This is a genomic window from Microvirga arsenatis (genome assembly GCF_009910705.1).
Lineage (GTDB): Bacteria > Pseudomonadota > Alphaproteobacteria > Rhizobiales > Beijerinckiaceae > Microvirga > Microvirga arsenatis.
Genome location: NZ_JAAAXJ010000013.1, coordinates 1 through 57,671 on the forward strand (window position 1 = coordinate 1; position 57,671 = coordinate 57,671).

Sequence of the window (57,671 nt, forward strand, 5' to 3'; positions counted from 1 at the left end):
CCCACCTGAGCGCCGCCCACGAAGCCGCCGTCGTCATCGTCGTCGGCCAGGTCGACCGCGTCGAAGTCGTCGTCCGACCAGCCATAGCCGGCGTTCACACCGACATAGAAGCCGGTCCAGGTGAAGACCGGAACGGCAGCCACGACCGGAGCCGGGGCCGCGCGGCGGGACGGAAGGTCAGCGGCGAGAGCGCCGGTGGCGAGGCCGAGCAGAGCGACCGAGGAAAGGAGAATCTTCTTCATTGCTTTGGTCCATCTGTTGGAAGGATGTGGCTCAGCTTGTAGCCGAGACTTGACCGAGCGTCTGTCACTTTCCTGCCACACCCGAGATCGAAGGACCCGTTTCCCACCGCAAGGGAAGGCTCTTGTAGGCCGGAGAACCGGATTCCCGCCTCCGCCAGCTTCGGGGACCTGCATCCCAGCGCGCAAAAATCCATGCAGGAACAAGCGCTTAGAGGGCTATCGAGACCCGGAGCCCTGCCCTCCTCCGGCGAGTAACCAATCATTGACCATATTCTCGAAGACCTGCGCAAGGCACGGGCGGAATTGTGGTTAATTCCGGTCCAGCCACAATCTGAGCGCCTGGGTGACCCGATCCGGCTGCTCCAGGGTCGCCAGATGCCCCGACTCGGGAAGCACGACGAGGGACGCCCACTCGATCATCTCCGCCATTTCGCGGGCGATTTCCGGCGGCGTGATCGCGTCCTGCTCACCGACCAGCACGAGGGTCGGGATCTCGATTCCGGGCAGGAGCGGGCGGGAATCGGCGCGGGCCATGATGGCCCGCTGCTGGCGGATATACGCTTGCGCGCCCGTCTCGCGCATCATGCCGAACACGACCTCCTGCAGCGCCTGGTCGCGCTGGCGAGCGGAATGAACGAGACGCGGCCAGAGCCTGGAATGGATGTCCTCGAAGCGGCCGGCCTGGGCCAGGGCGATCAGCCGTTCGCGATCCTGGCTGGCCTCGACGGAGTCGGGCCGGGCGTTCGTGTCGAGCAGAGCAAGCCGCGCCACCCGCTCCGGGGCCTGGCGCATCACCTCCAGGGCGATGTAGCCGCCCATGGAAAGCCCTGCGAGGGCGAAGCGCTCGGGTGCCTCTCTCAGAAGCCGGCCGGCGATGGCCGGGATCGAATCATCCTGCCGATGATCGGCCACCAGAATCGGGCGCTCCCCGGACAGGGCCGCGATCTGCGGCTCGAAAAGGCGGGCCGTGCAGGCCAGTCCGGGAACGAGAACGAGCGTTTCGGCCATACAATTCTTCCTTCAGCGCCCTTCGGCAAGTTTGCCTGGATTGACAAGCGCATAGCTTATCTTATGGTCCCGCCCACCTTAACTTGAGCAAGAGCCTCAGGTGAAACCAGACTCGCGCCTGTTTGTTGCCGTAGAGCGCGGCCGGCACTTAAGAGCGCGCCCAGCCCTCAACGGTATTTAACATTCATGTCGTTCGCCGAACTCGGACTTAGCGATAAAGTTCAACAGGCCGTGGCCGCCGCAGGCTACACCGAGCCGACGCCGATCCAGGCCCAGGCCATTCCCCATGTGCTGGCGCGCCGCGACGTGCTCGGCATCGCCCAGACCGGCACGGGCAAGACGGCCGCCTTCACCCTGCCGATGCTGACGCTCCTCGAGACGGGCCGGGCCAGAGCGCGCATGCCGCGGACGCTGATCCTCGAGCCGACCCGCGAGCTCGCCGCCCAGGTCGAGGACAATTTCGAAAAGTATGGGATCAATCACCGCCTCTCGGTGGCCCTGCTGATCGGCGGCGTGTCCTTCGGCGATCAGGACGCCAAGATCACCCGCGGCGTCGACGTGCTGATCGCCACCCCCGGCCGCCTGCTCGACCATTTCGAGCGCGGCAAGCTGCTGCTGACCGGGGTCGAGCTCCTCGTCATCGACGAGGCGGACCGCATGCTCGACATGGGCTTCATCCCGGACATCGAGCGAATCGTGAAGCTGGTGCCCTTTACCCGTCAGACCCTGTTCTTCTCCGCAACCATGCCGCCGGAGATCCAGCGGCTGGCGGACGCCTTCCTTCACAATCCGGTGAAGGTCGAGGTGGCCCGTGCCGCCTCCACCGCCTCCACGATCACCCAGCGCCTCGTAGCGACGGGACGGGAGGATTTCCAGAAGCGCGAGACCCTGCGCGAGCTGATCCGCAATGCCACCGACCTGCAGAACGCCATCGTGTTCTGCAACCGCAAGCGCGACGTGGCCGTGCTCCATCGTTCCCTGCAGAAGCACGGCTTCGACGCCGTCGCCCTCCACGGCGACATGGATCAGCATGCCCGCATGGCGGCGCTCGACAGCTTCCGCAGCGGAGAGATGCCCCTGCTCGTGGCCAGCGACGTGGCGGCGCGCGGCCTCGACATCCCTGCCGTGAGCCACGTGTTCAACTACGACGTCCCGCACCATGCGGAGGATTACGTGCACCGGATCGGCCGCACGGGCCGCGCCGGCCGCACGGGCCAGGCCTTCACGCTGGTGTCCCCGGGCGACGACAAATCCCTCGCGGCCATCGAGAAGCTGATCGGCCAGTCGATCGAGTGGCAGGGCCCGACCCTGGCCGAGCTGCCCGCCTCGGAAGGATCGTCCCGCCGCCGCGGCGGACGGGGCGAGGAGCGCTCGCGCGGGAGGAAGGTCAAGGTCCGCTCGTCCGAGAGGAGCCGCGGCGCCGTCGAGCCGGCAGCGGAAGAGCCGGCCCGCCCTGCCCCGCCTGCCCGGGAGGAACAGCCCAGCCGCAGGCCGCGCCAGGATCGGGGGGAACGCTCGTCGAACCGGGAGGCCCAGGGCCGCTCCCGCCGCGAGGATGACGCCGACGAGCGCATCGTCGGCATGGGCGATCACGTGCCGGCCTTCCTGATGCGACCCGTGCCGGTCAAGAAGACCCGCTAGCGCCCTCCGGGGTCCGCTTTCGGGCCTTCCCGGCCACGGGCTTGGCACCCTTGCGGGTTTGCGCCGCCTTGGCGCGGCGGGCGGCTGCCAGCGCCGTTCGCGCCAGATCCGCCGCCTCGTCCGGATCGTCGAGGGCCGATTCGGGAATGAGCCAGTAGCTCGTAAGGGTCGTGCGTCCGTCGCGGGTCTCGAAGCTGAACGGACGGGAGCCGAAATCCTCGAAGATCCCGACGCTCTGCGCATCCGCCTTGAGGTAGAGCTCCCCATAGGCCTCCAGGGCGAACATCAGCCCGTCCTGGTAGATGCCCTGCCCGCCGAACATCCTGCGAATCTGAACGGGGCCGAGGCCGCGGAAGACGTCGCGGATGGCCTCGGCGTCCATGAGCTAGCCCACCGATTGAAGCGCCGGCGGAGTCGCCGGGGTGATGGCCACGGATTCTCCGCAGCCGCAGGCCGAAGTCTGGTTGGGATTGTTGAACACGAACTGCGACGACATCTTGCTGGTCTGGAAGTCCATCTCCGTGCCGAGCAGGAACAGAACCGCTTTCGGATCGATGAGCACGGTCACGCCCTTGTCCTCGACGACCTCGTCAAGGGGGTTGATGCTGTCCGCATATTCCATGGTGTAGGACATGCCGGCGCAGCCGCCGTTCTTCACGCCGACGCGCACGCCGACGATGGGGCGGTCCGCCTTGGCGATAATGTCCTTGATCCGGTTCGCCGCCGCATCGGTCAAGGTGATGACCTTGAGGCCGGGTAGAGCCATGAGCCTTCTCTCCTACAGCCGGGTTCAAGGCCCGGGCAGAACGAGTACGATATCCCTTAGATAAGGGGTGAAAGCCCAAACGTCGAGACCGTTCAGGGTTGTCCGAACGGCCCAGGTCGACCATATCCGGGGGAGTTCCCCCACATCCCTGCGCCTGAAGGAGAGCAGATGCCGCATCACACGCCGCTGATATCGACCATCGTCATCGGCCTGGTCCTGGCATTCGCGCTCGGCGCCCTCGCGCACCGCTTCCGTCTTTCCCCTCTGATCGGCTACCTGCTCGCCGGCGTCCTCGTCGGCCCCTTCACCCCCGGCTACGTGGCCGATCAGGGGCTCGCCAACCAACTCGCCGAGATCGGCGTGATCCTGCTGATGTTCGGCGTCGGCCTTCACTTCTCGCTGAAGGATCTTCTCTCCGTCCGCGCCATCGCAATCCCCGGTGCCGTCGTGCAGATTTCCAGTGCCACGCTTCTCGGCATGGGCCTCGCATGGCTGATGGGCTGGACCATCGGCGGCGGCATCGTCTTCGGCCTGGCGCTGTCCGTCGCCAGCACGGTGGTGCTGCTGCGGGCGCTGCAGGAGCGCCGCCTCGTCCAGACCGAGAGGGGCCACATCGCGGTCGGGTGGCTGATCGTGGAAGACCTGGCGATGGTGCTCACCCTGGTGCTGCTGCCGGCCTTCGCAAATGCCACCGCCGGCGCCTCGGCGGATCTCGAATCCATCGTGATCTCCCTCGGCCTGACGCTGGGCAAGGTCCTTGCTTTCGTGGCCGTGATGCTCATCGTCGGGCGCAGGGTCATCCCGTGGATCCTTCACTATGTGGCGCATACCGGCTCGCGGGAACTCTTCCGCCTGGCCGTCCTGGCCATTGCGCTCGGCGCCGCCTTCGGCGCGGCGGAACTGTTCGGCGTCTCCTTCGCCCTCGGCGCCTTCTTCGCCGGCATGGTCTTAAGCGAGTCGGAGCTCAGCCATCAGGCCGCATCCGAGACCCTGCCCTTGCGGGACGCCTTCGCGGTTCTCTTCTTCGTCTCGGTCGGCATGCTGTTCGACCCGATGATCCTGATCGAGGATTTCGGTCCGGTTCTGGCGACCTTCCTGATCATCGTCGTCGGCAAGTCGCTGGCGGCCTTCGCCATCGTCCGGCTCTTCGGCCACCCGAACCCGACTGCCTTCACCATCGCGGCAAGCCTTGCCCAGATCGGCGAGTTTTCCTTTATTCTGGCGGGCTTGGGCGTCGGCCTTCAGATATTGCCTGAGCAGGGGCGCGATCTGATCCTCGCGGGCGCCATCCTGTCGATCCTGATGAACCCGTTCCTCTTCACCCTGCTCGACCGGTGGTTCGCAAAGCGGGAGACGGCCCGAGCCCAAGCGAAGGCGGACGCTGCCGCGGCCGAGCAGAAGGTAGTCGAGGCGGAGAGAGCAGCCGCTGCAGCCGCACGCGAGCCAATTCCCACCACGCCTCTCACCGATCACGTGGTGCTCGTCGGCCACGGTCGTGTCGGCAAGTACATCAGCCGCAAGATGGCCTCGATCGGAGCGCCCCTCCTCGTGATCGAGACGAACAAGGAGCAGGTTGCCGACCTGCAGAAGGACGGCCGTGAGGTCATCATCGGCAATGCGGCCGATCCGGAAGTTGCCGCAGCCGCCAATATCGGACAGGCGCGCTGCCTTCTGGTGGCCATTCCCGACGCCTTCGAGAGCGGTCAGGTCGTCGAGCAGGCCCGGAGGATCAATCCCGACCTGCCGATCATCGTGCGCGCCCACTCCTCCGCTCAGGAGGAGCACGTGATGAAGTACGGCGCGACCAGGATCGTGATGGGCGAGCAGGAGATCGCCCGCGCCATGTTCGCCGCCGTGCCCGACGCTCCGCGCGAGCCGGTCCTGTCCTCCGTCGAGGAAGCGGAAGACATCCTGGACGGCGATCAGGAGACGGGACTGGACCGCGATCCGTCGGGATCGTCAGCGCACGTGCTCCGGGCGGAAGCCGATGCCGACAAGGCGGGCGGGAATGCGCCGGAACAGGGGCTGCCCCGCCAGCCACCGGATGAGCCGGGGCGGTGAGACGGGCTCAGTGCTGTTGAGGACCGGGGTGATGAGCCGGTTCTGCAGCAGCACCTGAAGCCGCTGGGTCATTCGCGTCGGCCACTCACGCCGCCGCTGCACCCGAGCGAGTTGCTCGGGCCCCGCAGGCCCGCGCTTGAGCACCGGCCCCAGGATGTTGGCCGTAGCGATCGCATCCTGGATCGCGAGATTGATGCCCACTCCGCCCGCGGGCGACATGGCGTGGGCCGCATCGCCGATGCAGAGCAGCCCCGGCCTGGACCATTGCTTGAGCCGGTCGACCGCGACGGTGAGAAGCTTGATGTCGTCCCAGGACTGCAGCTCTTCGAGGCGATCACCCAGGAAAGGAGCGACCCGTGCGAGCTTCGCGCGGAAGGCCGGCAGGCCCTCCTGCTTGAGCCGTTCCAGGGATCCTTTCGGGATGAGATAGGCGCATTGCCAATAATCTCCGCGGTCGATCATCACCAGCATCTGACCGGCTTCGATGCGCCCGAGCAGCTGGCTCGGATCGCCGGGACGCTTCGACACCCGCATCCAGAGCACGTCCATCGGCGCGCCGATGTCCAGCACCTCGAGGCCCGCCTTCTCGCGCACGACCGACCGCCGGCCATCGGCTGCGACGACGAGATCGGACCGAACTTCGAGCAACCCCTCCGGCGTGGAAACCCGCACACCGGCCACCCTGCCCTGCTCTTCGATCAGATCCGTCGCCTCTGCCAGCATGCGCAGCCGGAAGTGGGGATACTCGCGGGCGTGATCGGCCAGGAAGTCGAGGAATTCCCATTGCGGCATGAAGGCGATGAACTTGCAGCGGGTCGGCAGATGCGAGAAATCGCCGAGCGTCAGCGGCACGCCGCCGACCACGAGGCTGACCGTCTGCGTCCGCTGATGCGGCCGCGCCAGGAACTCGTCGAGCAGCCCGAGCTCATGCATCACCTCGAGGGTCGAGGGATGGATGGTGTCGCCGCGGAAATCCCGCAGGAAATCCGCATGCTTTTCGAGGACCAGCACCTCCACGCCCTGCCGGGCCAGCAAAAGCCCGAGCATCATCCCGGCCGGCCCGCCGCCGACGATACAGCAGCGGACGTGGAGGGTTTCGGAAGATTGAGGCGTGTTCATCGACTTCCTCGGGAAGACCCGCAACGGCTCGGATGCAATGCAAGGCTACCGTGTTTTCTTCCGGAGCCAAAGCGAGGCAGGCGGATGGCACGAAATCATGCTTCATCACAGGTATCGGGCGCAGAAAGCGGGTCGGAAGCCGAGAAGGAATTTGAGATCCCAATCCGGAGCCACGGGCTCTATGAGGAAAGATCTCGCCATGACATCACTTAGGAACAAGACTGCCATTGTGACCGGCGCCAGCTCAGGTATCGGCTACGCCACCGCTCGCCTCTTCGCACAGGAGGGAGCCAATGTCGTCGTCACCGCACGACGTCAGGATGCCCTCAATGCCCTGGTCACAGAAATCGAATCTGAGGGCGGCCGGGCCGTCGCCCTTGCCGGCGACATCAGGGACGAGACTCTCGCCCGTGCGCTGGTCGAAACGGCCGTCCGCCACTTCGGCGGCCTCGACATTGCCTTCAACAATGCCGGCATGAATGGCGAGATGGGGCCGACGCCCGGCGTTTCGCTTGCCGGATGGAACGAAACTCTCGCGGTCAATCTGACGGCAGCCTTTCTAGGTGCCAAGTACCAGATCCCGGCCATGCTCGACCGCGGCGGCGGCTCCGTGATCTTCACCTCGACCTTCGTCGGCTACACGGCAGGAATGCCCGGGGTGGCGGCCATGCCGCCAGCAAGTCGGGCCTGATCGGGCTCACCCAGTCTCTCGCAAGCGAATTTGGGCCGAGAGGCATTCGCGTGAACGCATTGCTGCCGGGCGGCACCGATACCCCCTTGGCCGAAGCCTGGGTCAGCACACCAGAAGCGAAGGCGTTCGTCGAAGGCCTCCACGCTCTGAAGCGGCGTGCCCGGCCCGAGGAGATCGCCCGGTCGGCGCTTTATCTTGCTTCCGACGCGTCGAGCTTCACGACGGGAACGGCTCTCCTCGTCGACGGAGGCGTGTCCATCAACCGGACATGAGGCCAACGCTGCCGTTTCGGGCTCCGCTATGGGCCCCGGAACGACAATGGAAGGCTGAACGCAAATGGCCGGGACGAGCCCGGCCATGACGCATATTCACTCTGCCAACGAGGCCGAAGCCTCACCACATATCGAGCGCGACCCGCGCCTCGTCGGACATGCGGCTCTGGTCCCACGGCGGGTCGAAGACCATGTTGACCTTGACGCTCTGTACGCCCTGCACCGTCGAGACGGCGTTCTCCACCCAGCCCGGCATCTCGCCGGCCACCGGGCAGCCGGGGGCGGTCAGGGTCATGTCGATGGTGACGTTCCGGTCGTCGTCGATGTCGACCCGGTAGATCAGGCCGAGTTCGTAGATGTCGGACGGGATCTCCGGGTCGTAGACGGTCTTGAGCGCCGCAATGATGTCGTCCGTCATGCGGTCGAGCTCTTCCGGCGGGATCGCCGAGCCAGGGGACACCTGCGGCGCGTTGGATGGGGATTGGTCGTTCACAGGTTCATCCTCAAGCAAACAGGGCTTCCGCCTTCTGCAGGGCGTCCGCCAGCTTATCGACTTCTTGCATGGTGTTGTAGAGGCCGAACGAGGCCCGGCAGGTCGAGGTCGCCCCGAACCGGTTCAGCAGCGGCATGGCACAATGGGTGCCGGCCCGCACCGCCACGCCCTGCCGGTCGATGACGGTCGCCACGTCGTGGGCGTGCGCTCCCTTCATCTCGAAGGCGATGATGGCCCCCTTGCCCTTGGCCTGGCCGATGATGCGCACCGAGTTCATGGCCCGAAGTCGCTCATGGGCATATTGCGACAGGGCCGCCTCATGCGCCTGAATGTTCTCGCGCCCCAGGCTCATCATGAACCGGAGCGCCGCATCGAGACCGATGGCCTCGATAATCGGCGGGGTTCCCGCCTCGAAGCGGTGCGGCGGGTCGTTGTAGGTGATCCCCTCGCAGAGCACCTCGCGGATCATCTCGCCGCCACCCGAATAGGGCGGCATCTTCTCGAGCCACTCGCGCTTGCCGTAGAGGACGCCGATGCCCGTCGGGCCATAGACCTTGTGGCCGGTGAAGACGTAGAAATCCGCGTCGAGATCGCGCACGTCCACCTGGAGGTGCACCGCGCCCTGGGCCCCGTCCACGAGAACGGGAACGCCGTGGCCATGGGCGATGCGGATGATCTCCTTGATCGGCGTCACGGTGCCCAGCACGTTGGACATGTGGGTGATCGCCACGATCTTGGTGCGCGGGGAAAAGAGCTTCTCGAACTCCTCGACCAGGAAGTTGCCCTCGTCGTCCACGGGAGCCCACTTGATCACCGCGCCCTTGCGCTCGCGCAGGAAGTGCCAGGGCACGATGTTGGAATGGTGCTCCATGATGGAGAGGATGATCTCGTCCCCCTCCCCGATTCCCATGCGCCCGAAGGAATCCGCCACCAGGTTGTAGGCTTCCGTCGCCGACTTGGTGAACACGATCTCGTCGGTGGATCCCGCGTTGAGGAATTCCCGCACGGTTTCGCGGGCGCGCTCGAAGCCTTCGGTGGCCACGTTCGCCATGTAGTGCAGGCCGCGATGAACGTTCGCGTAGCCCGTCTGCATGGTGTTCACCATGGCGTCGATCACCGCCCTCGGCTTCTGGGCCGAGGCGGCGCTGTCGAGGTAGACGAGCGGCTTGCCGTAGACCTGCTGGCTCAGGATCGGGAACTCGGCCCGGACCGCCTCGACGTCATAGGGCTTGATCTGCAGATTCATTGCCTTCAGCCTTCCTCCGGCGTCATCCCTGGCCAATCCCAGAAACTCCGTCTTTGCTCCGCGTCAACGAGCGGAGCGGTGCATGGCCGGGACAGGCCCGGCCATGACGCAGCGGGCATTTACGAGCGAGCGCGCAGCCAGCCCTCCACGGTGCCGATCAGCGCCTCGCGGGCAGTCTCGTTCTCGACGAACTCCAGCGCCTCGCCCAGGAAGGCCTGGATCAGGAGGCTTTCGGCCTCCTTCCTCGGCAGGCCGCGGGCCATGAGGTAGAACAGGAGGTCGTCGTCGAGCTGGCCGCAGGTGGCGCCGTGGGCGCATTGCACGTCGTCGGCGAAGATCTCGAGCTCCGGCTTGTTGTTCATGGTGCCGCCCTCGCCCAGGAGGATCGCCGCCGACATCATGCGGCCGTCGGTCTTCTGGGCGTGGTGCGGAACGATGATCTTGCCCTGGAAGACGCCGGTCGCCTCGTCGTCGATCACGGTCTTGAACAGTTCGCGGCTCTCGCAATGGAGCGCGTTATGCTCGACCACGAGGGTCGAATCCGCATGCTGCAGGCCCTTGAGCATGGTCACGCCGTTGACGCGCAGGTTCGTGTTCTCGCCGTTGAGAAGGGCGAAGACCTGGTGCCGCGAGGTTGCGGCACCCGCCACCACGTTGATGCTGTTGAACACAGCTTCGGCGCCGATCCTGGCGGCGAGCGTGGAGAGGGCGAGCGTCTTGCCGCCCTCGGCATTGACGCGCACATGCTGCACGTTGGTGCGGTCGCCGGCGATCAGCTCCACCACGTCGTTGGGCTGATGGCCCGCGCCGTCCGTGCTCTCGTGGGTTTCGAGCAGGGTCACCGAGGCGCCCTCCTCCACCACCACGAGAACGCGGGTTGCCGTGGCGACGGCCGTCTCCGCGGCGGTGACGAAGCGCAGATGGACCGGAACCTCGACCGGACCCGCGACCCGGATCATCACCCCGTCCGCCATGAAGGAGGTGTTGAGCTGGTAGACCGGGTTCTCCGCAGCCCAGGGAACCGGGCTCAGATGCGCGAGCCATTCATGGTCGTTGGCAAGCGCCTCCCGCAGGGGGACGATCTCGAGGTTCTCGGGCAGGGCGCGGAAGTCCACCGCCTCGCGCATGAAGTGGCCGTTCACGAAGGGAACCTGCAGCGCCTCGATCCCGGCAAGGGTCTTGGCGCCGGCAAGAGCCGCCTTCGCCTCCTCCGCCGTGGGAACGCCCGCGAAGGGCGCCACCTCGCGGAAGGCGGCGCGCAGGTCCGTGTACTTGAACTCCTCCACCCGGCGGTGCGGCAGGCCCCGCGCGGTGAACTTCTCGAAGGCCTGGGCGCGCGATTCCACGTTGCCGGGCAGCAGGGTCTTGGCCGATTCGAAAGCCTGCGCCAGCGCGGTTTCCGCCGGCGTCTTCATGAGGGTGACGTCAGCCATCTCACGCCGCCTCGCTGTCGCGGTAGTCGGCATAGCCGTTGGCCTCGAGCTCGAGCGCCAGCTCCTTGCCGCCCGAGCGCACGATGCGGCCGCTATGCATCACGTGCACGGTGTCGGGCACGATGTGGTTGAGCAGGCGCTGGTAGTGGGTGATGACCAGGAAGGCGCGGTCCGGCGAGCGCAGTGCGTTCACGCCCTCGGACACGATGCGCAGCGCATCGATGTCGAGGCCGGAATCGGTCTCGTCCAGGATGCAGAAGGACGGCTGGAGCAGCGCCATCTGCAGGATCTCCATGCGCTTCTTCTCGCCGCCCGAGAAGCCGACGTTCAGGGCGCGCTTGAGCATGTCCTTCGGGATTTCAAGCTGCTGGGCGGCGGCGTTGACGCGCTTGATGAAATCCGGCGTGGTCAGCTCCTCCTCGCCGCGCGCCTTGCGCTGGGCGTTCAGGGTCGCCTTGAGGAAGGTCATCGAGGCGACGCCGGGGATCTCGAGCGGGTACTGGAAGGCCAGGAACACGCCGGCGGCGGCGCGCTGATCCGGCTCCATCTCGAGCAGGTTCTCGCCATTGAGCAGGATCTCGCCGTCGAGGACCTCGTAGTCCTCCTTGCCGGCGATCACGTAGGACAGGGTCGACTTGCCGGAGCCGTTCGGGCCCATGATGGCGGCAACCTCGCCCTTGTTCACGGTGAGGTTGAGGCCGTTGAGAATGCGCTTGTCCTCGATCTGGACAACCAGGTTCTTGATTTCGAGCATTTTTACATTTCCATCTGCGTCATCCCGGGCGAGCGTAGCGAGACCCGGGATCGCTATCCGAATTGAACTGGTTTGAACGATCCCGGCTCTCCGCTGCGCTTCGGCCGGGATGACACCATTGGCTTTCGACTAACCCACCGAGCCTTCGAGCGAGATCGAGATCAGCTTCTGCGCCTCGACCGCGAACTCCATGGGGAGCTGCTGCAGCACGTCCTTCACAAAGCCGTTGACGATGAGCGCCACCGCCTCCTCTTCCGAGAGGCCGCGCTGCTGGCAGTAGAACATCTGATCCTCGGAGATCTTCGATGTGGTCGCCTCGTGCTCGAACACGGCGCTGGCGTTCTTCGACTCGATGTAGGGCACCGTGTGCGCGCCGCACTCGTTGCCGATCAGCAGCGAGTCGCAGTTGGTGAAGTTGCGCGCTCCCGTCGCCTTGCGGTGAGCCGAGACCAGGCCGCGATAGGTGTTCTCGGAGCGGCCCGCCGCGATGCCCTTGGAGATGATCCGGCTCGTGGTGTTCTTGCCGAGATGGATCATCTTGGTGCCGGAATCGACCTGCTGCATGCCGTTCGACACCGCGATCGAGTAGAACTCGCCGCGGGAGTTGTCGCCGCGCAGGATGCAGGACGGATACTTCCAGGTGATGGCCGAGCCCGTCTCGACCTGGGTCCAGGTGATGACGGAGTTCCTGCCCCGGCAGTCGCCGCGCTTGGTCACGAAGTTGTAGATGCCGCCCCGGCCTTGCGAATCGCCCGGGTACCAGTTCTGGACCGTGGAATACTTGATCTCGGCATCGTCGAGGGCGATCAGCTCGACCACGGCGGCATGGAGCTGGTTCTCGTCGCGCCTCGGAGCCGTGCAGCCCTCGAGATACGAGACGTAGGAACCCTTGTCGGCGATGATGAGGGTGCGCTCGAACTGGCCCGTGTTCTTCTCGTTGATGCGGAAATAGGTCGACAGCTCCATCGGGCAGCGCACGCCCGGCGGGATGTAGACGAACGACCCGTCGGTGAACACGGCCGAGTTGAGCGTCGCGAAGAAGTTGTCCGTGACCGGCACCACGGTGCCGAGATACTGGCGCACGAGATCCGGGTACTCGCGGACGGCCTCGGAGATCGGCATGAAGATCACGCCCGCCTTCTTGAGCTCCTCCTTGAAGGTCGTGGCGACCGACACGGAATCGAACACCGCGTCCACGGCGACTCGGCTCTGCGGCTCGACGCCGGCCAGGATCTCCTGCTCGCGAAGCGGAATGCCGAGTTTCTCATAGGTCTTGAGAATCTCCGGATCGACCTCGTCCAGCGACTTCGGCGCCGGGTTCTTCTTCGGCGCGGCGTAATAGTAGATGTCGTTGTAGTCGATCTTGTCGTAGGAGACGCGCGCCCAGGCCGGCTCCGTCATGGTGAGCCAGCGCTTGTAGGCGTCGAGGCGCCACTGGAGCATCCACTCGGGCTCGCCCTTCTTGGCGGAGATGAAGCGGATCACGTCCTCGGAGAGGCCCTTGGGCGCCTTCTCCATTTCGACTTCCGTCTCGAAGCCGTACTTGTACTGGTCTACGTCGATCGACCGGACCTGGTCGATCGTTTCCTGCACTGCAGGCATGTGTCTCTCCCACCGCTCACGGCTTCAAGGGCCGCGGGTTGATGACAATGGAAACCGAGCTTGGCCTTCTAGGCCGCGCTCACCTTCCGCTTATATAAGGGGCCGACCACCCTTTCGCACGCCTCCGCGAAGCGGATCACGTCCTCTTTCGTGGTCGACCACCCCAAACTCACACGCAAAACGCCCTCGGCGAGGGCCGGCTCGACGCCCATGGCGTCGAGCACATGCGAACGCTTGACCTTTCCGGACGAGCAGGCCGAACCGGAGGACAGGGCTACCCCTGCCAGATCGAAGGCGATCAGCGCCGTCTCGGCCTTGAGGCCGGGTATGGCAAAGGCCAAGGTATTAGGCAACCGCTCAGCCTGCGCACCCACAACAACCGCTTCGGGAGCGATCCGCAGGAGCGCGGCCTCCGCCTCGTCCCTGAGAGCCCGAAGCCGGTCGCCTTCCTGCTGCAGGCCGGCCAGGGCGACCTCCGCCGCGGCGCCGAAGCCTGCGATGGCGGCCACGTTCTCGGTTCCAGCCCGAAAACCCTTCTCCTGCCCGCCGCCGCGGATCAGCCGGTCGGCGATCTCGAACTGGTCGGAGGCGAGGACGAGGGCTCCGACGCCCTTCGGCCCGCCGAGCTTGTGCGCCGAGAGGGTGAGCGCGTCGACGCCCAGTTCCGCCATGCTCACGGGGATCCGGCCGGCGGCCTGGACCGCATCGGTGTGGACGAGGCCGCCATGCGCATGCACCAGCCGGGCCGCCGCGGCGACGGGCTGGATCACGCCGGTCTCGTTGTTGGCGAGCTGCACGGATACCAGCACCCGCTCGCCCGCAGCCTTTTCCAGCCTGGCTGCGAGCCAGGCCAGGTCGAGAATGCCCCGGGAGTCGACCGGGATCGCCTCGACGGCGCCCTCGGGGAACCGGTGGCCGTTGAGGACGCAAGGGTGCTCGGCCGCCCCTGTGAGGAGCCTTGCCGCGCCCTGTTGCCCCAGGCGGCGGAAGCCCGGCGTGAGCACGAGGTTGGCGGCTTCGGTGCCGCCGCTGGTGAAGATCACGTTCTTCGCCCTCGCGCCGACGAGGCCGGCCACCTTGTCCCGGGCCCTTTCGATCTCGGACCGGGCGGCACGGCCCTCGGCATGGACGGAGGACGCATTGCCCGGCAGCTCGAGCGCGCGCAGGACGGCCTCCGCCGCCTCGGGCCGCAGGGGCGAGGTGGCGTTGTGGTCGAGATATGTGCGCTGGCCTGCCGCCATGGCTGCCCGATAGCCTCACGAAAGTCTTGCAATCGACCCAGGTTGCCGTGCTAAAGCACCGCAACCACATCTGTCCGGTGTTTCTCCCGCCGGCCCGCAAGCTGCCCGGAAGATGAAACAAAGGAACAATTTAGAACAATTCTAACAGTTCTTTTATGAGCTTCCGCGGCCGGGAGTCAAGGTCGCCGGGGGTTTTCCCCCTCCTTATGGAGGGGCGATCAAGAGGTTCGCGTACATGCCTGAAGTCATCTTCACGGGTCCTGCCGGTCGCATCGAGGGGCGCTACCAGCCCGCCAAGGAGAAGGGCGCGCCCATCGCCATCATCCTGCACCCGCACCCGCAGTTCGGCGGGACGATGAACAACCAGATCGTCTACAACCTGTACTATGACTTCGTGAAGCGCGGCTTCTCCGTGCTCCGGTTCAATTTCCGCGGCGTCGGCCGCAGCCAAGGCGCCTTCGACCATGGCCAGGGCGAGCTGTCGGACGCCGCCGCGGCCCTCGACTGGGCCCAGTCCATGAACCCGGACGCCCGCGCCTGCTGGATCGCCGGCGTGTCCTTCGGCGCTTGGATCGGCATGCAGCTCCTCATGCGCCGCCCGGAGATCGAAGGCTTCATCTCCATCGCCGCCATGGCGAACCGCTACGACTTCTCCTTCCTCGCCCCCTGCCCGTCCTCGGGCCTGTTCGTGCACGGCTCGGAGGACCGCGTCGCGCCGGTCAAGGATGTGGTCAGCGTGATCGAGAAGGTGAAGACGCAGAAAGGCGTGAAGCTCGAGCATGCGGTGATCGAGGGCGCCAATCACTTCTTCGACGGCAAGGTCGATGAGCTCATGGTCGCCGTGGACGAGTACCTGGACAAGCGGCTCGGCACGAGCGAACAGGCCGCCTGAGCCGGCCCGCTGCTCTCGACCTCCGAAACGACGAAGCCGGCTCCATGAGAGCCGGCTTTTTTCGTGTTCCGGCCGCAAAAGAGAGGCTGGCGGAACCCGCCAGCCTGGAGGCATTGAAATAGCCCGCGCTCAGACGAGCAGGAAGTGCATGTGGGTCAGGTTGAGCCCGGCGCCGACGCTTGCGAACTTCACCTGGCCCGCTGCCATGCCGGACCCGTCGGCGTCGTAGAACAGCTCTCCGCTCGACCTGTTGTAGATGATCCGGTGAGCCGCGGTCGCGGCCGCGGAGCCGATGGTGAAGGCGGCGGAGTCGAGATTGCCCGCCCCCGGCACCTTGAACCACGAGCGGCTCAGCTGGATCAGGTCCTCGGCCGTGCTGAAATCCTCGATCGTGTCCGCATTGGCAGCGTGAGCCGGCCCCTCGAACCGGAAATAGTCGCGCCCCATGCCCCCGATGAGCCAATCCAGCCCGTCGCCGCCCGAGATCGTGTCCGCTCCGTCGCCGCCATGGAGATAGTCGTTGCCGCCGTCGCCGGCGAGCAGGTCGTTGCCGCCCCAGCCATAGAGCGTGTTGCTGGACCAGAAGCCGTAGAGGGAGTCGCCGTGGTTGGAGCCTTGCAGCCCTTCGATCGAATCGTACGTGTCGCCGTAGGCGTCGCCCCAGTTGACCATGGGATTGCCGAGGCTCGCCACCACGCCCGAGGTGGCGCTCCAGTAGACGGCGAAGTCGAAACCGGCACCGCCATCCAGGTGATCGCCGCCGGCCCGGCCCTCGAGCACGTCGTCGCCGGCACCGGCCCAGAACCCGTCCCAGCCGCCTCCGCCATAGAACTCGTCGTTGTGGGCAGAGCCCACCACGCCCTCGACGCTCTCGAACGCATCGCCGGCGGCCTCACCCTGGTTCCGGCCCATGTTCACCCGATCGACGACCACCCGGGAGGCAGCTCCCGAGTAGTCGGCCGTGTCGTAGCCGTCGCCGCCATCGAGCAGGTCGCCGCCGGTACCGCCAGCCAGCCAGTCGTCGCCGGCGGCTCCTTTCAGCACATCGGCGTTGCCGCGACCTCTCAGGACGTCGTTGCCGGCATCGCCCCAGAACGTGTCGGCGGCATCGGTGCCCTCGATGGTGTCGCCATGCGTCGAGCCGTCGACCACCTCGATGGAGACGTAAACGTCGCCGGCAGCCTCGCCCTGGTTGCGCGAGGCGTCACCGAGGTCGACGAGTACGCCGCCGGCGGCGCCCCAATAGCTCACCGTATCCCTGCCGGCACCGCCGTCCAGCCGGTCCGCCCCTGCGCCGCCGAGAAGCTTGTCGTTGCCCTCGCCTCCGGCGAGGGCATCCTCGCCCGTGTCGCCATAGAGCAGGTCGTCCCCGGAGGCCCCGATGAGCTCGTCATTGCCCTCCCGCCCTCTGAGGGTGTCGTTGCCCGAATCGCTCCAGAAGATGTTGGCTCGTGCATCCCCCTCCAGCACATCGCCGAAGCGCGACCCGTCGATCACCTCGACGTCTACATAGGAATCGCCCGCTGCCTCGCCCTGATTGTAGCCGGTGCCCCACAGGTACACCCGCACCGCGCCTGAGGCCGTCCAGTAGCTCACCGTGTCGTGCCCGGTGCCGCCGTCGAAGCGGTCGGAGCCCGCCCCGCCAAAGAACTTGTCGCTGCCCTCGCCGCCGACCAGCGTATCGTGGCCCGCACCGCCGTGAAGTTCGTCGTTCCCGCTGTTCCCCTTGAGGAGGTTGTTGGCCTGATTGCCGACGATCTTGTCGTTCCCGCCGCCGCCGATGGCGTTCTCGATCAGGGAGCGCACATCGCCGTTGTATTGGAAGGCGTTGTAGACGTTGCCCTTGACCCGGCCGCCAGTCCCTTTTTCGGCAAGCTGCGCATCGGAGAAACGGGAGAAGCCGCCGGGACTCAGGTCGATCAGGGCATTGTCCCTGAAATTCGACATGTCGTAGGTGTCGGTGCCGCCCCCATCCCAGATGGTCAGGAAGATCCTGCCGCTGAACGTGGCGCTGCCCTGCTTGACGCCGTTGATGGACATCACGCCGAAGAGCTCGCTCCAGCTATAGGTCGTGTCCGAGCTGTTGGTGGTGAAGTCGGCGCCGTACATCGCCTGCAGGGCGGCGATGTCGTACTGCATGAAGGATTGCGGCGCATTTCCCTCGTTGTTGTAGGACATCACCGTGTATTCGGTGGAGTCATGCGCAGCCGACATCTTCGGCAGGCCGGACACCGAGTCGTGAGAGTGCTTCAAGCCGAGCACATGACCGAGCTCGTGCATGATCAGCGCATAGCGGTGGCTGCCCTTGGTGACCTCCATGGACGAGCCGCCGCCTACGATCCAGGTCTCCCCGCCATAGGCCGGCATGCCCGGATAATAGCCCGTGCTGCCCGTGACCACCGAGCCCGGAACGAAGCTCGCCACCTTGATGTTCGCATGGTTGCGCCCGGTGAAAGCAACGCCGACGTTCACATAGCCGTCCACCGCCTTCATCACATCATGGACAACCTGCTCCGACTGGGCCGAGAGGCGCTCGAACCCGCTCGCATGCGGATTGAGATATGAGTAGTCGTCGCGGGAATCCGGAAGGGAATAGGTGATGACGGAGCCGTTCCATTTGGACCCGGACATCAGCGCCTGAACGTCGGGATCCGAGTGAGACGGCCTAAAATACTTCACGTCGCCGACCACGGCCCCCGTTGCGCCGAGGACGGAGTTGAACCAGAGAGGCAACTCGAGAATGTTGTTCTTGATCGATTGACCGAGAGATTGAAACGCATCGAGGATGCCCCGTCCAACGCTGTTGGCCGTGTTGGAGACCCAGTTCCACACATCGTCGAGCCAGGACATGGCCGCACCGTTCCTCAATGATACCTTGTTTCAAGACTAGGCCGAGCTTGGCGGTGCGTCAAGCTGACGCAACGTAATTTCAGAGGACGAGCCAACGGTCACGGTTAATGCACGCGCAACGTTTCCTCCTCACGTGAAACCGCGTGAAATCCCCTCGCGAAGCTGGTAGAGGGTCCCCTTCACCTGCGACCCAGACCGACGAGAGAGACGCGATGAACGCGCCGAAATCCGATTTCCTGAAGGTGCTTACCGAGCGGGGCTACATCCACCAGACCTCCGATCTGGAGGGGATCGACGCCGCGGCCCTGGAGGGCCGGCTCACCACCTATGTGGGATACGACTGCACCGGCCCGTCTCTCCACGTGGGGCACCTGCTCTCCATCATGATGCTGCACTGGCTGCAGAAGACCGGCGCCGGGAAGCCGATCACCCTGATGGGCGGCGGCACGACGCGGGTGGGCGATCCCTCCGGCAAGGACGAGAGCCGCAAGCTCCTGACCGTCGAGCAGATCGATGCCAACAAGGAGAGCATCAGGACCGTCTTCTCCCGCTTCATCACCTTCGGCGATGGCAAGGCGGACGCCGCCATGGTCGACAATGCGGAGTGGCTGACCAAGCTCAACTACATCGAGTTCCTGCGCGATGTGGGCCGGCACTTCTCGGTCAACCGCATGCTGTCCTTCGACAGCGTGAAGCTGCGCCTGGAGCGCGAGCACGAGCTGTCCTTCCTGGAGTTCAACTACATGATCCTCCAGGCCTACGACTTCGTGGAGCTCAACAGGCGCTACGGCTGCCTTCTGCAGATGGGCGGCTCGGACCAGTGGGGCAACATCGTCAACGGCATCGATCTCGGCCGACGCCTCGGCACGCCGCAGCTCTATGCCCTCACCTGCCCTCTCCTGACCACCGCCTCCGGCGCCAAGATGGGCAAGACCGCCTCCGGTGCGGTCTGGCTCAACGCCGACAGCTTGAGCCCCTACGATTACTGGCAGTTCTGGCGCAACACCGAGGATGCGGATGTGGGCCGCTTCCTCCGGCTCTTCACCATCCTGCCGATGGACGAGATCGCCCGGCTCGAGGCGCTCCAGGGCGCCGAGATCAACGAGGCGAAGAAGGTTCTCGCAACGGAAGCGACCGCCCTCCTCCACGGCCGCGAGGCGGCGGAGCTGGCGGCGGAAACCGCCCGCAAGACCTTCGAGCAGGGCGCGCTGGCGGAGAGCCTGCCGACCATCGAGATCCCCACCGACATCCTGAAGGGCGGCCTCGGCGTGCTGGCGGCCTTCGGGCCGGATTACGCGAAGCTCGTGCCCTCGTCGAGCGAGGCGCGCCGGCAGATCAAGAGCGGAGGGCTGAAGGTGAACGACCAGACCGTCTCGGACGAGCGGGGGACTCTGGGCCTCTCTGATGTGACGCCGGAAGGCGTGATCAAGCTCTCCTTCGGCAAGAAGAAGCACGTGCTCCTGCGCGCCGTGTAGCCCTACCAGCCCTACCGGTCCGGTACCGCCGGGAGAGAACCCGTTTGCGGCTCCCCTCCGGCGCCCACGCCGAAGAGCTTGCGCAGGAAGCCGGGAGCCACCGCGGAGAGCGGATTGACCGTCAGCGACGGCGCGCTCGCCTGCCCGTTCAGGCGGAAATTGACGGCAAAGAGGCCCTCGTTCTGCCCGCCGCCCAGCAGGGGCCCGAACAGGGGCACCTGGGCGAAGACGTTGTTGAGGCCGTAGGCCGGCACGAAGGTTCCCGTGATGTCGAGCCGGTCGCGGGCGTAGTCGATGAACCCGCCGAGCGTGAAGCCGATCTGGTTGCCCCAGATGGCGGCATCCTTGAAGTCGAGCCGTCCGGCGGAGCGGGTGAACTCGAGCCGGGCCTTGGTGAACTGCACCTCGTTCACGTCCACACGGACCATCTGCGGATTGCCGGCCGCATCCCGTCCGGCCACGATCTGGGTCTGGGTCGGAATGATCCGGCGCAGGGCCGGCTCGTTGACGAGGGCGAAGGAGTGCAGGATGACATGCCCCGCCTGCGGCTCCTCACCGGTGGCGAGCTGGAGGATGAGGGTGCCGCCCGACATGCGCTTGTAGATGTCGGTGAAGCGCAGGAGCGAGCCGGCATCCTGAGCCTGGACGATCACCACCTGCGCGCCGCTCGCGCCGTCGATCAGGGTGCGGCCGAGAATGTCGGTGGCGCCGAGGCGCCCCTTCATCTCCAGCTGGCGCAGGCTGTCCTTGCGGAGCGAGGCCTTGATCGTCGCATTCGTGATCGCCTCCTCGTTATAGCCGGTGAGGATGTTGAGGCTCAGGTCGAGATCGATGTCCTTGCCGTCCTTCTGGGACGAGCCGTTGCGCGCAGCCGGAGCCGCGCCGCCCGCTCCGCCTTTCACGAAGGGACGGGCATCGCCCACATTGCCCCGGATCGTGACCTTGTAGGCGCCGTTGGCGCGCTCGATCTGGGCACGCATGTCGTCGCCGGGCGAGAGCTTGAAGGTGGACAGCTCCGCCTTTTCAAGGCTGCCCTCGCCGGACAGGACCGCGCTGCCCCGCAGCAGCACCGGGCCGCTTTCGAGCTGCAGGTCACGGATCTCGGTCGTCGGCCCCTCCGCAAGGGTGAAGGTCAGCTTGCCGGGCCGGCCGGCCGGCTTCACCCAGCCGGGGACCAGCTGATCCACGCCTGCCTTGGCGAGATCGGCCTCGACGAGAATGATGGAGGGCGCGGTCTCGCCCAGAGGCATGCTTGCCTTCAGGCCGATGGTTCCCGTGAGCTGTGAGCCGAAGGACAGGCCCCGGCGGCTGCGCGCCGCCTCGTCGAGGGAGAAGGCCACGCTCGCCTGCCCGCCCTGGCGGTCCTTCTGCAGGTCGATGGCGGCGGCGCTTCCGGCCAGCTTGCCGTCGCCCTTCACGGAGAGGTCGCCCCGGTCATAGGCAATGGTCAGGTTGGCGCCCTCGAGGCGATCCTTGCCGATGAAGCGGTCGATCCCGAAATCGCTGACGGTGCCGGCGACCTTCAGGGGCAGATCGACGAAGGCCGGGATGTCGTTCACGGGCAGCCCGATGCCGACGCGCAGATCGGTCCGCCCCTTCATGGTGGCGGGATCGATGTTGAACCCCGCGATCTCCTTGATCCGCGGCTCCAGCAGCAGGGCTCCCAACCCGTCGGCCCCGCCCGTCAGGCGGAAATCGATGCGCGCCACGGCGCTGTCGTCCCAGTAATTGTCCAGGACGAAGGCTCCCTCGGACGCGATCAGCGCCCGCCCGCCTGCCATCTGGACGAGGCCGGACGGGGCGCGCAGGGTCACCGACCGGCCCGTGACGCGGCCGGTTACGTCCATGCCGGAGATCGGCGGGATGCCCTCGTCGACCTGGAGCACGCCCTTCGAGATGGCGAAGTCGATGCCCAGGGACTTGTCGGGAGTAGGGCCGCCGTTCAGCGCCTTCTCCATGTCGGCGCCGGTCATCGCCACCTTGAGGTCGATGGAATCCAGCATGCCCGCCTTGAGGTGGGACACGAGGTACCGGCGGACCGGCGGGGCGACGGCCTCGGGCCAGATGCGCAGGGCCGAGCGGATATCGGTCTTCTCGGCCCGAACGTCGAGCCTCAATCCCTTCGGGTCGGCGGTCGCCGCCAGAAGGCCGCTGATGCGGGCCGAAAGGTTTGGCCCTTTGAGCGTGATGCCGTCGATCCTGACGCCATCGTGCCCGGAGAGTTCGGCTGCGAACTCGTCCACCTTCAGGGGAGCATCCCCCGCCGCCGCGCCCGACCAGGCGATATCCCTGCCGCCGAGGAGCAGGCGCCACGGATCTCTCCCCGTCGGGGCCAGCAGGCGCCCGCCCAGGCGGAAGCGCGTCGCGCCGCCCTCCACCGCGATGGCGTCGATCTCCAGCGCCTTGCCGGCCTCGTTCCAATGGGCTTCGATCAGGGCCCGGTCGACCGGAAAGGGAGAGGTGTCCACGTCCTCGATGCGGAAGGTGCCCGCGCTGCTCTCCAGCCGCGTCTTCAGCTCCGTAACGCGGCCCTGCGCATAGGCCATGTCGAAGCGCCCGGAGAACTCCAGGTCCGTGGTGGCGGGCAGGTCCGAGGCTCCCGTGAGCAGGAGGATGTCCTTGATCGGCGCCCCGTCGGCGGCGACGCTGGCGCGATAGCCATCCGGCCCTTCCGCAGCGGCATCGCCATTCAGCCGCCACGCTCCCTGCTCCCCCTGGACCGTGGCCGCAAACCGGCGGCCGCCGTTCTCCGCCCAGTCGAAGGCCGCGTCCACCCGCTGGAAGCGGGCGCGCTCGCGGCCATCCGCATCGATGAAGACGAGCCGCGCGTTGGTCAGCCGGGCCTTGTCGAGGGAGTTGAGAACGCTGCCGGGGCCGACGATCAGCTCGAGGAGCGATCCGACCGCCCCGGAGACCGGCGACGGCCCATCGGCATCGAGAGCCAGCGATGCGGCAGCCTCCTTGGACGGCTCGGACTTTGCCGGCGGCGGAACGGCCGCATCGCTCGCCTCCGCGGAGACCGGCGAGAAGGTCAGGGACCCGTCCCGGTTGACGAGAACCCGCAGTTGCAGGTCCCGCACCTCGACGGTCTTGGGCTGGAGGTTGGCGGTCAGGAGGGAGGTCAGGTCCACGCTCAGGATCGCATAGGGAGCCCGCAGCACGAGGTCGCCGCCCGGCGCACGGATGTCGAGGCCGTTCGCCCGGAGCGCGGGGGAGCCGTCATGCAGCTGGATGGCCGTATTCCGCAGGGTCACTTGCCAGCCCGGTCCGATGCGGGCGGCCAGCGCCTCCGCGACCCGCTCGGGCAGGCGCCCGAAGCTCATGGGCGCCGCAGCCAGGCGCAGATAGAGCAGGCCGAGAGCGGCCGCGACGAAAAGAACCAGCCCAAGCTTCACATAGAGGGTGCCACGCAACACGCGTCTGAGGAGGCTCCGCTTCACCGGGTCTTGCCGGGACAACGTGGTACGCGATGGCAGCTTCATACTTGTTGGCGTTGGGCGGTCCGGTTCTTGCGCTCGAGCGACAATCGGGGAATCAGTTCGGAGACCTTAGCCGTCTTGGGCGCCTCCCGCGACCGTCCCCTTCAGTCGTGCACACCGGAGGCTTCCAAGCAGCATATTCCGTCAAAAGGAAGGCGATTCATGACACTCGGCACCGGAACCCAGGCCCCGCCCTTCTCCCTGCCTGCGACAGATGGTCGGACACTCGATCTCGACAGCCTGAGGGGCCGCAAGGTCGTCCTGTACTTCTACCCGAAGGACGACACCAGCGGCTGCACCCTGGAGGCGCAGAGCTTCCAATCCCTGAAGGCGGATTTCGCCGCAGCGGACACGGAGATCGTCGGCGTCTCTCCCGACTCGCTCAAGAGCCACGACAAGTTCCGCGCCAAGTACGGCCTCGATTTCACCCTCGCCTCCGACGAGGCGACGAGCATGCTGCAGGCCTATGGGGTGTGGGTGGAGAAGAGCATGTACGGCCGCAAGTACATGGGCGTCGAGCGCACCACCGTCCTCATCGACCGGGAGGGCAGGATCGCCCGGATCTGGACCAAGGTGAAGGTGCAGGGCCACGCAGAGGAGGTGCTGGCTGCGGCAAAAGCGCTGCCCTGATCCCACGATACGTTATTGTTTCATAAGAAAATAAGCGCTTTATTGCTGCTCCTCCGATGTTCCTTCCAGCCACGGCCCTCCCCAAGCAATGCCGAACTACCAAGCCATCCTTTCCGGCCAAAGCTGGAACGCCCTGTCCGGCCTCAGAACCAGCAGGAAGCCCGTTTTCCTGACCTACACCTTCAATCCTTCGCAATGGGACTCGTCGAAGTTCGGCAGCGCAGACAAGGCCATGGCGCGCAAGGCCCTGAAGATGTGGGGGGACGCCTCGGGCATCCGCTTCATCGAGGTCAAGGGAAGCGAAGCCGAGATCACGTTCCAGTGGCAGTGGCAATGGCAGACCGTCACCGCCTGGGCCGAATTCCCGGAACTCACCCGGACGTCGTCGGACGGAGGGGACCTGGTTCGCGACGGCAGCGGCGGCAACGTCTACCTGAACACCCAGCACCGCGCCGAGATGGCGAAGAACCCGTCCTTCAAGCTCTACATTCTGCTCCATGAGCTCGGCCATGCGCTCGGCCTGAAGCATCCCTTCCACAAGATGACCCACAACAAGAAGCTGTTGGGATCGGATCTGGACCACGTGAAGCACACCGTGATGAGCTACACGGGTGGCGACGTGAACATGCAATCCGCCGCTCTCGGGCCGCTGGACATCCAGGCGATCCGCGCCCTTTACGGAAGCCCCTCGCAGGACGGACGCCAGGTGGCGAAGTGGAGCTGGAGCAAGTCCAAGCAGGTTCTGACGCAGGTCGGCAAGAGCCAGGCGGACCTCATCTACGGCGTCGCGGTCGGGGACGCCATCCATGGCGGGCGCGGCAACGACAGGCTCTATGGATTGGGCGGCGAGGACACCCTGCTGGGCGGAACGGGCAACGACATCCTGAGCGGCGGCAACGGCGACGACCTTCTCGACGGGGACATCGGCAACGATGCCCTGAAGGGAGGATACGGCTCCGACACCCTCCAGGGCGGCACGGGCTCCGACGTCCTGAATGGCGGAGACGGCGATGACTCTCTCTACGGCAATGTCGACAACGACGCCTTGAACGGCGGCGAAGGCGGCGACGTCCTGCACGGGGATATCGGCAACGACGTCCTGGACGGCGGCATCGACAACGACTCCCTGCACGGAGGTGCAGGCAGCGATGTCCTGACGGGCGGCGAAGGCAGCGACCACTTCGTGTTCGACACCTTCTTCAACGGTGTCGACGACGTGGACGTGATCGCCGATTTCGGCACCAGCTGGGGCTATGACAGGATCGTCCTCTCCTCGCTGGTCTTCACAGGTCTCACGAAGGGCTATCTCGGCAGCGCAGCCTTCGTGCAGGGACCGGCGGCGACGGAGGCGGACGACAGGATCGTCTTCAACCAGACGCAGAACGCTCTCTACTACGACCTGGACGGATCAGGGCCCACGGCTGCCCTGCGCTTTGCGCAGTTCCTGAGCCCGGTATCGCTGGACGGCTACGACTTCTTCGTCGTGTAGGGAGCGGCGCCGGAACGCTGCGGCCACCCTGCCGCTAGCCTGGCGAGGCATCCACCCACGCGGCAATGCGCTCCATGATCTCCCTCATGGCCAGAAGGGAGCCCGCAACATCCCCGGGCTTCTCCAGCCCATGGTCGAGGCCGGGCATCTCCACGACCTCGGCGCCCCTGGTCCGCGCCGCGGAAACGTGAGTTTCCTCGTAATGCGGATCCGCCGTTCCGATCACGATGATCGAGCGCTGCGGGGAGCGCGCCATCCGCTCGGCAACGCCGTGCGTCCTGAAGCCCGGCGTCAGCCAGATGAGGTCGGCGGAGGCGAGACGGGGCTCGTCGGGAGCAACCGCAGCCATGGCTGCGGTGCCGAGCGATTTTCCGACGAGGGTGAAATGCGCGTAGGGCCCGAGGGCGAAGGCAGCTCCCATGGCTGCGCGGGCATCCTCGCCGATCCAGGCGATCATGTCCGCCTCGGGAAGGGCCATGAAGTCCGGGATCGCGTCATAGGCATAGTCCACGTTCAGCACGTCGTAGCCGCGCGCGAGCAGGAGCTGGCGCGGGTAGTGGAGCACGGGCATGCCGTTGCGGTATGTGAGACCCGGAAAGAACACCGCGAGGCGGGAGGCGGGCCCGTCCTGCCGGATCAGGCTGCCGGAGATCGGAAAGCCGTTGCGGCCCCGGATGTCGATCTTGTCCTGTCTCATGGCGTGCTGCTCCCGTCGCGGCTCCGGATCTTTTAGCAGCCGGATCGCGACGGGGGAAAGATGCAGGCCTAGTCGATGTCCTCGACCTCGGCGGCTCCGCCATAGACGCGCTGGGCGAGGGAGGCTTCCATGAAGGCGTCGAGATCGCCGTCGAGCACGTCCTGCGGGCTCGTGGACTGAACGCCGGTGCGCAGGTCCTTCACCATCTGGTAGGGCTGCAGCACGTAGGAGCGGATCTGGTGACCCCAGGCGATGTCCGTCTTGGCGGCGGCCTCCGCGTTCGCCTTCTCCTCGCGCTTCTTCAGCTCCAGCTCGTAGAGGCGCGCGCGCAGCATGTTCCAGGCCGTGGCCCGGTTCTTGTGCTGGGAGCGCTCCTGCTGGCAGGCGACCACGATCCCGGTGGGGATGTGGGTGATGCGCACCGCGGAGTCGGTGGTGTTCACGTGCTGGCCGCCCGCGCCCGAGGAGCGGAACGTGTCGATCCGGCAGTCGGACTCCTTGATCTCGATGTTGATGCGGTCGTCCACCACCGGATAGACCCACACCGAGGCGAAGCTCGTATGCCGCCGTGCATTCGAGTCGTAGGGCGAGATGCGCACCAGGCGGTGCACGCCGGATTCGGTCTTGAGCCAGCCATAGGCGTTGTGGCCCTTGATCAGGAGCGTGGCGCTCTTGATGCCGGCCTCTTCGCCGTCGGTGACTTCCAGAAGCTCGACCTTGTACTTCCGGCGCTCGGCCCAGCGGGCATACATGCGCTGGAGCATGTTGGCCCAGTCCTGGCTTTCCGTGCCGCCGGCGCCCGAATGCACTTCGAGGTAGGTGTCGTTGGCGTCGGCCTCGCCGGAGAGCAGCGTCTCGACCTGGCGGCGGGCGGCTTCGGCCTGAAGGGCGCGGATCGCCTCCTCGCCCTCCCGGATCGTCGCCTCGTCATCCTCCATCTCACCGAGCTCGATCAGGGTGATCGCGTCCTCGAGCTCCTGCTCGAGGCGCTTCACGGCCGAGATCTGATCCTCGAGCGAGGTGCGCTCGCGCATGATCTTCTGCGCGGCCTCGGCGTCGTTCCAGAGGTTGGGGTCCTCGGCCTGGGCGTTCAGTTCCGCGAGGCGTCGCTGGGCTGTATCCCAGTCAAAGATGCCTCCTCAGCAGCCCGACTGACTGCTTGGTCTCTTCTACGAGGTGTTGGATTTCGGCGCGCATTGTTCCGTGCTGTCCGTGCCTGATGGTCGCGGTGTCTTAAAGGGGGTCACCGCCCCCTGTCAAAGGAACCCTCCGGCCGATGGGCGCCGATCCCTGCAGCCCGACCGGGCTGCAGGGATCGGCCGCTTCTCGCTGTTCGGAGGGTGGTGTCGATATGGTGGGCGCAGCCCGTCAGTACAATCCGCCGGTGCCCACGCCGACGGCCTGCCGGGGAGCCCCCGGACCGCCCTGGTACTCGACCTGGGGCATGTCCTCGGGCTCCGGCGGCACGTATTCCGGCGGCGCCTGGCCGGGCTTGAAGGCCTCGAGGATCGTGCCGCCGCCCTCCCCGCTGGCGCGGGTGCCGGTCGAGGCGTTGACGCGGATGAGCTTGATGCCCGCCGGCACGCGGAACGGCGTCGCGGGCTTGTCCTTCAACGCCATCTGCATGAAGTCGCGGAAGACCGGCGCGGCATACTGGCCGGCCGTCGCGGCATTGCCGAGCGATTTCGGCTGGTCGTAGCCGAGGAACACGCCCACCGCGAGGTCGGGGGAGAAGCCCACGAACCACACGTCCTTGGCATCGTTGGTGGTGCCGGTCTTGCCGGCGAGCGGCTTGCCGACGGCCTTGACCGTCTGCGCGGTGCCGCGCTGGACCACGCCTTCCAGAATCGAGGTGATCTGGTAGGCGGTGAGCGGATCGATCACCTGCTCCCGGTTCTCGACGAGCTTGGGCGGGGCGCCGCCGTCCCACTTCTCCGCGCTGCAGTTCGTGCATTTGCGGTCGTCGTGGCGGTAGATGGTGCGGCCGTTGCGGTCCTGGATCTGGTCGATCAGGGTCGGCTTGATGCGGCGTCCGCCATTGACGAACATCGAATAGGCCGCGGTCATGCGCATCACCGTGGTCTCGCCGGCCCCCAGGGACATGGAGAGCAGCGGCAGCATGTCGTCGTAGACGCCGAAACGGCGGGCGTATTCGGAGATCACGGGCATGCCGACCTCGTTGGCGAGGCGCACAGTCATCAGGTTCTTCGAATGCTCGATTCCGTAGCGGAGCGTCCGCACGCCGGTCGCCTTGCCGTCATAGTTCTTGGGCGCCCACGCCTCCTGGCCCGGCCCCATGTCGAGGACGAAGGGCCCATCCAGGATCTGGGACGAGGGCGTGTAGCCGTTGTCGAGGGCCGTCGCGTAGACGATCGGCTTGAACGAGGAGCCCGGCTGGCGCATGGCCTGGATCGCCCGGTTGAACTCGCTCTGGTCGTAGGAGAAGCCGCCCACCATCGCGTGGACGCGCCCCGTATTCGGGTCCATGGCCACGATGGCTCCCGAGATTTCGGGAATCTGGCGCAGGCGGAACTGCCCCGGCTTGTCGGCCAGCGGCTCCACATAGACCACGTCGCCCACGGAAACCGCCTTCTCGACCGCCCGGCGGGTCCACTTCACGCCATCGCCGGTGACGATGCCGGTCTCCCGGTCCTTCACCACCTGCCCGGAGGCCTCGCGCCTGGGCTGCAGGCCGACCTTGGCCTGCCCCCGGGCAACCTCCAGCACCACGGCCAGACGCCAGGGCTGCACGTCGCCCAGAACCGGCACCTCGGCCAGGGCGAGGCCCCATTCGCGTCCGGCTACGTCGATCTTCTGCTGGGCGCCGCGCCAGCCGCGCGCCTCGTCGAAGCGCACGAGGCCGTCCACCAGCGCCTTGCGGGCCATGGCCTGCATCTTGGGGTCGAGGGTCGAGCGGATCAGCAGGCCGCCCTCGTAGAGGGTCTCCTCGCCGTAGCGCTCCGCAATGTCGCGGCGCACGCCCTCGGCGAAGTAGCCGGACGCGATGCTGTTCGGGGAGACGTTGCGCGGCTTGACGTTGAGCGGCTCCTTCTGAGCCGCTTCCGCCGCTTCCTTGGAGATATAGCCGTTGACGGCCATGCGCTCGATCACCCAGTTCCGGCGCTCGATGGCGGCCTTGCGCTGGCGGAAGGGGTGATAGTTGTTCGGCCCCTTCGGCAGGGCCGCGATATAGGCGGCCTCGGCGATGGTCAGTTCGTGGATCGACTTGCCGAAATAATCGAGGGCTGCCGCCGCGATGCCGTGCAGATTCCGGCCCGGGGTCAGGGTGCCGAGGAAGATCTCGTTCAGGTAGAGCTCGAGGATCTTGTCCTTCGAGAAGGTCGATTCCATGCGCAGGGCGATCAGCGCCTCGCGGATCTTGCGCTCGTAGCTGCGCTCGTTGCCCACGAGGAAGTTCTTGGCCACCTGCTGGGTGATGGTGGAGGCGCCCTGCTCCCGGGCGCCGCCCGAGCGCAGGTTGACCACGATGGCGCGCATCAGGCCCTCGGGGTCGATGCCCGGGTGCCTGTAGAAGTTCTTGTCCTCGGCGGCGAGGAAGGCATTGATCACGAGCTTGGGCACGGCCTGGATCGGCACGTAGAGCCGGCGCTCGCGGGCATATTCGGCGATCAGGCTGCCGTCCGCGGCGTGGATGCGGGTCATGACCGGAGGCTCGTAATTGGCGAGCTGGGCATGGTCCGGCAGGTCCTTCGAGTAGAACCAGAAGCCATAGGCCAGCCCCACGGCGCCGATCAGGAAGAAGATCGCTCCCACGCTGAAGAGAAAGCCGAAGAATCGTAGGACGAAGCGCATCCGAAGGTGTTCCATGAGGCGCCTCGAGGCGCCCGTTTATGTAGATCTTGAAACGCGGACCCTCGTTAACCGATGAATCGCGCCCCCGCTACGGGTATCCACACTCTCTCTATGGTAAAACTGCGGCAGCACCGCGCCGCGCCAGCCGGGTGGCGAAAAATCGGTCCACCGCCACCGCCATGGCCGAGACCATCTTGGCGCGCCATTCCTCGGACATCAACAGGTCCAGGTCCTTCTGGCTCGACAGATAGCCAAGCTCGACCAGCACCGAGGGGACGTCGTGCGCCCGCAGCACCTGGAAACGCGCCTGCCGGTGAGGGTTCTTGTTGAGGCGGGCCACCGAATCGAACTCTCCCACGAGGCGCGAAGCGAAGCTGTGGGAGAAGCCCCGCGTCTCCCGCAGCGTGAGTTCCATGAGGATGTCGCTTACGTCGTCAGGCATCTCGCCCGATTCGACGCCGGCCACCGCGTCGGCCTTGTTTTCGCGGTCGGCAAGCCTTGCGGAATCGGCATCCGAGGCCCGTTCGGAGCCGGTATAGACCGTCAGGCCCCGCACGTCCTGGCCGCCCGAGATCGAGTCCGCGTGGATGGAGATGAAGAGATCGGCCTGGGCGCTCCGGGCCGCCCGCACCCGATCGCCGAGGGAGACGAACACGTCCTGCTCGCGGGTCATCAGGACCTTGTAGCGCCCGCTCTCCTCGAGCTTCTTCTTCAGGCGCTGGGCGAAGGAAAGAACCAGGTCCTTCTCGAAAAGCTGGCTTGATCCGGCCGCGGCCCCCGGGTCGATGCCGCCGTGGCCGGGATCGATCATGATCACCGGGCGCGAATCCTTGGCTTCCTGCACGGGCGGCGGGGCGGAGGGACCCTTGCTCCCCTGAGCGCTCTCGGCCGCCGCCTGGCGGAACTCCTCGCGCTCGGCGCGGGTGAGCTCGATGGTGAGGATCGTGGCCGCGCCCGTAGAATCGGGGGCCGTGGTCATGCCGGAGACCACCGCCGGCTGGGCAAGCTCCATCACCACCCGGGACCGGCCCGGCGCGAACAGCCCGTAGCGGTAGGAGGCGATGAGCCCCTGCTTCTGCCGCCCGGCCTCGGGCGGCAGATGGAAGGCCACCTCGGGCAGGTCGACGATGACCCGGTCCGGGCGCTCCATGAGGGAAACCTGGGCCATCACGGCCTTCGACAGGGTGATCCGGAAGCGGGTCTTCGCCCCGTCCGCCTCCACGGCGACGGCTGCGGCGATGGCCGGTGCGGGCGTCTTCGCCCCCTCCCCGGCCGCCAGGGCACGCCCTGCCCCCGCGGCGACGGCAATCGCCATGAGGCATGCGCTGACGAGGCGGATGAAGCGGGACAAGGGCATCGCTGATCGCTGAGGGTTCGAGCGTCCTTCCTATACCGATAGACCGCGTTTGGTTAACGGAACCTCACTCCGGTCGACACATTGCTGAGACTCTGTTGCATTCATGGCACAGTGACACGGGATCTTGCCAAATGCCCCAATCGATCTGTAATGATCTTGGTCCCGTCCGGCATGGCCGAATCTGACGGCGGATCCGAGGAGACGGTTGTGTTGACCGATCCTCAGGGAACCCGTCACCCTCGACAGGCTCACCGAGGGGACCATATGGCGACGCTTGTCGCCACTCGCCGATGGCCGGATCCACCCGGCCCATCGAAATCTACGAAAGGGCAGTCTCGGATGGTTGCACGCACGAAGTCAGCTTTGACCTTCGTTTCTGCACCGTTCGAATCGCGCGTTCTCCGTCGCACACGCCCTTCCCTCACCGTTTCCGGCCAAGAGCCGGCCCAATTCAACCCAGAATGCGCCCCAACGCGGCGCAGGATGGCGATCGACAGCACTCCGAACGCAATCTCAGCCCGCCGCCTTCGCCTGCGGCGTGCCACTCCGCCCACAATGCGGCCCCTGCCTCAGGTCCTGCCCTCGATCGCCATGTCGAGAGTTCAACATGGCAAACAAGATGCTCATCGATGCCTCCCACCCGGAAGAAACCCGGGTCGTGGTGGTACGTGGTCAGAAGGTCGAAGAATTCGACTTCGAATCCGCTAACCGGAAGCAACTGCGCGGGAACATCTATCTCGCCAAGGTCACCCGGGTCGAACCGTCCCTTCAGGCGGCCTTCGTGGAATACGGCGGCAACCGCCACGGGTTCCTCGCCTTCAGCGAAATTCACCCCGATTACTACCAGATCCCGGTCGCCGACCGTCAGGCTCTGCTGGAGGCCGAGGCACAGGCCCAGGCCGAGGAGGAGCGCGAGGAGGAGCGCCGCAGCCATCGTCGCCGCCGCCGCTCCTCGCAGCGCCGGGCCGAGAACGACGAGACCGTGGTCTCGACCGAGGCCGAGGCGGGTACGGCCGAAGCCGTTGAGGCCGGCGCCTCCGAGGGCGAGGCGTCAGGCGACGCCGCAACCCTGAGCGAGGCTTCCGAAGCGACTGCGGCCGAAGGCGCCGCCGCTGGCGAAGACAAGGCCGAGGGCGCACTGGAAGCGGTCGAAGCATCGGCCCATGTCGAGGCGCCTCAGGCCGAGGAGGCCGCGGAGGAGACCGAGGCGCGCTCCCCGGGGGACGATGACGAATCCGACGAGGACGACAGCGAAGACGACGAGGAGGAGGACGAGGAGTCCGAGGACGAGATCGTCGAGCAGCTCGGCGGGGGCGACGCCCTGGAGGACGTTCCCCAGCGCCCGCGCATTCCGCGCAAGCAGTACAAGATCCAGGAAGTCATCAAGCGCCGCCAGATCCTGCTGGTCCAGGTGGTCAAGGAGGAGCGCGGCAACAAGGGCGCGGCGCTCACCACCTACCTCTCGCTCGCCGGGCGCTACTCGGTGCTCATGCCCAATACGGGCCGGGGCGGCGGCATCTCGCGCAAGATCACCAACGCGGCCGACCGCAAGCGCCTGAAGGAGATCGCCCAGGAGCTGGAGGTGCCCGAGGGAATGGGCATCATCCTGCGCACGGCCGGCGCCTCGCGCACCAAGCCCGAGATCAAGCGCGACTACGAATACCTCATGCGCCTGTGGGAGAGCGTGCGCGAGCTGACCCTCAAGTCCGCAGCCCCTGCCCTCGTCTACGAGGAAGGCTCCCTCATCAAGCGCGCCATCCGCGACCTCTACAACAAGGACATCGACGACATCATGGTCGCCGGTGAGGAGGGCTACCGCGAGGCCAAGGACTTCATGCGCATGCTCATGCCGAGCCATGCCAAGCTGGTCCAGCCCTACCGCGACCCGCAGCCGCTCTTCGCGAAATTCGGGGTCGAAGCCCAGCTCGACGCCATGTTCTCGAACGTGGTGACGCTCAAGTCCGGCGGCTACCTCGTCATCAATCCGACGGAGGCGCTGGTCTCCATCGACGTGAACTCGGGACGCTCCACCCGCGAGCACAACATCGAGGACACGGCCCTGCGCACGAACCTCGAGGCGGCGGAGGAGATCGCCCGCCAGCTGCGCCTGCGCGACCTCGCCGGCCTGATCGTCATCGACTTCATCGACATGGAGGAGAAGCGGAACAACCGCGCCGTCGAGAAGAAGCTGAACGAGTGCCTGAAGAACGACCGCGCCCGCATCCAGGTCGGCCGCATCTCGCCCTTCGGCCTGCTCGAGATGTCGCGCCAGCGCATCCGCACCGGCGTGCTGGAATCCTCCTCGATCCCCTGCTCGCACTGCGCCGGCACCGGCTTCGTGCGCTCGACGCCGTCGGTGGCGCTGCAGGTGCTGCGCTCCATCGAGGAGACGCTCATCAAGAATTCCGGCTACAACCTCATCGTCCGCACCCGGATGGAGGCGGCCTTCTACATCCTGAACCAGAAGCGCGTGCACCTGCGGGATCTCGAGACCCGCTTCGGCGTCGCCATCTCCATCGTGGCCGACGACAGTCTGCACGGCACCACGACCTACGCCATCGACCGGGGCGAGCCCGCCCTGCGCCTGGAGCACAAGTCCGCTGCGACGGGCATCCAGATCGATGCGATCGTCCCCGTGGACGAGCCCGAGGAGGAGATCGAGGCCGAGGTCGAGGAGGAGAGCGCCGAGGAGAGCCAGGCGGCCGGCGAGGAGCGCGGCGAGCAGGGCGAAGGCGGCGGCCGCCGTCGCCGGCGCCGTCGCCGCCGGCGCGGCCGGGACCGCGAGGCCTTCGCCGGCGCGGATTCGTCCGATGAAGGCGGCGAGGCCGGGGAAGCCGAGGGCGATTCCGACGAGGAGGATTCCGACGCCGAGACCTCCGGCGGCGATGCATCGCCCATCGAAGCCGGCGAGGCGGATGACGAATCCCGGGGCGGACGCCGCCGCCGTCGCGGCCGCCGGGGCGGCCGTGGGCGCGGCCGTGACGAGGCCGGAGAGTTCGCCAGGGAGGAGGGCTTCGCCGCCTCCGAGGCCGACGAGGCGGAGCCCGCCTCCGACGAGCCTGCTCCGGCAGCGGCCGCCCGGCCCGAGCCGGAGGCGCCCAGGCCTGCCGCCCAGGAGCCCATCGTCGCTCCGTCCCAGCCTGCCGCTCCCGAGCCCGTCGCGGCGCAGGAGCCCGCCCCCGCGCCCGTGCCCGAGCCGGAACCGGTCGCCGTGGTGCTGACCCCGCCCGACCCGGAGCGCCCGAAGCGCGCCGGCTGGTGGTCCAAGGCCAAGTCGGTTCTGAGCGGATCGTAGGACAAAAAGAAATGCCCGGCTCCAAGGCCGGGCATTTTCTTTCGAGGCTGTCCCGTCGCCGTCATGGCCGGGCTTGTCCCGGCCATCCCGCTTCCGAGGAGCACGGCGCTTTTCCGATCGGGATCACCGGCACAAGGCCGGGGATGACGCGAGAAGGAGAGAATTACCTCAGCCACCCCTTCAGCCTTGCCACCGTCTCGCGGCAATCGCTCTCCGAGCCGGCGAAGGACAGGCGCAGGTAATGCGAGCCTTCGATGGGATCGAAGTCGAGGCCGGGGGTCGCGGCGACGCCCGCCTCCTCCAGCATGCGCTTCGAGAAGCCGATGGAATCGTTCGTGTAGCGGGCAATGTCCGCATAGATGTAGAAGGCGCCGTCCACCGGGTGCATCTCCGTGATGCCGACCCCCGGCAGCTCTTCCAGGAGATAGGCACGGTTGCGGGCATATCCCGCCTTCACCGCCTCCAGCTCCTCCACAGCGTCGAAGGCGGCGAGCGCCGCCACCTGCGAGAGGTAGGGCGGGGAGATGTAGAGGTTCTGTGCCAGCCGCTCGATGGGCCGCACCAGCCGCTCGGGCACCACGATCCAGCCGATGCGCCAGCCGGTCATGCAGTAGTACTTGGAGAACGAGTTGATGACCACCGCATCGTCGTCGGAGGCGAGCGCGGTGGAGGCCGGCTCGCCATAGGTCAGGCCGTGATAGATCTCGTCGGACACGAACCAAAGGCCCAGGCGGCGGCACGTCTCGCCGAGTTCGGCGAGCGCCTTGCGGCCGATCATGGTCCCGGAGGGGTTGGCCGGGCTCATGGCGAGGATGCCGTGGAGGGGCTTTTCCGCATGGGCCTTCTCGATGGCCCGGGCGGTCATGATCCAGCCGTCCGCCTTGGCGAGCGGGATCGTCACCGGCTCGATGCCGAGCGCCTCCAGGATGTTCCGGTAGGCCGGATAGCCCGGCGCGGTGATCGCCACCCGCTGGCCCTGATCGAAGAGACTCAAGAAAGCGAGCACGAAGCCGGCGGAGGAGCCGGTCGTCACCACCACCCGCTCGGGCGCGATGCCGACGCCATAGGTGTCGCGGTAATGCCGGGCGATCCGCTCCCGCAGGACCGAGAGCCCAAGCGCCTCCGTGTAGCCGATGCGGCCGAGATCGAGCGCCGTCTTGGCCGCCTCCCGGGCCGCCCGGGGCGCCGGCGCGGAGGGCTGGCCCACCTCCATGTGGATGACGCTGTCCCCCCGCCTCTCCTTGGCGGCGGCCGCGCTCAGCACGTCCATGGCGAGGAACGAGGCCACGCGGTCCATGCGGCGCGCGATCAGGGGCTGGTGGAGACTGGCAGGTGCTTTGGTCATGGGAAGGGTCGTAGCCCGTTGCGGAAAGGGCCTCAAGACGGTTCTTCGGGAACACGGCACTCTTCCCTCCCCCTCGCGGGGAGGGATTGAGGGTGGGGGTCGGAAAGTCAAAACGCTGCAGGCATTCGTAAGCCGGAACGACCGCTACAGCGCCTGGCTGGATGGATTCCGTGCCCGGTCGTTCCACCCCCACCCCTGCCCCTCCCCGCAAGGGGGAGGGAAACAGCACGTCATCCTGCACACGCATTCAACAAAGCCGTGATTTGACGCCGCACCGTCCTAGCCGCTAACTCGCAAGGCAACAGACGAGTCTCAACTCTGCCTTGAACCGTTCTTAAGGATCGGACTTGTCTCGACGAATTCTCCGCAAAGGACCGGACATGCGCGCTTCGCTTCTCAAACTCGGCCAGGCTGTGGCCCTCATCGGCACCCTGGGCCTTGCTCCCGCCGCGCTGGCGCAGAGCCCGGTTTTCACTGAGCAGCAGAAGCAGGCGATCGGCGAGATCGTGAAGGACTATCTCCTGAAGAACCCGGAGGTCCTGACCGAGGTGATCTCCGAGCTCGAGAAGCGGCAGGCGGAGGCGCAGCAGGCGGCACAGGCGGGCGCCGTCAAGGAGACGCGGCAGTCGCTCCTGAACGCCTCGCATTCCTACGTGGTCGGCAACCCCTCCGGCGACGTCACCCTGGTGGAGTTCTTCGACTACAATTGCGGCTACTGCAAGAAGGCCCTCGCCGACGTCCAGACGCTCGTGAAAAGCGACCCGAAGCTGCGCGTCGTGCTCAAGGACTTCCCCGTCCTCGGCCCCGATTCCGTCGAGGCGAGCCGGGTGTCGCTCGCGGCCAAGAACCAGCTCCAGGGCCAAAAGCTCTTCGAGTACCACGTGAAGGTGATGGACACCCGCGGCCGGGTGAACGGCGAGCGGGCCATGGCGGTCGCCAAGGAGATGGGGCTCGACATGGCCCGCCTTCAGAAGGACATGGAGAGCCCCGACACCCGCAAGGCCCTGCAGGAGAACATGGAACTCGGCGACAAGCTGAGCCTGACCGGCACGCCCGCCTTCATCGTCGGCGAGACGGTGGTTCCCGGCGCCGTGGGCCTGGAGCCCCTCAAGCAGCTCGTGACCAACGTCCGCCAGTGCGGCAAGGCGAATTGCGGGTAGGCCCAGGACCTGCTCGGCAGCCTTCCGCTTCAAACTCCACGTCGTCACGGGCCTTGTGCCGGCGATCCCGACAACGAGGGGGCGGCGCTTTTCGGAAGCGGGATGGCCGGGACGAGCCCGGCCATGACGGGAAAGCGGGCTGGTCACGCTGCGGAACCCTAAGCCAAGCTTGGAAAAGCCTTGGTTTTCCCCTTCCCCCCTGCCCGCCTTTTGGCTAAGAGGGCGTTTCAGCTCCGCCTGGCGGAGCTTCAAGGAACGCTCCTTAACCCTATGACCGCCATCTTCGTCCTCAACGGACCCAACCTCAACCTGCTCGGCCGCAGGGAGCCCCAGATCTATGGCAGCACCACGCTGCCGGACATCGAGAAGCTCGTGCGCCAGAAGGCCGAGACCCTGGGGGTGGCCGTCACGTTCCGGCAGTCGAACCATGAGGGACATCTGGTCGACTGGATCCAGGAGGCGGGAGCGCAGGGCGCGGGCATCGTCATCAATGCCGGCGCCTACACCCACACCTCGATCGCGCTGCGCGATGCCATCTCCGGCAGCGGCGCTCCCACGGTCGAGATCCACCTTTCGAATGTTCATGCTCGCGAGGGCTTTCGCCATCGCTCGCTCATTGCGCCCGTCTCCGTCGGCGTGATCTGCGGTTTCGGGCCCATGAGCTACCTGCTCGGCCTGGAAGCGGTTCACCGGGTGATGGCCGAGCGGGCTCGCCAGGCAAAGCCCTCCCAGCATTAGTTCCTCAGAGAATAGAGGTAAGCCCCATGGCCAAGGAAAATCCTTTCGATCCCGATCTCGTTCGTGAGCTGGCGAATCTGATCGCCGACACGGACCTCAGCGAGATCGAAGTGGAGAAGGGCGACCTTCGCATCCGCGTGGCGCGCACGGTCACGGCCGCCGTCAGCGTTCCGGTGGCGGCTCCCGCCGCTCTGGCCCCCGCCCCGGTGGTTGCGCCGCCTCCGGCCGCCGCCGAGGCCTCCGCAGCCGCGGCCAAGCCCGGCGGCCCCCATCCCGGCGCCGTCCTCTCCCCCATGGTCGGCACCGCCTACCGCAAGCCCTCGCCCGACGCGAAGGCCTTCGTCGAGATCGGCTCCAAGGTGCAGGCCGGCGACAAGGTTCTCCTCGTCGAGGCCATGAAGACCTTCAACGAGATCGTGGCGCCCCGAGCTGGCACCGTGACCGCCATCTATGTCGAAGACGGAACGCCGGTCGAATACGGCGAACCCCTCCTCGTCATCGAGTAAGGCGCTTTCATGTTCGATAAGATCCTCATAGCCAACCGAGGCGAGATCGCCCTGCGGATCCTGCGCGCGGCGAAGGAGCTCGGCATCGCCACCGTGGCGGTGCATTCCACCGCCGACGCGGATGCCATGCATGTGCGGCTTGCCGACGAGAGCGTCTGCATCGGCCCGCCGGCCGCCCGCGACAGCTATCTCAACATCCCGGCGCTCATCGCCGCCTGCGAGATCACCGGGGCCGACGCGATCCATCCCGGCTACGGCTTCCTGTCGGAGAACGCGCGCTTCGCCGAGGTGCTGGAGCATCACCGCATCGCCTTCATCGGCCCGAAGGCGGAGCACATCCGCATCATGGGCGACAAGATCGAGGCCAAGCGCACCGCCAAGCGCCTCGGGATCCCCTGCGTGCCCGGCTCCGAGGGCGGCATCACCGATGACGACGAGGCCAAGCGCATCGCCAAGGACATTGGCTACCCCGTCATCATCAAGGCCGCCGCCGGCGGCGGCGGGCGCGGCATGAAGGTGGCGCGCACGGAGGAGGACCTCGTCCACGCGCTCCAGACCGCCAAGACCGAGGCCAAGGCGGCCTTCGGCGACGATGCGGTCTATATCGAGAAATATCTCGAAAAGCCGCGCCACATCGAGATCCAGGTGCTCGGCGACGGCAAGGGCGGCGCCATCCATCTCGGCGAGCGCGACTGCTCGCTCCAGCGTCGCCACCAGAAGGTCTGGGAGGAAGGCCCCTCGCCCGCCCTCAACGTGGAGATGCGCGAGCGCATCGGCGGCGTCGTGGCCAAGGCCATGCAGGAGCTGCAATATGCCGGCGCCGGCACCATCGAGTTCCTCTACGAGGACGGCGAGTTCTACTTCATCGAGATGAACACTCGTATTCAAGTGGAGCACCCTGTCACGGAGATGATCACCGGCATCGACCTGGTGAACGAGCAGATCCGCGTGGCGGCGGGCCATCCGCTCTCGGTGAGGCAGGAGGACATCAAGATCGAGGGCCATGCCATCGAGTGCCGCGTGAATGCGGAGCACCCCTCCACCTTCCGCCCCTCCCCCGGCACGATCAGCTATTTCCATCCGCCGGGCGGCCTCGGCGTGCGCGTCGATTCGGCGGCCTATCAGGGCTACCGCATCCCGCCGCATTACGACTCGCTGGTGGGCAAGCTCATCGTCCATGGCCGCACCCGCAACGAGTGCCTCATGCGCCTGCGCCGGGCGCTCGACGAGTTCGTGGTGGACGGCATCGACACCACGCTCCCGCTCTTCCGCACCCTGGTGCGCAACCCGGACATCCAGAACGGCCAGTACGACATCCACTGGCTCGAGAACTTCCTGAAGACGGGCGGCCTCGGCGACGGCGAGTAGGCTTGTTACATCATATCGGGCCCTCTATCCTGAAGGCAGGCGAATAGAGGGCCGCGCTTCCAAAAGCGGGGCCATGGATCAACATGCCCCGCTTTCTTCATGTCGGCTGCGGCCCGAAGCGAAAACATCAGACCGTCAAGGCCTTCGCCGCGCCCGAATGGGAGGAGGTCACCCTCGACATCGACGAGAGCGTGAAGCCCGACCTCGTTGACAAGCTGCCGGAGCTGGCCAGCATCGAATCGGGAAGCTTCGATGCGGTCTACTCGGCCCACAACATCGAGCACCTCTATCCGCACGAGGTTCCGGTGGCGCTCAGGGCGATGTTCCGGGTTCTGAAGCCCGGCGGCTTCGCGATCATCACCTGCCCGGATCTGCAGACGCTCGGCGAGCGGCTTGCGTCGGGCGACATCGAGAAGCCGATCTATACCAGCGGCAAGGGACCGGTTGCGCCCCTCGACATTCTCTACGGCTTCAGGCCGTCCATGGCGGCGGGCAACCTGTACATGGCCCATCACACCGGCTTCACGCTGAAGTCCCTCGGCGATGCCTGCGTCCGGTCGGGATTTGCCAAGTTCTTCGGGTTCCGCCGCACCAAGAAGCACGAGCTTTGGGGGCTTGCCACAACATTCGCCATGCCGGACGAGGAGATCCAGAGGATCGCCAAAATCTACCTGAGGCCCGTCTGACTTCGCGTGCCACTCGTCCTATCTATGGCGAACAGCCCGAACGATCGGATATGTTGGTGAATGACCCGATCTTCCGACCACGCGATTGAGATTACCCCCGACATCCTGCTGAAGGCCTATGCGGCCGGCATCTTTCCCATGGCGGAGGATGCGGATGACCCGTCGCTCTTCTGGGTCGAGCCGCGCGAGCGGGGGATCATTCCCCTCGACGGCTTCCACGTCTCGAAGCGCCTGGCCCGCACCGTCCGCTCGGACGTCTTCGAGGTCCATGTGGACCGGGATTTCGACGGGGTGATCGCGGGCTGCGCCGCGCCGGCGGCGGACCGGGAGAAGACCTGGATCAGCCGGCGAATCCGCGAGCTCTACGGCGCGCTCTTCGATGCGGGCTACTGCCACACGGTCGAGGTTTACAGGAACGCTCGCCTGGTGGGCGGGCTCTATGGCGTGCGCCTCAACGGCGCCTTCTTCGGCGAGAGCATGTTCCATGCCGAACGGGACGCCTCGAAGGTGGCCCTCGTCCACCTCGTCGCCCGCCTGCGCCGGGGCGGCTTCTCGCTCCTCGACACGCAGTTCGTGACCTCGCATCTCGCGCAGTTCGGCGCCGTCGAGGTGCCCCGGCGCACCTACAAGCAGATGCTGCGCAACGCCATGGACCACGGCGCCGATTGGGATTGCTGGCCCCGGCACAAGATCGTCAGCGGCGAGGAGGCCCTCGCCGCCCTGGCCTCCCCGTAGCCCTATCGATCCGTGTTGATGATCGGCGCGGCGGGCGGGCGGCGGGCGGGCTGCCGCGGCTGGGGGGCGGGCTGCGGCTGCAGGGGTGCCGTCTCGACCGCGGGCGGGCGCGGCGCGGTGCCTCCGGCAGGCGCCATGATGTCGCCGGGCCGGGCCGGATCGTTGGGCCCGCGGGCCGCATCCTGGATCGGCGGCGGCTCCTCCGGCACCTCCTTGGGCTCGGCGATCACCTCGGTGCCGCCTTTGCAGTCCACGAGCCAGATGTCGTAGACCGGGTGCTCCAGGCCGTGCAGGCCGGGGCTTGCCGCGAACAGCCAGCCCGAGAACACCCGCTTGCTCTTGCCGTCCGCGCCCGGCTCGTCCACCTCGATGAAGGCGGTGGTGTTGGGCGTCTCCGTGGGCGGCTTGGTGAAGCAGACCCGCGCCGTCATCCGCAGGGCGCCGAACTGCACGGTCTCGTCCACCCCCACCTCGAACGACACGATTCGCCCGGTGATCTTGTCCAGACCCGAGAAGACCGCCGTCGGGTTCTTGATCCGGTCCGCGTGAGCGGCCCCGATGCTGCCGACGAGAGATGCGAGCACCAGGGCAGCCCGCGTCCAACCGAAATTCATCATACCGTTCAAGCCAAGTCCGATCTGGCGTTCCCATCCGGCCTCGCCTGGCCGGACCCTTTTCGTCCGGCACCGCGATAGCACGCGAACCATGATGGAAAAAGGGCAGCCGGGAAAGTCGGCGCAGGACCGCAGGAACAGCCCGGAAATCCAGGATCGGTCCGCTGCGCCTATGCATCCTTCCACCGTCGTGCAGAAAGCATGAGTCCCCGCCTATCCGGGACGAAGGCGCCGTTTGACAGCCCTGAAATACGTTGATATCAACTCATATACGGTGCCGAACAAGCAGAAGCGGCCTGTTCGAGGCAAGGGAGAATGGCGATGCCCTATGTGGATGGATTCGTGCTGGCCGTTCCGGCCGACAAGAAGGAGGTCTACCGCAAGCATGCGGCGGAGGCCGCGCCCCTGTTCAAGGAGTTCGGCGCAACCCGCATGGTCGAGTGCTGGGGCGACGACGTGCCCGACGGCAAGCTCACCGACTTCCGCCGGGCCGTGCAGGCCAAGGACAACGAGGTCGTTGTCTTCAGCTGGATCGAATATCCCTCCAAGGAAGTGCGCGACGCTGCCCAACAGAAGATCATGACCGATCCGCGCATGGAGGCGATGGGCAAAGAGATGCCCTTCGACGGCAAGCGCATGATCTTCGGCGGTTTTGCGCCGATCCTCGACGTCTAAGGAGTATTGCAATGGCCAATCGACACGGCGACTTCATCTGGTACGAGCTTCTGACGAACGATGCGGATGCGGCCGCGCGCTTCTACGGCGCAGTCATCGGCTGGCAGGGCCGAGCGGCGGAAGGCTCCGATCGGGGCTACCGGATCTTCGGCATCGGCGGCACGGATGTGGGCGGGTTCATGCCGCTTCCGGACGGCGCCGAGCGTGCGGGCATGCGCCCGACATGGCTCGGCTACATCGCGGTCGAGAATGTCGACGCAGCCGCCGCGGACATCGTGCGGGACGGCGGCGTTCAGCACATGCCGCCCACCGACATCCCCGGCGTCGGGCGTTTCGCCATGCTGACGGACCCGCAGGGGGTGATGTTCTACATCATGCGCGGCGCAATCGACGGAACGAGCACGTCGTTCGACCAGAGCAAGGTCGGCCACTGCAACTGGAACGAGCTCGCCACCACCGATCCGCAGGCCGCCCTCGCCTTCTACAGGGCACGTTTCGGCTGGGAGAAGGGCGACGCCATGCCCATGGGCGAGATGGGCGATTACCAGTTCATCGATCATGGCGGCCGGACCATCGGCGCCGTGATGAAGCGCACGCCGGATGGGCCGCCGCCTGCGTGGACCTTCTATTTCGGCGTCGAAAACATCGATACCGCGGCGCAGGCCGTGTCCGGCCATGGCGGCACGATCCATTACGGTCCGGCCGAAGTGCCGGGCGGGGTTTTCATCATCGTCGCCAGCGATCCGCAGGGGGCGATCTTCGGCCTCGTGGGGCCGCGCAAGGCCTGAAGACAGTGAAGCATCAGGCCGCTAAGCTCCCCCGGACCATCGTCTGAGGGAGCAAGCCTGCCATGAACGAAGCCCGGGCCATCGGTGATGCGGCTCGCCACCGGCTGGGGTTCCTGTCCCTGGCGGACACCCTTGCCCTCGCCCGCCGCGGGATCCTCATGCCCGATCCCGACACGGTCCTGATCTCGGCGGATGTGCAGGTCGGGGACGGAGCCGTGCTCTGGCCCGGGCTCATCCTTCAGGCCTCTGTCGGCGGGAGCATCGCCGTGGGGCATGGCACGAACCTCTTTCCGGGAACGCGGATCGTCGCCTCGGGCGGGACGGTGACGATCGGTGCGGAGGCCGAGATCGGCGAGGAAGGCGGCTTCACCGTCAAGGCCGGTGCGGGCGATCGCATCGCGATCGGCGACGGCGCCCGCCTGCTCGGCGGAGGCTCTCTCGCCCTGTCCAATCGAATCGGCCGCGGCGCCCAGATCCTGGGCCCGATCCGCTGCCGGAACTGTACTCTCGGCGATGGCGGCACGCACCGGCATCCGGAGCCTGACGAGCGCGGCGGGGTGCTGAAGGGCTCGGGCGTCGCGCAGGGAATCGCGGTTCCCCAGGGCCATGTGATCCAGGCCTTCGGCCTCTTCGCCGAGGCGGACATTCGGCGGCAATCCTATTTCCATCCCAAGGCCTGAGCGGAAACAAGCCGCTTGCCATCCCCGGCCCTATGGGTGCCGGAGATGACGCAAATCGCAGCCAGCCTTCAGGACCAGTCCTGCTCCAGCGGGTTGGGAGCGGGCTCCCTCATCGGATCCCCCTCCTTCGCGCGCTTCTCGAAATGCGCCGTGGAGCAGGCGTGCGAACAGAGAAGCCCCCGGTCCGACCAATAGGCCGGCCCGTTCTCGACTTGGCCGTAATGATAGCCGAAGTCCGGGTGGCCGTAGGGCAGCCCGCACTCGATGCAGGCGCGGGGTTGGGTCCTTTTCAGCATCGGGGGTCTACGAGGCCCTCAGCGGCCTCACTCCCCCGGCGTCCACGGCACGTAGTCGCCGGTGGCGGCGGGGCGCTGGCCGGTGGAGAGGTGAGACCCCTGCGGGCGATAGGCCTGAGTCGTGCCGGTCATGTTCGGCACATAGGGCTTCTCCCACGGGCGCGGCTGGTAGGCTTCCTCGCTCGGGGGCACGTCGCCGTTGTGGCACAGCCAGGCGCGCCAGCCGGGCGGCACCTTCGAGGCGTCGGCCTCGCCGTTGTAGATCACCCAGCGGCGCTCGGCGCCCACGTTGGAATCGATCGCCTCGGCCTGGACATGACGGTAGTAGCGGTTGCCGAACTCGTCCGTGCCCACGAACTGCCCCTTGCGCCAGGTGAAGAAGCGCGTGCCGAGGGTCTGACCGTTCCACCAGGTGAAGAACTGGACCAAATAATCTTTCATGCTGCTGCCGCCGGAGGGGTTCGTGAAGTTGCGCGGAATATGGCCGCTGAGTTCTGTGAAGTCCAGCCTTCCGAGTCGCGAAAAGCCTTGGGTGATTCTCCGATTCACCCCTCCCCCGGCGGCGCCGGCGAAATCTCCCGCATTCGGGCCATTTCGGGTCTGAACGGAGGCTCGACCGGCCCTCTGAAGCCCTCACCTGGGATCGATGCGCCGGCACAACATTCACCCGCCGTTAAGCATGACTCCAGGTGGGGCCCTGAGCCGGCGAAGCTTGGCCATTGAAAAATCCGCAGATGGATTCTCGGAGGAGTCTCCGAGGCTTAGCCGGGGGGTCGATTGTTATCCACAATTCTCACAGCTACACACAATATGTAGTTCGGAACCCTTCAGGCTGACACAAGTTCTTGACGTGAGGCTCGCAACACGACTAGCTTGCCGGGGTACCGACCAGAGACCGGCGGCCGACCTGAAAGGGCCGGTTGAACCCTCCCCAGAGTAAGCGTCAGAGCCCGCGGCAATGCTGTTGCCGCGCGACCTGTGGCGCCCGGAGGAGGCCGTAACTCAGGCGTGTTGCGTGTGGCGGTCCGACAAGAACGGACCGTTGGGGCGTCGAACAATAATGTGGGCTGATGAGCTGCGGGGCAAATCGCGGCCACGGGGACGTTTTGTCTCCCGAAAATGGGAAAACGACTATGCGGATCGAGCGGCGTTATACGAAGTCTGGGCAATCGCCTTATTCCTCCCTCGCCTTCCGGCTCGCCACGAGCGAGATCCGCAATCCGGACGGCTCGGTGGTCTTCAAGCTGGAGAACATCGAGGTGCCGGAGACCTGGAGCCAGGTGGCCTCCGACGTTCTGGCCCAGAAGTACTTCCGCAAGGCCGGCGTGCCCGCCCGCCTGAAGAAGGTGGAGGAGAACGACGTCCCGTCCTGGCTGTGGCGCTCCGTGCCCGACGAGGCCGAGCTGGCCAAGCTGCCTGAGGATCAGCGCTTCGGCTCCGAGATTTCCTCCAAGCAGGTCTTCGACCGGCTCGCCGGCTGCTGGACCTATTGGGGCTGGAAGGGCGGCTACTTCTCCTCCGAGGAGGACGCCCAGGCCTTCTACGACGAGCTGCGCTACATGCTCGCCAACCAGATGGTGGCGCCCAACTCCCCGCAATGGTTCAACACCGGCCTGCACTGGGCCTACGGCATCGACGGCCCCGGCCAGGGCCACTATTACGTGGACTACAAGACCGGCAAGCTGACCAAGTCCAAGTCGGCCTACGAGCACCCGCAGCCCCATGCCTGCTTCATCCAGGGCGTCGAGGACGACCTGGTGAACGAGGGCGGCATCATGGACCTGTGGGTCCGCGAGGCGCGCCTGTTCAAGTACGGCTCCGGCACCGGCTCCAACTTCTCCAAGCTGCGCGGCGAGGGCGAGAAGCTCTCCGGCGGCGGCCGCTCGTCCGGCCTCATGAGCTTCCTCAAGATCGGCGACCGGGCCGCCGGCGCGATCAAGTCGGGCGGCACCACCCGCCGCGCCGCCAAGATGGTGGTGGTCGACGTCGATCACCCGGACATCGAGGCCTATATCGACTGGAAGGTGAAGGAGGAGCAGAAGGTCGCCGCCCTCGTCACCGGCTCCAAGCTCGCCGCCAAGCACCTCAAGGCGATCATGAAGGCCTGCGTGAACTGCGAGGCCGAGGGCGATGCCTGCTTCGATCCGGAGAAGAACCCGGCCCTGAAGAAGGAGATCAAGCTCGCCCGCCGGGTCCAGATCCCGGACAACTACATCAAGCGCGTCATCCAGTTCGCGCGTCAGGGCTACACGGAGATCGACTTCCCGGTCTACGACACCGACTGGGATTCGGAGGCCTACCTCACCGTCTCCGGCCAGAACTCCAACAACTCCGTCTCGCTCACCGACGACTTCCTGCGCGCGGTGGAGAACGACGCCGACTGGCACCTCACCGCCCGCAAGGACGGCAAGGTGGTGAAGACCCTCAAGGCCCGCGACCTGTGGGAGCAGATCGGCTACGCCGCCTGGGCCTCCGCCGATCCGGGGCTGCACTTCAACACCACCATGAACGACTGGCACACCAGCCCTGCCGGTGGCCGCATCCGGGCGTCGAATCCCTGCTCGGAATACATGTTCCTGGACGACACGGCCTGCAACCTGGCCTCGGCCAACCTGCTGCAGTTCTACGACCGCCAGACCAAGGCCTTCGACGCGGATTCCTTCGAGCATGCCTGCCGCCTCTGGACGGTGGTGCTCGAGATCTCCGTGATGATGGCGCAGTTCCCGTCCAGGGAGATCGCGCAGCTCTCCTACGAGTACCGCACGCTGGGCCTCGGCTTCGCGAACATCGGCGGCCTGCTCATGACCATGGGCCTTCCTTATGATTCGGCGGAAGGCCGCTCGCTCTGCGGCGCGATCACGGCGATCATGACCGGCGTGTCCTATGCCACCTCCGCCGAGATGGCGGGCGAGCTCGGGCCCTTCCCGAACTACAAGGCCAACGCCAAGCACATGCTGCGCGTGATCCGCAACCATCGCCGCGCGGCGCATGGCGAGGCTCAGGGCTACGAGGGCCTCTCGGTCAACCCGGTCCCGCTCGATCACGCCTCCTGCCCCGACGCCAACCTGATCGCCCATGCCAAGCGCGCCTGGGACCAGGCCCTCGAGCTCGGCGAGAAGAACGGCTACCGCAACGCGCAGGCCACCGTGATCGCGCCCACCGGCACGATCGGCCTCGTGATGGATTGCGACACCACCGGCATCGAGCCCGACTTCGCCCTGGTGAAGTTCAAGAAGCTCGCCGGCGGCGGCTACTTCAAGATCATCAACCGGGCCGTGCCCGATGCCCTGCGCGCGCTCGGCTACCGCGAATCCGAGATCGCCGAGATCGAGGCCTATGCGGTCGGCCACGGCTCCATGAAGCAGGCCCCCGCCATCAATCCCGGCTCCCTGCGCGCCAAGGGTTTTTCGGACGACAAGATCGACGCGGTGGAAAAGGGCCTGAAATCGGCCTTCGACATCAAGTTCGTCTTCAACCGCTGGACGCTCGGCGAGGATTTTCTGACCGGCACGCTGAAGGTGCCGGCGGACAGGCTCAACGACCCGTCCTTCGACCTGCTCTCCTTCCTCGGCTTCTCGAAGGCCGAGATCGAGGCCGCGAACATCCACATCTGCGGTGCGATGACCTTGGAGGGCGCGCCGCACCTGAAGAAGGAGCACTACCCGGTCTTCGACTGCGCCAACCCCTGCGGCAAGATCGGCAAGCGCTACCTCTCGGTGGAGAGCCACATCCGCATGATGGCGGCGGCGCAGCCCTTCATCTCGGGCGCGATCTCCAAGACCATCAACATGCCCAACGACGCCACCGTCGAGGATTGCAAGAACGCCTACATGCTGTCCTGGAAGCTGGCGCTGAAGGCCAACGCCCTCTACCGCGACGGCTCCAAGCTCTCGCAGCCGCTGAACTCCGCCCTCATCGCCGATGAGGAGGACGATGCGGAGGAGGCCGTGGAGGCGCTGAGCCAGCTCCCCGCCGCCGCCAAGGCCGCGCATGTGTCGGAAAAGATCGTCGAGAAGGTGATCGAGCGCGTGGTCGCCATCCGCGACCGCGAGAAGATGCCCGACCGCCGCAAGGGCTACACCCAGAAGGCTGTGGTCGGCGGCCACAAGGTGTACCTGCGCACCGGCGAATACGACGACGGACGCCTCGGCGAGATCTTCATCGACATGCACAAGGAAGGCGCCGCCTTCCGGGCCATGATGAACAACTTCGCCATCGCGATCTCGCTGGGCCTGCAATACGGCGTGCCGCTGGAGGAATACGTGGAGGCCTTCACCTTCACGCGCTTCGAGCCCGCCGGCTTCGTCCAGGGCAACGAGCGCATCAAGTCCGCCACCTCGATCCTCGACTACGTGTTCCGCGAGCTCGCCGTGTCCTATCTCGGCCGCAACGACCTCGCCCACGTGGACCCGTCGGAAGTGGGCCCCACCACCATCGGCAAGGGCGAGGACCAGTCGAAGGCGCCGGAGCCCGCCCCCGCCGCGGCGATCGTCTCCCGCGGCTTCGTGCGCGGCAATTCCGACCGCCTCATGCTCATCCCCGGCGGTGCCAGCGGCACAGGCGTGACTCAGCGGACGACCGGCATGACGGTCGGCGCGAACGCCCTCAAGGGCGAGCTTGCCTCACCTGCGGTGCAGGAGAAGCCGGTCGGCGAAGCCGAGATGTCCAAGCTCGCCTTCACGGCCCCCTCCGTCGCCGACCGGCGCGCCGAGGCCAAGATGAAGGGCTATGTCGGCGAAGCCTGCCCCGAATGCGCCAACTTCACCCTGGTGCGGAACGGGACGTGCTTGAAGTGCGATACCTGCGGCAGCACGACGGGGTGCTCGTAAGAACTTAGTGCGGGTTCCAGCGTGGAACCGGTAAGGCTAAGTTCATCTAGTCATATCAACAATCAGAGCGTCCCCTAGGGGACGCTCTTTTTACATCGAAAACTGTAAAACTATCTCTTGAAGCACACCACATCCTATGGCTGTATAATACAACCAAGGCAAATTCTAACAGTTGACTATTACGGCGCACGAGGCAGAAAATGGCACATACGATTCAACGCTTGACTATGTATGCGTTGATCTCTGCATTGGAGCGCGATCTTAGGGATTTCCTAGCACTTCATGTGGCCCCTCTTGTCCCTCCCGATAAACTCCTTCCGGATACGGTTAAGAAGAAGGCAGAGGAACGGTATCTCAAAGACAATCCGGATGGGCTATCAAATCTAGACGATCTATTAGAATATCTTGATTTAGGAGAGGAAATCCAGGCAATTCGAGCCAATGATGGTCGGCTTGATGACTTAACTAGATCATACATAAAGAGATATTACTTAGCGTTGGAAGGCATAATACCAACCCGCAACAGGGTGATGCATTCCCGCCCATTAGAATTTGACGATCACACACGCTTAACTGATCTCGCGTCAGAGTTAATCAAGTCACACAGAGCTCTTTGGGCAAATCTGCGTACAACACGACGCGAGTTAGAGCGCAATCCAGAATTTGTCACTGCTTTAACAATTCCAGATACAGTTGATGAAAATACAAAGATTCTGCACAATCTCCCGCAAGTTGAGTTTGACGATACTGGATTTGTAGGACGAGAGAAAGAACTTAATGAGTTGAAGAGAGCCTTGCTGGGCTCTTACCCTATAATTACAGTAATCGGGGAAGGTGGATTAGGGAAAACGGCCTTAGCCTTAAAGGCATGTTATGATTTGCTCGACGATAATGAAGCCGGCCTCGATGCTATTGTTTGGACAACAGCAAAGACAACTAAGCTCACGCTTAACGAAATTGAGGTTATAGAGGGAGCAATCTCATCGTCGCTCGGGATCATCGAAAGTGCCACCTCCCTTCTCGGAAGGCAGAGTGAAACGTCTGCAATTGATGACCTAATAATGCACCTAGAGAATAATAAGATTCTCTTAGTTATCGACAATCTCGAAACAGTTATAGATCAAAACATCCGAGAGCTCGTCAGACGGGTGCCGCAAGGCAGCCGAATTATGTTTACGACTCGCATTGGCCTTGGGGCGTTTGATTTTCCAATTCCACTCTCTCCTTTGAACAAGAAGGAAGCCGCATTTTACTTCCGAAGGACAGCTCGTGTTTGGGGCGCGGCGGATATGGCCTCCGCCCAACCTAATGTCGTCGAGGGCTATTGTGAGCGTTTGCAGCACAATCCTCTATTTATCAAGTGGTTCATTCAAAGCGTTCGTGCAGGCAAGAGACCAACAACTCTAACAAGCGATCCTACTGTTCTTCTGCAATTCTGCTTACAGAATGTTTTCAACTCTCTTTCAGTCGAAGCGCGGACAGTAGCTAGTACGCTCGCAGGTGTGAATGGCCCACAGACGGTTGCGAGCTTGGCATTTTTTACTGACTTAGACAGCATAAAAATTCAGAGCGCGCTTTCTGTGCTTATTACGTCGAACTTGGTCTCTGCAGAGCGCGGTAGGAGTTCGGAAGATGAGGACCGATATCTCCTAAGCCCTCTCGCGAGGATGTACATACAGAAGATTATCCGCCCCTCCATTGAAGAACAAAGAAGACTTATTGCGAAACAGAATGCTCTAAGATCTGCTCAGGAAGAGTTCACCGCAAAGGCAGGTGCAGACATATTTGACATAAATAATGTCTATGTACGAGATAAAGATGACTACATCGTAGCTAAAATCCTCACACGTGCGATTGAAAGTATCTTCAAAGGATCTCTTTCAGACGCCGAGGAACAGATTAGGAAGGCAAATGATCTTTCACCAAACTATTTTGAGGTTCATCGGGTTGCTGCGATGCTCCATATTGCGCAAGAGGACATTTTTTCTGCAGAAGCTGAATACGAAGCTGCTGTATCCCTTGCTTCGGAACGAGCAGCACTACGTGTATGGTTTGCGGGATTCATCTCACGCCACTTAGGCGATCAAGAGCGAGCACTAGAACAGTTATTGAAGGCAGAGGAACTTGCTCCGAACTCGGCATACGTGAAGATCGAGTGTGCGAGGGTACTTCAATATTTAAGGAAACTTGATGAGGCAGAGAAACGACTCCGAGCCATACAGGATATTGACCAGTTACCATCGCGCATGCGGAGAGTTCACCTCGATCTATGCATCCAAAATGAATTTCGTAGAGCGGAGATCTATGCATCTCAACAGGAATACCTGGCAGCATTACAGTCGCTAGAGCAGGCTAAGCAGATACTCGACGGCGCCCCCAGCGCACTCGTCGATCATCGCACGGCCAAGAACATTGAGCGTGCGAGGCGGCGACAAATCCCGGCACTAGAACGAGCATTCAAAGGTCTGCCTGAATACTCACGTCTTACCGACATTGTGCGATGGATGTTGGATGCAGGCAGAGCGCTGGATCCAATTCAAACCGTTGGCGATGAGGTGAGTGCTTCTGAGCTTAGTAGCGCTGACGCAGCAAATAGTCTTCCCAACCGTGGTCGCCTGAGTCAACTCCATAAGAATTACGGCTTCGTGGATACTGGCGGAACTCGCTTGTACTTCAATCGTGCGGCCTGGATGGGCGAATCAAATTTCTTCACAGTGGAAGAGGGCACAATTGTCGAGTTTGATATTGGTACCAGTGATAGGGGACCATGTGCAGTCAATGTCCGACCTATCCAAGAAGAAGTCGCATCCAAAAATGAGACTGGGTCCAAATATGTGCAAGGCCAAGTGCTTACTGGTTCCATAAAATCGCTGCAACCAAAATTCGGCTTTATCCGACTAGATGATGGGAATGATCTTTTCTTTCATCACTCAAACTGCACCTCAGGAACTAAATTTAAAAAACTCCAAATCGGAGAAAGAGTTAGGTGCAAGTTTGTTTATGGACATGGCAATCGTCCATCGGGAACAGAGGTAGAGCTGTACTCTGGTCTGTAGCCGTGATGACTCACATCTATTGAGACGCGCTTCCGCGTAACAAGATTAACAGCAACCATGCAGATCCCAACAACCGCCTCACCCCAACAACCACCCTCCCCCTCCCACCAGATCGACGCGCATATCCAGCACCTGAACGACTGGCGCGGCGAGGCGCTGGCGCGGGTGCGGGCGCTCATCCGGCAGGCTGTGCCCGATGTGGTCGAGGCGGTGAAGTGGCGTGGGGTTCCGGTGTGGGAGAAGGCCGGGATCCTCTGCACCGGCGAGACCTACAAGAGCGTCGTGAAGCTGACCTTTCCGAAGGGCGCCGCGCTCGACGACCCGTCCCGCCTCTTCAACGCCAGCCTCGAGGGCAACGTGCGCCGCGCCATCGACATCCATGAGGGCGAGGCGCTCGACGGGGAGGCCTTCAAGGCGCTGATCCTGGCCGCCGCTGCCCTGAACGCATCCTCGACCACCAAGCGGCCGAAGAGCGCCCCGGCCCGCACCGGTGCCTGAGCGCCAGGCGGATCAGGGCGAGCGCCCTCCCCGCGCAGGCTCAAAGGAACGCGGGATTTGTCCCACAATGCTCCGGCAAAGTCGGCCTTGAGGATAATCGTATCTTTCCGGCTCCCATGCGCGCATAGTGATGGCAACCCAGGAGGGTGCCATGATGGCGAGGATCAAGTCCTACATCTCCTATGAGAACGAAGCGCTTGCAGTGTCCGGTTTGGCATTCCTGTTCTGCACAGGCGTGATCCTGGGCTTCCTCTGATGTTTTCCCAGTCCCTCTACGCCGTCCTGCTGATCGCTATGGTTCTGGCGGTCTATGTTCTGATGATCAGGAGTCGTTGAGGCATCGCACCTCGAGCGTGGATCGCCCTCCTGTCGTCCAAAGATGTGGATGGCCGGGACTGATCCCCAGTTCAGGTCCGGGGACGGCCATGACACGGTGCGGCCGAGTGCGCGTTCTCACTTTGTTCTTGACTTCTGTCCTAAGCTCGGCTATATCGTTGTCTATCCCCGCCCGACGAGGGGCGCGCTCGCGAGGCGTCGCAAGAACGGGGCGGAGAGCGGTCCCGCCGCAGGCCTCGCAAGCCTGTGATCGCGGGTGGCCGATCCTGGCTTGCTCCAGGTCCGCTGAAACAAACCGCGTGTGATGAGCAGTTCGGCTCTCACTTTCACCAACAGACATCGAGCCGGGCTGCACGACACGCCACCCTCGATTGCCTTCAAGCCCAGGGCCAGACCGGCCCTGGGGCCGAAGGCCCATGCCTTCGTTCGTTCCCGAATCCCTTTCATTGATCCATTGCCCGACGTTTCATGAGGAGATCACAGTGCATCCCATCCGGCAGGCCCCTGCCCGCACAGCGAAAACGCAGCCGGACCTGTTCCGGTCCGGCTGCGGCGAAGGGCAGGCTCGGCAATCAGGCGGCCTTCACGTCCTGCAGGAAGACCGAGACCTCGCGGGTGAGGTCGTTGGAGTTGTGCGCCAGTTCCTGGGCCGCGCTGAGAACCTGGGATGCGGCCGCTCCGGTCTCGCCCGCCCCCTGCTGCACGCCCTGGATGCTGCCGGTGACCGCATCCGTGCCCCGGGCGGCCTGCTGCACGTTGCGGGCGATTTCGGCCGTCGCCGCCCCCTGCTCTTCCATGGCCGCCGCAATGGAGGTGGAGATCTGCGACATCTCGGCGATGGTCCGGCCGATCTCCTGGATGGCGGAGACCGTCTGCTGGGTCGCCTGCTGCACGGAGGCGATCTGCTGCGAAATCTCCTCGGTGGCCCTGGCCGTCTGCGTGGCCAGCTCCTTCACCTCGGAGGCCACGACCGCGAAGCCCTTGCCGGCTTCCCCGGCGCGGGCGGCCTCGATGGTGGCGTTGAGGGCGAGAAGATTGGTCTGGCCGGCGATCGTGCTGATCAGCTGCACCACGTTGCCGATCCTCTCGGCGCTGGCCGCAAGGTCCTGCACCGTGGTGGTGGTCTTGCGCGTATCCACCACCGCCCGCTCGGCGATCACCGAGGACTGGCTCACCTGCGATGCGATCTCCCGAATGGAGATCGACAATTCCTCGGTGGCGGCGGCGACCGTCTGTACGTTGGCCGAGGCCTGCTGGGCGGCCGAGGACACGGTGAGGGATTGCTCGGTGGTGTCGTTCGCCACATGGCTCATGGTCTGCGCCGTGGCCTCCATCTCCGTGGCGGCCGCCGACAGGGCGCGGGTCAGGGCAGAGACGTTCGTCTCGAAGCGCTGCGTCAACCGGTCGAGCATCTCGGCCCGCCGCGACTTGGCGTCGGCCTCGCGCGCCGCCTGCTCGTCGGCGGCCATTTTCGCGATCATGGCGTCCTTGAAGACCTGCACGGCCCGGGCCATCGTGCCCACCTCGTCCCGGCGCTCCTGCCCCGAGACCGCGACCGAGACGTCGTCCTGGGAGAGGCGCGCCATCGTGTCGCTCAAGCCGAGGATCGGCCTCGACACGGCCCGTCCGATGATCCAGGCGAGAGCGACGACGAGCGCCAGGGCCAGGCCGATTGCGATCCACATGGTCCGGGTCGTGGAGGCCACGGCCTCCTGCATCCCGGCCTTGGCGCGGGCATATCCGTCGGCTGCCGCCGAGAGAATGGCCGAGACCGCCGGATCGACCTTGGCATAGGCCGTCGAAAGCGCCTTCGTCTCGTTCCCGAGCTCGGAGGCGGCGGCCATGTAATCGGCAAAATCCTTCTGGTAGGCCGCCATGAGGCGCCTGATCTCGCCCTGGGCCGCCGGGGCGACGAGGGACGAGGACAGGGCCGTCGAGAACTCGTCCACCCGCTTCCTCATGTCCTCGCCGTATTTGGCGTCGAGGCGCAGCATGAAATCCTTTTCGTGGCGCCGCATCATGAGGATCAGATTGGTCAGGCGCGGATCGCCGGCATCGGCGAGCTTTGCTTCCACCGCCCGCACGGAGCCGCGCAAGGTGCCCTGCAGGCCGGAATTCTCGTCGAGACCGAGCTTCTTCTGAACGGAGACGAGGTTGCCGAAGCTGGCGCGGTACGCGGCAAAACCCTCCCGCAGGATCGCCACCTGGCCGGATAGGCCGGCGAGTTCAGGGAAGCTCGCCATGAGGCCGTCGAACTTCGCCAGCTGCTTCTCGAAGGCCTGCGTCAGCTCGCCATGGCGCTGAACGTATTTCTCCTCCCGGCGAAGCAGAAAGTCCTTCTCGGCACGGCGCATTTCGAGCAGTTCGGCATTGGCGACATTCGCGAGATGCTCGAGCTGTTCGGCGGCGCCCAGCGATCTTTCATATTCGGAAAGCGTCTTCTGGGCGGTGAAGTAGATCGCACCGATAGCCAGCATACCGGTCGAAGCGGCAATTCCGATCAGCCCTATCTGGAACGTAAGGCTGATCCTCGTCAGAAACGATCCCATTTTTCCCCCCGATGTTCCACCTGCATTGTCTTTCATTGTTGCAGGCCCATGACGACGGAGCGCCAGACCATGCTGGATACGATCGTCATTCGGCTAAATATTCGAACATCTTATCTAACGTTAAGTAAACTTGCTGCGGAGACGAGAATTTTTCTTGCCGCCCGGCTCGAAGGAACTCCAATCTTTCATCCGGCGGTCCCTGGACGGCCCCTCACCCCCTGGAGCAGCCGAGACGAATCCGGGAAAACGTCATTGCAGAATACCATCGTAAGTTGCAATATGGCCTCGCTGGAAAACACGATCCGGGGGCTCCACCCATGAAAGCGCTGCTCACCGTCGTCCTGACGGCTCTTCTTGCCACCTCCGCCCTTGCCCATGGGGGCGGGCTCGACAAGAACGGCTGCCACACCAACCGCAAGACCGGCGACCGGCACTGCCACCGCTGACCCTTGTCCTAGGGAGCGGACGGAATTCACTGTTACGCTGGAACGCTCATGGCGAACTCACGTTGGATCTCCAACCTGACATTCCCTTGAGGAGGTTCGAATGCGTTTCGCGAAAACCGGCCTGATGGCCGCGGCTCTGGTTGTCGGCTTCGGCACGGCGGCTTCCGCCCAGTCGGTGGAGATCCGCTCCCGCACCGTGGCTCCCGGCCACATGATGCACGATGACGACGAGGTGAGTTCCACCCGCGTGATCCGCCGTTCCGGCACCGTGGAGCGCCGCATCGTGCGCGAGCCGTCCACCACGGCCACCATCACCACCCGCCGCGGCGCGTCCTATTACGCTCCCGGCCAGGTGAAGAAGCGCGTGACGGTGCGGTCCGCCCGCGACTACGCCCCCGGCCGCATGATGATGGATGACGACGACACCACGACCACGACCACCGTGCGCCGCCGGGTGCGCACCCTCGACTAAGCACCGACCAAACCCGGACGCGCGAGGCAGGGCGAAAGCCCTGCCTTTTTTGTCGGGCCGGCACGCCGCCTCAGCCGAGGGATAATGTTCTTATTTTGTTCTTGACTTCGGCTGCAAGCTCGGCTATATCGTTGTCTTAGATCTGCTCCTGTCGAGGGGCGCGCTCGCGAGGCGTCGCAGTGTGGGAGCAGGCACGGTCCCGCCGCAGGGCTCGCACCCCTGTGGTCGCGGGAGGCCGATCCTGGCCTGTTCCAGGTCCGCCTGAAAAGAACCGTGCGCGAAGAGGCCGTCCGGCTCTTCCATCCACACCACCACCCATCGAGCCGGGCTGCCCCAAGCGCCACCCTCGAGCAACCCCGACGGCTCGCAGCTCACGCTGCGGGCCCGAAGGCGCTGGCCTGCCATGCCGCAGAGGAATTTGACAGCATCCGTAACGTTGCCTGCGCTCCCAAAAGGCTATTCCCGCGCCTCAGACCTACCAACCATGGTCAAATTTCGATCATCTCCGAATTGGTTGGCTAACATTAACCGATTTTTATTCACGTGAGGCGAGCATCGTCTGACGAATTGATTTAGATCAACTGTTTTGATGCCGTCGCAGATCGGCAGCGGAGATTTTCATGATCAACGTTCTCTCCCGGAACCACGCCGATAAGGAGGCCAAGCTTGCTGCTCTCGACCGGTCGCAGGCCATCATCGAGTTCGACCTCGACGGCGTCATCCTCGATGCCAACCGCAACTTCCTCGACACGGTGGGCTACACGCTGGAGGAGATCCGCGGAAAGCATCACAGCCTCTTCGTCGATCCCGCCTTCCGCGACAGCGCGGAATATGCCGCGTTCTGGAAGAGCCTGAAGCAGGGCGAGTACCAGGCGGCGCGCTACAAGCGCTTCGGCAAGGGCAACCGGGAAATCTGGATCGAGGCGAGCTACAATCCGCTCCTGGGGCGGGACGGCAAGCCCTTCAGGATCGTGAAGTTCGCCACCGACATCACCCGCCAGATGCAGGAGCAGGCGGAGCTGAAGGGCCAGGTGGAGGCGATCCGCAAGTCGCAGGCCGTGATCGCCTTCGACCTCGACGGCACCATCCTCGACGCCAACGCCAATTTCCTCGCCGCCGTGGGCTATTCCCTCGACGAGATCCGGGGCCGGCATCACAGCATGTTCGTGGAGCCTGCCCTGCGGGACAGTGCCGAGTATCGCGAGTTCTGGCGCAGGCTGAAGGCGGGCGAGTATCAGGCGGGCCAGTACAAGCGCGTGGGCAAGGGCGGGCGGGAGATCTGGATCGAGGCCAGCTACAACCCGATCCTCGATGCCAGCGGGCGCCCCTACAAGGTCGTCAAGTTCGC

At 65.2% G+C, this 57,671-nt stretch carries 43 protein-coding genes and 2 pseudogenes (1 of these 45 running past the window's edge); 23 read left to right on the forward strand and 22 right to left on the reverse strand.

Translation table 11 applies throughout. The annotated features are described in order from the left end of the window. Both GR303_RS18670 and GR303_RS18675 read right to left on the reverse strand, forming a co-directional pair. A pseudogene (locus GR303_RS18670) lies at positions 1-242 on the reverse strand (outer membrane protein); the annotation flags it as partial. Between the two features lie 309 nt (positions 243-551). Next, positions 552-1,250, reverse strand: coding sequence for an alpha/beta fold hydrolase (locus GR303_RS18675; protein ID WP_161726319.1), 699 nt, complete (start codon positions 1,248-1,250; stop codon positions 552-554). Positions 1,251-1,436: 186 nt separating this feature from the next. On the opposite strand from GR303_RS18675, the gene GR303_RS18680 reads away from it, so the two are divergent. Beyond that, entirely contained in the window at positions 1,437-2,891 is a 1,455-nt protein-coding gene (locus GR303_RS18680) for a DEAD/DEAH box helicase (RefSeq protein WP_161726318.1), read from the forward strand. On the opposite strand, the gene GR303_RS18685 is transcribed toward GR303_RS18680, so the two are convergent. Both GR303_RS18685 and GR303_RS18690 read right to left on the reverse strand, forming a co-directional pair. Then, on the reverse strand, positions 2,875-3,273 hold the full coding sequence (locus GR303_RS18685; protein ID WP_161726317.1) for a TfoX/Sxy family protein: 399 nt from the start codon (positions 3,271-3,273) through the stop codon (positions 2,875-2,877). The genes GR303_RS18680 and GR303_RS18685 overlap by 17 nt on opposite strands. Positions 3,274-3,276: 3 nt before the next feature. After that, a complete protein-coding gene (locus GR303_RS18690; protein WP_161726316.1) occupies positions 3,277-3,657 on the reverse strand; it encodes a HesB/IscA family protein in 381 nt (126 codons plus the stop codon). A gap of 168 nt (positions 3,658-3,825) precedes the next feature. Between GR303_RS18690 and ybaL the strand changes: the two genes are divergently transcribed. After that, the gene (ybaL, locus tag GR303_RS18695; RefSeq protein WP_161726315.1) at positions 3,826-5,718 is read left to right on the forward strand and encodes a YbaL family putative K(+) efflux transporter; all 1,893 of its coding nucleotides are present in this window, start codon (positions 3,826-3,828) and stop codon (positions 5,716-5,718) included. Here ybaL and GR303_RS18700 read toward each other — a convergent pair. Next, the gene (locus tag GR303_RS18700) at positions 5,617-6,837 is read right to left on the reverse strand and encodes an FAD-dependent oxidoreductase (protein WP_161726313.1); all 1,221 of its coding nucleotides are present in this window, start codon (positions 6,835-6,837) and stop codon (positions 5,617-5,619) included. The genes ybaL and GR303_RS18700 overlap by 102 nt on opposite strands. Before the next feature lie 199 nt (positions 6,838-7,036). On the opposite strand from GR303_RS18700, the pseudogene GR303_RS18705 reads away from it, so the two are divergent. After that, a pseudogene (locus GR303_RS18705) lies at positions 7,037-7,800 on the forward strand (SDR family oxidoreductase). Positions 7,801-7,921: 121 nt separating this feature from the next. Here the strand turns inward: GR303_RS18705 and GR303_RS18710 are convergent. The 6 genes from GR303_RS18710 to GR303_RS18735 all read right to left on the reverse strand — a co-directional run bounded on the left by GR303_RS18710 (position 7,922) and on the right by GR303_RS18735 (position 14,569). Further along, complete coding sequence (locus GR303_RS18710; protein ID WP_246408183.1) at positions 7,922-8,218, reverse strand: SUF system Fe-S cluster assembly protein; 297 nt, start codon at positions 8,216-8,218, stop codon at positions 7,922-7,924. An 85-nt stretch (positions 8,219-8,303) separates the two neighbouring features. After that, positions 8,304-9,539: a cysteine desulfurase gene (locus GR303_RS18715; RefSeq protein WP_161726309.1), complete on the reverse strand. Its 1,236-nt coding sequence runs from the start codon at positions 9,537-9,539 to the stop codon at positions 8,304-8,306. Between the two features lie 119 nt (positions 9,540-9,658). After that, the gene (sufD, locus tag GR303_RS18720) at positions 9,659-10,972 is read right to left on the reverse strand and encodes a Fe-S cluster assembly protein SufD (protein WP_161726307.1); all 1,314 of its coding nucleotides are present in this window, start codon (positions 10,970-10,972) and stop codon (positions 9,659-9,661) included. 1 nt (position 10,973) lies between these two features. Then, positions 10,974-11,726, reverse strand: coding sequence for a Fe-S cluster assembly ATPase SufC (sufC, locus tag GR303_RS18725; protein ID WP_161726305.1), 753 nt, complete (start codon positions 11,724-11,726; stop codon positions 10,974-10,976). 129 nt (positions 11,727-11,855) lie between these two features. Then, on the reverse strand, positions 11,856-13,328 hold the full coding sequence (gene sufB, locus GR303_RS18730) for a Fe-S cluster assembly protein SufB (protein ID WP_161726303.1): 1,473 nt from the start codon (positions 13,326-13,328) through the stop codon (positions 11,856-11,858). A 68-nt stretch (positions 13,329-13,396) separates the two neighbouring features. Continuing rightward, complete coding sequence (locus GR303_RS18735) at positions 13,397-14,569, reverse strand: cysteine desulfurase family protein (protein WP_161726302.1); 1,173 nt, start codon at positions 14,567-14,569, stop codon at positions 13,397-13,399. Positions 14,570-14,804: 235 nt separating this feature from the next. Here GR303_RS18735 and GR303_RS18740 point away from each other — a divergent pair, with 235 nt between their 5' ends. Beyond that, on the forward strand, positions 14,805-15,461 hold the full coding sequence (locus GR303_RS18740; protein WP_161726300.1) for an alpha/beta hydrolase: 657 nt from the start codon (positions 14,805-14,807) through the stop codon (positions 15,459-15,461). A gap of 129 nt (positions 15,462-15,590) precedes the next feature. Here GR303_RS18740 and GR303_RS18745 read toward each other — a convergent pair whose 3' ends face one another. After that, positions 15,591-18,311 (reverse strand): M10 family metallopeptidase, encoded by a 2,721-nt coding sequence (locus tag GR303_RS18745; RefSeq protein WP_161726298.1) that lies wholly within the window; start codon positions 18,309-18,311, stop codon positions 15,591-15,593. Between the two features lie 212 nt (positions 18,312-18,523). On the opposite strand from GR303_RS18745, the gene tyrS reads away from it, so the two are divergent. After that, positions 18,524-19,786, forward strand: coding sequence for a tyrosine--tRNA ligase (gene tyrS, locus GR303_RS18750; protein WP_161726296.1), 1,263 nt, complete (start codon positions 18,524-18,526; stop codon positions 19,784-19,786). Between the two features lie 11 nt (positions 19,787-19,797). Here the strand turns inward: tyrS and GR303_RS18755 are convergent, their stop codons facing one another. Next, positions 19,798-23,202, reverse strand: a complete 3,405-nt coding sequence (locus GR303_RS18755) for a YhdP family protein (protein ID WP_161726294.1) — start codon at positions 23,200-23,202, stop codon at positions 19,798-19,800. 225 nt (positions 23,203-23,427) lie between these two features. Between GR303_RS18755 and GR303_RS18760 the strand changes: the two genes are divergently transcribed. Next, a complete protein-coding gene (locus GR303_RS18760; protein WP_161726292.1) occupies positions 23,428-23,895 on the forward strand; it encodes a peroxiredoxin in 468 nt (155 codons plus the stop codon). A gap of 88 nt (positions 23,896-23,983) precedes the next feature. Continuing rightward, complete coding sequence (locus tag GR303_RS25215; protein ID WP_161726290.1) at positions 23,984-25,384, forward strand: matrixin family metalloprotease; 1,401 nt, start codon at positions 23,984-23,986, stop codon at positions 25,382-25,384. 34 nt (positions 25,385-25,418) lie between these two features. Here GR303_RS25215 and GR303_RS18770 read toward each other — a convergent pair whose 3' ends face one another. The 4 genes from GR303_RS18770 to GR303_RS18785 form a co-directional block, all read right to left on the reverse strand. Further along, positions 25,419-26,081, reverse strand: coding sequence for an alpha/beta fold hydrolase (locus tag GR303_RS18770; RefSeq protein WP_161726288.1), 663 nt, complete (start codon positions 26,079-26,081; stop codon positions 25,419-25,421). 68 nt (positions 26,082-26,149) lie between these two features. Further along, positions 26,150-27,278 (reverse strand): peptide chain release factor 2 gene (prfB, locus tag GR303_RS18775; RefSeq protein WP_161726286.1). Its coding sequence is split into 2 segments (ribosomal slippage): positions 26,150-27,208 and positions 27,210-27,278, totalling 1,128 coding nucleotides; the frame shifts between segments, so codons are not numbered across the junction. A 171-nt stretch (positions 27,279-27,449) separates the two neighbouring features. Beyond that, a complete protein-coding gene (locus GR303_RS18780) occupies positions 27,450-29,894 on the reverse strand; it encodes a penicillin-binding protein 1A (protein WP_161726320.1) in 2,445 nt (814 codons plus the stop codon). Between the two features lie 109 nt (positions 29,895-30,003). Continuing rightward, positions 30,004-31,251, reverse strand: a complete 1,248-nt coding sequence (locus GR303_RS18785; RefSeq protein WP_161726284.1) for an N-acetylmuramoyl-L-alanine amidase — start codon at positions 31,249-31,251, stop codon at positions 30,004-30,006. A gap of 607 nt (positions 31,252-31,858) precedes the next feature. Here GR303_RS18785 and GR303_RS18790 point away from each other — a divergent pair. Continuing rightward, on the forward strand, positions 31,859-34,546 hold the full coding sequence (locus GR303_RS18790; protein ID WP_161747593.1) for an Rne/Rng family ribonuclease: 2,688 nt from the start codon (positions 31,859-31,861) through the stop codon (positions 34,544-34,546). A 163-nt stretch (positions 34,547-34,709) separates the two neighbouring features. On the opposite strand, the gene GR303_RS18795 is transcribed toward GR303_RS18790, so the two are convergent. Further along, positions 34,710-35,891, reverse strand: a complete 1,182-nt coding sequence (locus GR303_RS18795; protein ID WP_161726939.1) for a pyridoxal phosphate-dependent aminotransferase — start codon at positions 35,889-35,891, stop codon at positions 34,710-34,712. 380 nt (positions 35,892-36,271) lie between these two features. Between GR303_RS18795 and GR303_RS18800 the strand changes: the two genes are divergently transcribed. From GR303_RS18800 to aat, 6 genes are all read left to right on the forward strand, one after another. After that, on the forward strand, positions 36,272-37,051 hold the full coding sequence (locus GR303_RS18800) for a DsbA family protein (RefSeq protein ID WP_161726937.1): 780 nt from the start codon (positions 36,272-36,274) through the stop codon (positions 37,049-37,051). A 270-nt stretch (positions 37,052-37,321) separates the two neighbouring features. After that, on the forward strand, positions 37,322-37,789 hold the full coding sequence (aroQ, locus tag GR303_RS18805) for a type II 3-dehydroquinate dehydratase (RefSeq protein WP_161726936.1): 468 nt from the start codon (positions 37,322-37,324) through the stop codon (positions 37,787-37,789). A gap of 26 nt (positions 37,790-37,815) precedes the next feature. After that, complete coding sequence (accB, locus tag GR303_RS18810) at positions 37,816-38,295, forward strand: acetyl-CoA carboxylase biotin carboxyl carrier protein (RefSeq protein WP_161726934.1); 480 nt, start codon at positions 37,816-37,818, stop codon at positions 38,293-38,295. 9 nt (positions 38,296-38,304) lie between these two features. Then, positions 38,305-39,663, forward strand: a complete 1,359-nt coding sequence (accC, locus tag GR303_RS18815) for an acetyl-CoA carboxylase biotin carboxylase subunit (RefSeq protein WP_161726932.1) — start codon at positions 38,305-38,307, stop codon at positions 39,661-39,663. An 83-nt stretch (positions 39,664-39,746) separates the two neighbouring features. Further along, positions 39,747-40,349, forward strand: a complete 603-nt coding sequence (locus GR303_RS18820) for a class I SAM-dependent methyltransferase (protein ID WP_161726930.1) — start codon at positions 39,747-39,749, stop codon at positions 40,347-40,349. Positions 40,350-40,409: 60 nt separating this feature from the next. Next, a complete protein-coding gene (gene aat, locus GR303_RS18825; RefSeq protein ID WP_161726928.1) occupies positions 40,410-41,084 on the forward strand; it encodes a leucyl/phenylalanyl-tRNA--protein transferase in 675 nt (224 codons plus the stop codon). Between the two features lie 2 nt (positions 41,085-41,086). On the opposite strand, the gene GR303_RS18830 is transcribed toward aat, so the two are convergent. After that, complete coding sequence (locus GR303_RS18830; protein ID WP_161747595.1) at positions 41,087-41,698, reverse strand: DUF2155 domain-containing protein; 612 nt, start codon at positions 41,696-41,698, stop codon at positions 41,087-41,089. Positions 41,699-42,019: 321 nt separating this feature from the next. On the opposite strand from GR303_RS18830, the gene GR303_RS18835 reads away from it, so the two are divergent. The 3 genes from GR303_RS18835 (at position 42,020) to GR303_RS18845 (ending at position 43,841) form a co-directional block, all read left to right on the forward strand. Continuing rightward, complete coding sequence (locus GR303_RS18835) at positions 42,020-42,373, forward strand: DUF1428 domain-containing protein (RefSeq protein ID WP_161726096.1); 354 nt, start codon at positions 42,020-42,022, stop codon at positions 42,371-42,373. Positions 42,374-42,384: 11 nt separating this feature from the next. Continuing rightward, positions 42,385-43,161 carry a VOC family protein gene (locus GR303_RS18840; protein ID WP_161726037.1) on the forward strand — a complete coding sequence of 259 codons (777 nt, stop codon included), beginning with the start codon at positions 42,385-42,387 and terminating at the stop codon, positions 43,159-43,161. 62 nt (positions 43,162-43,223) lie between these two features. Further along, the gene (locus tag GR303_RS18845) at positions 43,224-43,841 is read left to right on the forward strand and encodes a hypothetical protein (RefSeq protein WP_161726038.1); all 618 of its coding nucleotides are present in this window, start codon (positions 43,224-43,226) and stop codon (positions 43,839-43,841) included. Between the two features lie 68 nt (positions 43,842-43,909). Here the strand turns inward: GR303_RS18845 and GR303_RS18850 are convergent, their stop codons facing one another. Together GR303_RS18850 and GR303_RS18855 are read right to left on the reverse strand one after the other, a co-directional pair. Further along, a complete protein-coding gene (locus GR303_RS18850; protein WP_161726039.1) occupies positions 43,910-44,137 on the reverse strand; it encodes a hypothetical protein in 228 nt (75 codons plus the stop codon). A gap of 27 nt (positions 44,138-44,164) precedes the next feature. Continuing rightward, positions 44,165-44,578 (reverse strand): NADH:ubiquinone oxidoreductase subunit NDUFA12, encoded by a 414-nt coding sequence (locus GR303_RS18855; protein ID WP_161726040.1) that lies wholly within the window; start codon positions 44,576-44,578, stop codon positions 44,165-44,167. A gap of 692 nt (positions 44,579-45,270) precedes the next feature. Between GR303_RS18855 and GR303_RS18860 the strand changes: the two genes are divergently transcribed. From GR303_RS18860 to GR303_RS18870, 3 genes are all read left to right on the forward strand, one after another. Beyond that, positions 45,271-48,966: a vitamin B12-dependent ribonucleotide reductase gene (locus GR303_RS18860; protein WP_161726041.1), complete on the forward strand. Its 3,696-nt coding sequence runs from the start codon at positions 45,271-45,273 to the stop codon at positions 48,964-48,966. 200 nt (positions 48,967-49,166) lie between these two features. Continuing rightward, positions 49,167-52,022, forward strand: a complete 2,856-nt coding sequence (locus GR303_RS18865; protein ID WP_161726042.1) for a cold shock domain-containing protein — start codon at positions 49,167-49,169, stop codon at positions 52,020-52,022. 57 nt (positions 52,023-52,079) lie between these two features. Beyond that, complete coding sequence (locus GR303_RS18870; protein WP_161726043.1) at positions 52,080-52,520, forward strand: DUF1801 domain-containing protein; 441 nt, start codon at positions 52,080-52,082, stop codon at positions 52,518-52,520. Between the two features lie 908 nt (positions 52,521-53,428). Here the strand turns inward: GR303_RS18870 and GR303_RS18875 are convergent. Continuing rightward, the gene (locus GR303_RS18875) at positions 53,429-55,405 is read right to left on the reverse strand and encodes a methyl-accepting chemotaxis protein (RefSeq protein ID WP_161726044.1); all 1,977 of its coding nucleotides are present in this window, start codon (positions 55,403-55,405) and stop codon (positions 53,429-53,431) included. Positions 55,406-55,722: 317 nt separating this feature from the next. On the opposite strand from GR303_RS18875, the gene GR303_RS18880 reads away from it, so the two are divergent. From GR303_RS18880 to GR303_RS18890, 3 genes are all read left to right on the forward strand, one after another. After that, on the forward strand, positions 55,723-55,851 hold the full coding sequence (locus tag GR303_RS18880; protein WP_161726045.1) for a YHYH domain-containing protein: 129 nt from the start codon (positions 55,723-55,725) through the stop codon (positions 55,849-55,851). 100 nt (positions 55,852-55,951) lie between these two features. After that, a complete protein-coding gene (locus GR303_RS18885; RefSeq protein ID WP_161726046.1) occupies positions 55,952-56,323 on the forward strand; it encodes a hypothetical protein in 372 nt (123 codons plus the stop codon). A gap of 620 nt (positions 56,324-56,943) precedes the next feature. Continuing rightward, positions 56,944-57,671, forward strand: the start of a protein-coding gene (locus tag GR303_RS18890) for a methyl-accepting chemotaxis protein (RefSeq protein WP_161726047.1). The gene runs 754 nt beyond the window's last position; only the first 728 of its 1,482 coding nucleotides appear in the window; its start codon is at positions 56,944-56,946; the stop codon falls past the right edge of the window.

Bases quoted from the DNA above. Each gene is read 5' to 3' on its own strand.
- GR303_RS18675 (WP_161726319.1), bottom strand. From the start codon at position 1,250: ATGGCCGAAACGCTCGTTCTCGTTCCCGGACTGGCCTGCACGGCCCGC.
- GR303_RS18680 (WP_161726318.1), top strand. From the start codon at position 1,437: ATGTCGTTCGCCGAACTCGGACTTAGCGATAAAGTTCAACAGGCCGTG.
- GR303_RS18685 (WP_161726317.1), bottom strand. From the start codon at position 3,273: ATGGACGCCGAGGCCATCCGCGACGTCTTCCGCGGCCTCGGCCCCGTT.
- GR303_RS18690 (WP_161726316.1), bottom strand. From the start codon at position 3,657: ATGGCTCTACCCGGCCTCAAGGTCATCACCTTGACCGATGCGGCGGCG.
- ybaL (WP_161726315.1), top strand. From the start codon at position 3,826: ATGCCGCATCACACGCCGCTGATATCGACCATCGTCATCGGCCTGGTC.
- GR303_RS18700 (WP_161726313.1), bottom strand. From the start codon at position 6,837: ATGAACACGCCTCAATCTTCCGAAACCCTCCACGTCCGCTGCTGTATC.
- GR303_RS18710 (WP_246408183.1), bottom strand. From the start codon at position 8,218: ATGACGGACGACATCATTGCGGCGCTCAAGACCGTCTACGACCCGGAG.
- GR303_RS18715 (WP_161726309.1), bottom strand. From the start codon at position 9,539: ATGAATCTGCAGATCAAGCCCTATGACGTCGAGGCGGTCCGGGCCGAG.
- sufD (WP_161726307.1), bottom strand. From the start codon at position 10,972: ATGGCTGACGTCACCCTCATGAAGACGCCGGCGGAAACCGCGCTGGCG.
- sufC (WP_161726305.1), bottom strand. From the start codon at position 11,726: ATGCTCGAAATCAAGAACCTGGTTGTCCAGATCGAGGACAAGCGCATT.
- sufB (WP_161726303.1), bottom strand. From the start codon at position 13,328: ATGCCTGCAGTGCAGGAAACGATCGACCAGGTCCGGTCGATCGACGTA.
- GR303_RS18735 (WP_161726302.1), bottom strand. From the start codon at position 14,569: ATGGCGGCAGGCCAGCGCACATATCTCGACCACAACGCCACCTCGCCC.
- GR303_RS18740 (WP_161726300.1), top strand. From the start codon at position 14,805: ATGCCTGAAGTCATCTTCACGGGTCCTGCCGGTCGCATCGAGGGGCGC.
- GR303_RS18745 (WP_161726298.1), bottom strand. From the start codon at position 18,311: ATGTCCTGGCTCGACGATGTGTGGAACTGGGTCTCCAACACGGCCAAC.
- tyrS (WP_161726296.1), top strand. From the start codon at position 18,524: ATGAACGCGCCGAAATCCGATTTCCTGAAGGTGCTTACCGAGCGGGGC.
- GR303_RS18760 (WP_161726292.1), top strand. From the start codon at position 23,428: ATGACACTCGGCACCGGAACCCAGGCCCCGCCCTTCTCCCTGCCTGCG.
- GR303_RS25215 (WP_161726290.1), top strand. From the start codon at position 23,984: ATGCCGAACTACCAAGCCATCCTTTCCGGCCAAAGCTGGAACGCCCTG.
- GR303_RS18770 (WP_161726288.1), bottom strand. From the start codon at position 26,081: ATGAGACAGGACAAGATCGACATCCGGGGCCGCAACGGCTTTCCGATC.
- GR303_RS18780 (WP_161726320.1), bottom strand. From the start codon at position 29,894: ATGCGCTTCGTCCTACGATTCTTCGGCTTTCTCTTCAGCGTGGGAGCG.
- GR303_RS18785 (WP_161726284.1), bottom strand. From the start codon at position 31,251: ATGCCCTTGTCCCGCTTCATCCGCCTCGTCAGCGCATGCCTCATGGCG.
- GR303_RS18790 (WP_161747593.1), top strand. From the start codon at position 31,859: ATGGCAAACAAGATGCTCATCGATGCCTCCCACCCGGAAGAAACCCGG.
- GR303_RS18795 (WP_161726939.1), bottom strand. From the start codon at position 35,891: ATGACCAAAGCACCTGCCAGTCTCCACCAGCCCCTGATCGCGCGCCGC.
- GR303_RS18800 (WP_161726937.1), top strand. From the start codon at position 36,272: ATGCGCGCTTCGCTTCTCAAACTCGGCCAGGCTGTGGCCCTCATCGGC.
- aroQ (WP_161726936.1), top strand. From the start codon at position 37,322: ATGACCGCCATCTTCGTCCTCAACGGACCCAACCTCAACCTGCTCGGC.
- accB (WP_161726934.1), top strand. From the start codon at position 37,816: ATGGCCAAGGAAAATCCTTTCGATCCCGATCTCGTTCGTGAGCTGGCG.
- accC (WP_161726932.1), top strand. From the start codon at position 38,305: ATGTTCGATAAGATCCTCATAGCCAACCGAGGCGAGATCGCCCTGCGG.
- GR303_RS18820 (WP_161726930.1), top strand. From the start codon at position 39,747: ATGCCCCGCTTTCTTCATGTCGGCTGCGGCCCGAAGCGAAAACATCAG.
- aat (WP_161726928.1), top strand. From the start codon at position 40,410: ATGACCCGATCTTCCGACCACGCGATTGAGATTACCCCCGACATCCTG.
- GR303_RS18830 (WP_161747595.1), bottom strand. From the start codon at position 41,698: ATGAATTTCGGTTGGACGCGGGCTGCCCTGGTGCTCGCATCTCTCGTC.
- GR303_RS18835 (WP_161726096.1), top strand. From the start codon at position 42,020: ATGCCCTATGTGGATGGATTCGTGCTGGCCGTTCCGGCCGACAAGAAG.
- GR303_RS18840 (WP_161726037.1), top strand. From the start codon at position 42,385: ATGGCCAATCGACACGGCGACTTCATCTGGTACGAGCTTCTGACGAAC.
- GR303_RS18845 (WP_161726038.1), top strand. From the start codon at position 43,224: ATGAACGAAGCCCGGGCCATCGGTGATGCGGCTCGCCACCGGCTGGGG.
- GR303_RS18850 (WP_161726039.1), bottom strand. From the start codon at position 44,137: ATGCTGAAAAGGACCCAACCCCGCGCCTGCATCGAGTGCGGGCTGCCC.
- GR303_RS18855 (WP_161726040.1), bottom strand. From the start codon at position 44,578: ATGAAAGATTATTTGGTCCAGTTCTTCACCTGGTGGAACGGTCAGACC.
- GR303_RS18860 (WP_161726041.1), top strand. From the start codon at position 45,271: ATGCGGATCGAGCGGCGTTATACGAAGTCTGGGCAATCGCCTTATTCC.
- GR303_RS18865 (WP_161726042.1), top strand. From the start codon at position 49,167: ATGGCACATACGATTCAACGCTTGACTATGTATGCGTTGATCTCTGCA.
- GR303_RS18870 (WP_161726043.1), top strand. From the start codon at position 52,080: ATGCAGATCCCAACAACCGCCTCACCCCAACAACCACCCTCCCCCTCC.
- GR303_RS18875 (WP_161726044.1), bottom strand. From the start codon at position 55,405: ATGGGATCGTTTCTGACGAGGATCAGCCTTACGTTCCAGATAGGGCTG.
- GR303_RS18880 (WP_161726045.1), top strand. From the start codon at position 55,723: ATGAAAGCGCTGCTCACCGTCGTCCTGACGGCTCTTCTTGCCACCTCC.
- GR303_RS18885 (WP_161726046.1), top strand. From the start codon at position 55,952: ATGCGTTTCGCGAAAACCGGCCTGATGGCCGCGGCTCTGGTTGTCGGC.